Source organism: Umezawaea endophytica (assembly GCF_025061645.1).
Classification (GTDB): domain Bacteria; phylum Actinomycetota; class Actinomycetes; order Mycobacteriales; family Pseudonocardiaceae; genus Umezawaea; species Umezawaea endophytica.
Map to the genome: position 1 here is coordinate 1 of NZ_JANYMP010000033.1, position 57671 is coordinate 57671.

Below are 57671 nucleotides of genomic sequence, written 5' to 3' on the forward strand. Positions count from 1 at the left end.
CCTACCCGGTGCGGACCAGCGCGACCGCGAAGCAGACCTGACCGGGTGACGTCGGCGCGGTCCGGGTTGGAACCGTCGAGGCCGGGTATTCCGGGCTGCGGGTGCGACATCGCGGTGACGAGGTCGGGCCGCTGTCGCACGGCTTCTACACCAGCGGTCAGCTCTTCCTGGAGGAGTACTACACCCTCGGCGTGATCGGGAAGGCCGGGCTCGGCACCCCGCACATGGACGGCAACACCCGCCTGTGCACGGCGACCGCGGCCGCCGCCATGAAGGAGAGCTTCGGTTCCGACGGGCAGCCGGGCTGCTACGCCGACGTGGAGGCGTGCGACGCGCTGTTCCTGTTCGGGCACAACATGGCCGAGACCCAGACCGTGCTCTGGTCGCGGGTGCTCGACCGCGTCGAGGGACCGGACACACCGGTGCTCGTCGCGGTCGACCCCCGGCGCACGGAGGTCGCCAGGACGGCCGTGCGCACCGGCGGGGTGCACCTGGCTCCGCTGCCCGGCACCAACGTGGCTCTGGTGAACGGCCTGCTGCACGAGGTCATCGCGCGCGGCTGGGTCGACCGCGACTACGTCGACGCGCACACGACCGGGTTCGACGAGCTGGCGGCGACCGTCGAGCCGTACACGCCGGAGCACGTGGCCGAGGTGTGCGGGGTGGACGTCGCCGACGTGCGGCGGGCGGCCGAGGTCTTCGGGACGTCGGACCGGGTGCTGTCCACGGTGTTGCAGGGGTTCTACCAGTCCCACCAGGCCACCGCGGCGGCGTGCCAGGTCAACAACCTGCACCTGCTGCGCGGGATGATCGGCGGTCCGGGCGGCGGCGTGCTCCAGATGAACGGGCAGCCGACCGCGCGGAACACCCGCGAGAGCGGGGCGAACGGCGACCTGCCGGGGTTCCGCAACTGGGACAACCCCGACCACGTCGCGGAGCTGGCCGCGCTGTGGAACGTCGACCCGATGACCATCCCGCACTGGGCGCCGCCGACGCACGCCATGCAGTTGTGGCGGTACGCCGAGCAGGGTTCCGTCCGGCTGCTGTGGATCTCCGCGACCAACCCCGCGGTCTCGTTGCCGGACCTGGCCCGCGTCCGCCGGGTCCTGGGCGACGAGGACCTGTTGGTCGTGGTGCAGGACGGGTTCCTCACCGAGACCGCGCGCCTCGCCGACGTCGTGCTGCCCGCCGCGATGTGGGGCGAGAAGCAGGGGACCTTCACCAACGCGACCCGCGTCGTGCACCTGTCCGACCAGGCCGTCGACCCGCCCGGCGAGGCGCGGTCGGACCTGGACATCTTCCTGGACTACGCGCGGCGGATGGACTTCCGGGACCGCGACGGCGCGCCGCTGATCCACTGGAACGACCCGGAGTCCGCGTTCCGCGCGTGGCAGGAGTGCAGCCGCGGCCGACCGTGCGACTACACCGGTCTGTCCTATGAGGACCTGCGGGCCAGGGGCGGGATCCCTTGGCCGGTCACGGAAGACCGCCCGGACGGCACCGAGCGGCTCTACACCGACGGTGTCTTCCGCACCGATCCCGACGACTGCGAGGACTACGGGCACGACCTGCTGACCGGCGGGCAGGTCGCGCCCGAGGCCTACCGCGCGGCGAACCCCGCAGGCCGGGCGTTCCTCAAGGCTGCGGCGCACACCCCGCCACCGGAACGGCCGAGCGACGACTACCCGTTCCTCGCCACGACCGGCCGCACGGTCCACCAGTTCCACACGCGGACGAAGACCGGCCGGTCGCCGAGGCTCGACCGGGCCGCGCCCCGGCCGTGGGTGGAGGTCTCCGCGGAGGACGCCGCGCGGCTCGACGTCGCCGAGGGCGACGTGGTGCGCGTCGAGTCACCGCGGGGAGCCGTGGTCGTGCCCGTGCGCGTCGGCACCGTATGGGCGGGTGTGGTGTTCCTGCCGTTCCACTACGGGGACCTCGGCGGTGACGACCCGACCGCGGCCAACGAGCTGACCGTCACCGAGTGGGACCCGGTGTCCAAGCAGCCGATGTTCAAGCTCGCCGCCGTGCGAATCACCAAGGAGTGACCGTGCACCTCGCGACCTACGTCGGACTGCTGCACCACGCCGAGCGGACGCTGGCCGACGCGTTCCGCCAGGTCGGCGAGGGCCACGGCGACGAACCGGACGTCCGGTCGACCTGCGTGGTCCTCGCCGGGGCGTGCGACGACCACGTGGAGCGCCTGGCGCCGGTGGTGAACCGCTACGGCGAGCACGCCGAGACCGAGCCGGAACGGCTGCGCGTCACCGCGCTGGAGGGCACCCGGTCCGGGGCCGTCGGGCTGCTGCGCGACCTCCAGGACCTGTACGCGCTGGCGTCGTTCGTGGACATCACCTGGACCGTGGTCGCCCAGGCCGCGCGGGGGCTGCGCGACAGCGACCTGCTGGACGTCGTGGAGTCGTGCGAACGGGACACCGACCGGCAGTTGACGTGGCTGCGGACGCGGGTGAAGCAGAGCGCGCCGCAGGCGCTGATCGCGGCGAGGTGAGGCACTAGCACCCGCGGGTGGTGATCCGCGTGGCCAGTCGTCGCAGGGTGGCTCGGACCTCGCCGCTCATCCGGGCCTGGTCGAGGGCGTGCAGGGCGCTCGCCGTCAGGACGGCGATCTGCTCCTCCACGACGCGCACGGCGCCGAGGTCGTGCAGCAGGTCGCGGACGGTGGCGAGCGCGCTGTCGGTGTGGTGCCACCCCTCCAGGCAGGAGCGGAGTTCGTGCACCGCGTCGAGGCGGCCCGATGCGCGGGCCAGGCCGATCGCGATGGCCATCAGCGGGGTGCGCTTGCCCTCCCGCAGGTCGTCGCCGACGGGTTTGCCGGTGGCGGCGCTGTCGCCGAAGACGCCGAGCAGGTCGTCGCGGAGCTGGAACGCCACGCCGAGGTCGCGGCCGAACTCGCGCAGCGAGTTCACCAGATCGGGTGGGGCGTCGGCCAGTGCCGCGCCGAGGTGCAGGGGGCGTTCCACGGTGTACGCGGCGGTCTTGTACCGCGCCACGCGCAGCACCCGTTCCAGCGACTCCTCACGGCGGGCCCCGGCGAGCAGGTCGAGGTGCTGGCCCGCCATCATCTCGGTGCGCATGGCCTGCCAGGGCACCCAGGCCCGCGCCAGCGCGGGCCCGTCGAGCCCCGCCGTGACGAGCGCGTCGTCGGCCCAGGCCAGCGCGAGGTCGCCCACGAGCACCGCGGCGGAGTCGCCGTAGCGCCTGCTCTCCCCCGCCCAGCGCTCCCGCTGGTGGCGGGTCGCGAACACGACGTGCGCGGCGGGAGCGCCCCGCCGGGTCGTGGACCGGTCCATCACGTCGTCGTGCACCAAAGCGCAGGCCTGCAACAACTCCAGCGCGATCAGCGCCCGCACGGTCGTCGCGGCGCGCGGACCGTCGGCGGCACCGCCCGCGGACCGCCAGCCCCACCAGGCGAACGTCGGCCGGACGCGCTTGCCGCCGCGCAGCACCAGACCGCTGAGCTCCTCGACCAGTTCCGGCGCCAGGTGGGCGTGCGGCTGGGTCCGCAGGAAGCGCTCCAACTCCGACCGCAGCGAGACGAGGGCGCCGACGTCGTCCACGAGCGCGGACGGGGGGTCCGCGCGAGCGGCGGGTACCGGCGACATCAGCGCCTCCTGCGTATTCGAGGGGTGGCGTGTTCGAGCAAAGCAGTGCGGCACCGGATCCGCACGACGAACTCCGCCCGTTCTGCGGGGACACGCCGCGCGACCTAGCGTCGAACCGACACCTGCGGAAGGACTCGCCCCACCATGTCGGTAGACCGGGAACTCGACGCCGCGGGGATCACCGATCCAGGGCTGCGGCTCGCCTACGCCCGCTGCCGCGCGCTCAACGCCGAGCACGGGCGCACCTACTACCTCGCCACCCGGCTGCTCCGGCGCGAGCAGCGGCCCGCGATCCACGCGCTGTACGGGTTCGCGCGGTGGGCGGACGACATCGTGGACGAGGTCCACGACGGCCGGTCGGCCGAGCAGCGCGCGGCGGAGCTGTCCGGCGTGGAGCGGCGCCTGTTCGCCGGGCTGGAGGCGGGGAGCAGCGACGACCCGGTGATCGCCGCCGTGGTGGACACCGCGCGGCGCTACGACATCGACCACCGCCACTTCGTCGACTTCACCGCGTCCATGCGGATGGACCTCACGGTCACCGAGTACCCGACCCACGCCGACCTCGCCCGCTACGTGCGCGGTTCCGCGGCCGTCATCGGCTTGCAGGTGCTGCCGGTGCTGGGCACCAGCGTCCCGCGCGAGGAGGCCGAGCCCGCCGCGGCGGCGCTGGGCGTGGCGTTCCAGATGACGAACTTCCTGCGCGACGTCGGCGAGGACCTCGACCGCGGGCGCGTGTACCTGCCGCTGGACGAACTGGCGGCGTTCGGCGTCGACCGGCCGCTGCTGGAGCACGCCCGCAGGACGGGGCGCGCCGATCAGCGCGTCCGCCGCGCGCTGGCCCACCAGGTCGCCAGGACGAGGGCGGTGTACCGCGAGGCCGAGCCGGGCATCGCCATGCTGGCTCCCCGGTCGAGGCCGTGCGTGGACACGGCGTTCCGGCTGTACCGCCGAATCCTGGACCTGATCGAGGAAGCCGACCACGACGTGCTGTCCGGGCGGGTCGTGGTGTCCGGTGGTCGCCGGTTGGCGATAGCCCTGCCCGCGCTGGCCAAGTCCGTCCTGGTCCGGTCGGCGTGAGAATCCCGCTGCGCGTGTTCCGCAGCCCGCCGTGGCCCGAGCAGGAGCCGACGTGGCGGGCGGCGAAACCCGCCCTGATCGAGGCCGCGCTCGAACGCGCGCTGGCCCGGCCGTCGGGCAACTGGTTCGTCCTCGGCTCCAGCCGGGAGGTGACGGCGGGAAAACCGTTCGGCCGCACCGTTTCCGGGCGCGAGGTCGTCGCCTGGCGCGGTACGGGCGGTGAGCTGCTGGCCGGACCGGGGGCGTGCCCGCACCTGGGCGCCCCGCTGCGCGACGGGGCCGTGCACCGCGGCGAGGTCGTGTGCCGGTGGCACGGCCTGTCGCTCGGCGGTGGGAAGTTCGGCGGCTGGAGCCCCTACCCGGCGCACGACGACGGCGTGCTGGCGTGGGTGCGGCTGGACGAGGTCGGCGGTGAGGAACCGCTGCCGGAACCCGTGCTGCCGGCCCGCCCACCCGCGGACGCGGTCGCCGCCGTCGCGACCGTGATCGGGCGCTGTGAACCGGACGACGTGGTGGCCAACCGGCTCGACCCGTGGCACGGCGCGTGGTTCCACCCGTACTCGTTCGCGAACCTCGACGTCCTGGAAACGCCGACCGAGCGGGACGACAGGTTCCTGGTGGAGGTGACGTTCCGGCTCGCGGGCCGCGTCGGGGTGCCGGTGATGGCCGCGTTCACCTGCCCGGAACCGCGCACGATCGTGATGCACATCGTCGAGGGCGAAGGCGAGGGCAGCGTGGTGGAAACCCACGCCACCCCGCTGGGGCTCGGTCCGGACGGCGCCGCGCGCACCGCCGTGGTCGAGGCGACGATCGCCCACTCACGGCGGCGCGGCTTCGCCGTGGCCCGGTCGACCGCGCCCGCACTGCGGCCGGTGATGCGCTGGGCCGCGAAGCGGTTGTGGCGCGACGACATGGCCTACGCCGAGCGCCGTTACGCGTTGCGCTCCGCGGGCCGCCTACCCGGCTGACACCGGCACGGGGTCGCGACCCCACCGGCGGGCCGCCGCCCGCAGCAGCGGACCGCGCCCGGACGTCGGGACCGTCCACAACGGAGTGCCCGCCACGCCCCACCGCCCGAGCAGGTGGTTCGCCGCGCTGAACCCCGTCGTCGCGGCGCGTTCCATCAGCGCGACCGGCAGGTCGACGCGGACCAGGTCCCCGGCGAGCACGAGGAGGTCGTCGGGGGTGTGCACGGTCGGGCGGGTGGCGAAGCCGCCGGGCGGGAACAGCGGGCAGTCCGCCCGCAGCTCGTGGCGCTCGTCCACGACCCGCGCGCCCCTGGTCTCCGGGTAGACCACGTGGAGCTGGTCGAGCAGCCGGGCGCGGGCCGTGCCCTCGTCGAGGTCGGCGGGCAGCGCGTACCCGTGCAGTTCCACCACCGACCCACCGGTGCGCGCCGCCCAGGCGCGGGCCTCGTGCTCGTAGTGGTTCAGCACGGACACGTTGTCGAGCAGGTCGTACCCGGTGGTGCCGATGAATCCCGGCCGGTCGGCGCGCACCGGCCGGTCCAGCCAGTAGCGCGACACCAGGAACGGCGGCGTGGTCTCCAGCGCCGCGATCCCCGCCCGCCAGCCGCGCGTGCCCAGCTCCGGCGAGGCGGCGACGATCCGGCGCAGCCCCGGCACGTCCGCGGCGAGGACGACCGCGTCCACCTCGACCGACTCCCCCGGCACCCGGACGCTGAAACGCCTGCCGCGCCCCGGTTCCACGGCCTCCACGGGCGTGCCGGTGCGCACCTCGGCACCCAGCGAGCCCAGGTGGCGGCCCAGCGGGTCCCACAGCGCGTGCGGGAACGGGTCGGCGGCCACGTCGAACAGCAGGCCCTCGCGGGACCCGAGGAAGTAGATGTGGAACATCGTCGCCAGCTCGGCGGCCGACATCCGGGTCGGGTGGGCGAAGAAGCTGCGGGAGAACACCTCGAACGCCAGCGCGTGCGCCGCGCGCGGGAACCGCACGTGCCCGAGGTACGTCGCGGCGTCGATGCCGTCCAGCTCGTCGTAGGTGCGCGGCACCGACACGTCCAGCAGCCGCAGGGCCGCGCGGGTGTTCACCGACGGCAGGTCGCGCCACGCGAAAGCGGGGCTGCGCCAGAGGAACGCGGTCGCGTTCCACGGCACGGCGCGGGGGAGCCCGGCGAACCCCTCGCGCTGGCCGCTCGCGTGCCACAGCGGGTAGTCGGGCAGGCCGACCAGCGCGGTGCCGGCCGGGTCGACCCTGCTCAGCAGCGACCGCAGGTTGTAGTACTGGCGGAAGAACGCGTGGAACCCGCGGGTCATCGTGGCCCGGCTGCCGTCGGCCAGCTCCGTCGTCCACCCGCCCACGCGACCGCCGAGGTAGTGCTCGCGCTCGAACAGCACGACCTCCGCGCCGCGCTCGGCCAGGATCGTCGCGGCGGCCAGGCCCGCGATGCCGCCGCCCACCACGCCGATCACCGGCGCGTCCCGCTCGAAGGCGGATCGGCCCGTCGGGCCGGGAACGCGCACTGCCTTGCGGTCGCGGGTGGTCACGACCCCTCCCTCGACGGTCGGCGGGTCCGCTCCCAGAGCAGCAGGGTCAGGGTGACCATGGAGAACCCGAACAGGAAGTCCTCGACCGGGATGTCCCACGGCGCCCGGACACCGCTGATCGCCCAGTCGGCGTACCGCACGACCGGGGCGTGCAGCTTGGTCAGCCACCCGTCCACCGCGACCTGGAACGCGAACACGATCGCCATGGTCGTCCAGTAGGCCTTGCGGCGGAACAACCCCGTGCGCAGCACCAGCAGTTCCACGAGAACGGTCAGGACCGCGGCGACCGCGGCCGCCACCAGGTACTCCCCGTCCACACGCGCCCTCTCACCGTCGATCGGCCACACCGGACCGGGTCAGCGCCGTGACGGCCTCGTAGGTCAGCACGGCGCAGATCGGGATCACCAGGAAGAACAGCAGCTCCTCCAGCGGCAGCGCGCCGGGGAGCCGCACACCCGTGACGAACTCCGGGTTGTAGTCCCAGTGGCGCCTGGTGATCGCCGCGACGTCCCACGCCGTGAACACGGCCGCCACCGGGAGGACCGCTCGCGCCAGCCGCGCGGGACGGCGGTACACCCCGCTCCCGCGGAACTCCAGCGGCGCGGTCACCAGGAGGCAGGCGAGCAGCAGGACCAGGTACTCCCAACGACCGACCACCGCACCTCCGAGGTTGTCCTCACCGTAGGGCGGCGTGCGGTCGCCCGCACGGCGGGCGCGGTCAGGGCGGTGCGGACCGGCCTGCGGGCAGCACCGCGATGACCAGGCCCGAGAGGGCCGTGCGGGCGTAGGCCAGGCCTTCCGGTGTGGGCAGGCCGAACAGCAGCGGTGAGGTGAAGTCGAGGAGCAGCCTGCCGTAGACGAGCGCGAGTGCGACGCCGTACAGCCGGGCGAGGCCGTGCTGACGGCACAGCGCGACACCGATCACCCCGGTGCACACCTGCAACATCTGCGCCCCGACGGGCAGCGGCAGGAGGTGCGCCGTGCCCGCGACGAACTGCCACAGCCCGGCGATCAGCGTGAGCACCTGGACCCTGGTGAACCCCTGCCGCTCCGACGAGGTGCTCACGCGGGCGCTCCGCCGCCTGGTCACGCACCCCCCTGTCCCGCGGACCGTGAGAACACCCCGTGAACGTCCCACACCGACCCGAACGCCGGCAATGGACTCGACGGCCGGACGCCTGATCCCTCGACCAGGTGACGCGTCGGGTTGGGGCGCGGGTGTGGGGGTACCTGTCCCCGACGAGCACCGGAGGAGTTGACCCGAGGATGACCGACAAGCCGATCGACCACCCCGGCACGACCGACGCCATGCGCACCCGGCCCGACCACGGCGAGGCCAGTTACCAGGGGTCCGGGCGCCTGCGGGACCGCAGGGCGGTGATCACCGGTGGTGATTCCGGGATCGGTCGGGCGGTGGCCGTCGCGTTCGCCCGTGAAGGGGCCGACGTGCTGATCACCTACCTGGACGCGGAGGAGGACGACGCGCGGGAGACCGTTCGGCTGGTCGAGGAGGCGGGGCGCAAGGCCGTCGCGGTGGCCGCCGACCTCACCGACGAGTCGCGCTGCGGGGAGGTCGTCGCCCGCGCCGTGGCGGAGTTCGGCGGGATCGACCTGCTGGTGAGCAACGCCGCCTACCAGATGTCCCAGGACGGCGGGATCCTCGACGTCACCACCGAGCAGTTCGACCGCGTGCTCAAGACCAACGTCTACGCCATGTTCTGGCTGTGCAAGGCGGCCGTGCCCCACCTGGGGCCGGGATCGGCCATCATCACGACCTCGTCGATCCAGGGCTTCCAACCCTCGCCGGAACTGCTGGACTACGCCACGTCCAAGGCCGCGATCGTCAACTTCACCAAGGGCCTGGCCGCGAACCTGGTCGACCGCGGGATCAGGGTGAACTCGGTCGCGCCCGGTCCGGTGTGGACACCCCTCATCCCCGCCACCATGCCCGCGGACCAGGTCGAGTCGTTCGGCGAGCAGTCGCCCATGGGCCGGGCCGCCCAGCCCGCCGAACTGGCGCCGCTCTACGTGTTCCTGGCCTCGTCGGAGTCCAGCTACATCACCGGGGAGATCGTCGGCGTCACCGGCGGTTCCCCGATCACCTGATCACACCTGGTCGACGGGCACGCCGGGGGTCGTCCGCGAAGCACGTGGTTGACAGCGCCCGCGCGTGCCACAGGATGTGGGGTGTGCCCCCGCCTCCGCCCGCCCCGACGCAGCGCCTCGCCCGTGAGTTCGAGCGGAGCACCCGGTTGTGCGCCCAGGCCGCGGTGGTGTGGCGGCACGCGGCCGAGGCTCGCGAGCTGGCGGAGGAACTGGTGGGGCTGGCTCGGCGGCGGCGGGCTTCCTAGGTCGCGCCGAACGGGTCCGTGGTGCTCTCGACCAGCTCCTTGAACCGCTCCAGGTCGGACCTGAGCCGTTGGTCCAGCACCCCCGAGGCCGCGCAGACCTGCTCCCAGATCCCCTCCGGCTCGACCTCCGTCCGCACCCGCACCCTGGTGGTGCGGTCGTCGACGCGGTACAGCGCCACCGCGCCCGCCCGGTCGGCCCCGGACGTGGAGCGCCAGGCGATCAGCTCGTCCGGCCGCTGGTCGGTGACCTCGACGTCGAACTCGCGCCGGACGCCACCGAAGAGCGTCGTCCAGCGGACGCGGGTCCCGTCCCCCCGCCGGACGCGCACCACCCCGGACATGAACCGGGGGTAGGCCTCGAACAGCGCCCACTGGCCGTACACGACGGACACCGGGACGAACACGTCGATCGACTGCTCGCAGGTTCGCACACGCATCACCTCGACCGGCGAGTACCCGCGTCCACCGGCTTCACACGGCGAAGACCGGGACGGGTGACCGTCCACACGGGATTCACCCGATCGGGCTGTCCGACCGGCCGACGTCCCGCCGCCACGCGCTGAAGGACCGCAGCGTGAACGTTCCCGGCCGGGCCAGCCAGGGCCACGGGTGCACCTCCACCGGCCGCGCGAGGCGAGCGAGCCGGTGCCAGCCGGGGACCGGCGTCCACGTCGCCGCGAGCGGGAGGTCGGCCAGTTCCACCTCCGGACGGCCGAGGCGCACCTCCAGCGGCCGGGTCGTCGCCAGCTCGCCGAGGGTTTGCGCGAGGAACACCAGCCTGGTGCCTGCCAGGCGCAGCCGCGCCAGCAGCGGCTCGTCGAACACGAACACCGCGGGCCGGTCCGGCACGGCGGCCAGTGCCGGGTCGCGGTCGCCCAGCGACTCCGCGGTCAGCCACACCACCTCACCGCCGCCGCCCTCCACCCGCGCGGGCCCGGCCGGGATGGGCGCGCGCCCCAGGTCGGGCCCGTCCACCGGCGCGCCCGGTCTTGCGTCCGGCCACGACTCGACCGGGCAGTTCTCGGCCAACGCGCAGGACTCGCACAACGACGGCGCGCGCCTGCGGACCTGCCACCGGCTGAAGCCGTACGGCTTGTCGCTGCCCGTACCGACCGTCCACTGCCAGCCGAGCCGGTTCGCCGCACGGGAGCCGTCCACCAGGTGCGCGAACATCTCGTCCTCCCCCGCGGCCCAGTTCGCGCCCGCGCGCACGGCCCACTGCGAGGCCAGCCACATCCGCGTCTGGTTGACCAGCCACCCGTCCTCGCGCAGCTCGGCCACGACCGCGGCCAGGCACGCCATGTCCTGCCGCCACGGCTCCCCAGACCAGGCGGTCCCGGTGCTCGGCTGGCGGTGGCGCAGCGGCCGGGCCGTCTTCCCGCCGAGTCGGGAGTAGAGGTGGCGGGCGTACTCCTGCCACAGCAGCTCGTCGCGGTACTTCACCCGGTCCCGCTCGGGCGCCCCGGCCACCGCCGACCACACCTCGGGCAACGCGACCAGCCCGTGCCGGATGTACGGCGACATCCTGCTGGCGCCGCGCGCGGAACGGGGCAGCACGGCGCTGCGGGTGCTCGCGTACCCGGTCACGTCGAGTCCGGCGAGCGCGGCGTCCGCGGCCTCCTGGCCCCCGAGGAACGTCGACGCGGTGACCCGCGGTTCACGGGTCAGGCCGCCCAGGTGCCGTCGCACCCAGTCGACGGCGCCCGGCTGGTCGGCGGGGGGAACGGGCAGCAGCGGCACGTCGACCAGTCTGCGCGGACGGCACCGGTCCCGCCGGATCGGCCGCCGCGGGAACGAAGTGGTCACGACAGGTTTGAGCGGCGACCGCGGAGCCGATCACGGGGACGCACCAGTCGTTCCGACGATCGTGGAGTGGGCCAATGCTGTGGGACACGCTCTGGCAGTACATGCCGCTGGTCGTGCTCGCGCTGAGCGCGACGACCTGGATGGTCCGCGACCTCGTCCAGTCGACGAGGACCGCGCGGCGCTCGAAGACGGGCTGATCACCCGGCCGTGGGGCTGGTCCCCGGCCGTCGTGCGGGCGGGCAGGACGCGTCCTAACGTCGACCCGTGACCGCGCTGCTGCTGTTCGGCGACCAGTTGGGCCCGCACTTCAGAGCCGAGCACCCCGGCGAGGTCCTGCTCGTCGAGTCCGCCGCGGCGTTGCGGCGCAAGCCGTACCACCGGCAGAAGCTGCACCTCGTGCTGTCCGGGATCAGGCACCTCGCCGCCGAACTGGGTGACCGCGCGACCCTGGTCCGCGCCGAGACGTACGCGGACGCCGTTCGCGAGTTCGGTCGGCCCCTGGTCGCCTACCAGCCGGGTTCCCGCGCCGCGGCGGCGCTCCTGCGGCGGCTCGGTGTCGAGGTGCTGCCCACGCCCGCGTTCGCGTTGCCGCGCCAGGAGTTCACCGACTGGGCGGGGGACCGCACGACGTTCCTCATGGAGGACTTCTACCGCGAGCAGCGCCGCCGGTTCGGCGTGCTGCTCGACGGTGGCGACCCGGCGGGCGGCCGGTGGAACCACGACGCGGCCAACCGCGAGCCGCCACCGCGGACGAGCAGGCTGGACGTGCCGCGACCGTGGTGGCCGCAGGAGGACGCCATCGACGCCGCGGTGCGCGCGGACCTGGACGCGATGGACCTGCCGACCGTCGGCGTCGACGGGCCGCGCTGGTTCGCGATCACCCGCGAGGAGGCGCTGGCCGCCTTGGACGTCTTCGTGCGGGACCGCTTGCCGCACTTCGGTCCGCACGAGGACGCCGTCCTCACCCGTGATCCGACGATGGCCCACTCCCTGCTGTCCGTCCCGCTCAACCACGGCCTGCTGCACCCGCTGGAGGTCGTGCGCGCCGCCGAACGCGCCTACCGCGCGGGTGACGCGCCGCTGGCGAGCGTCGAGGGGTTCGTGCGGCAGGTGCTGGGGTGGCGCGAGTACGTCTGGCACCTCTACTGGCACCTCGGTCCGGAGTACGCGCGCCACAACGAGTTCCGCGCCACGGCCCCGCTGCCGGACTGGTGGAGGACCCTGCGGCCGGGTGGTGTGCGGGCCGCCTGCGTGCGGACGGCGCTGGAGGGCGTCCGCGACCACGGGTGGGTGCACCACATCCAGCGGCTGATGGTCCTCGGCAACCACGCCCTGCAACGCGGCTACGACCCGGCCGCGCTCAACGACTGGTTCGTCACGTCCTTCGTGGACGGCTTCCCGTGGGTCATGCCGGTGAACGTGGTGGGCATGAGCCAGCACGCCGACGGCGGTGTCATCGCGACCAAGCCGTACCTGAGCGGCGGCGCCTACCTGAACAGGATGACCGACCACTGCCGCGACTGCTGGTTCGACCCGAGGAAGCGGACCGGTGAACGGGCGTGCCCGTTCACCGCGGGCTACTGGGCGTGGCTCGACCGGCACGCCGCACGGCTGCGCGGCAACCACCGGATGGCCCGCCCCGTGCAGGGGCTCCAGCGCCTGACCGACCTCGCGGAGGTCCGCGCCCGCGAACCGCACCGCGACGTCTTCTAGCCCCCGGTCACACCTCGACCGGAACGGCGTCCGCCCGTGCCGTGCCACGCGGTACCGGCGACGGGGAGAAGCGGAGTCCGGGGAGGTTCCGGCGGCGGATCATGATCTCGGCGATGACGATGTTCGGCAGCCAGCACAGGAAGGGGACGGCGGCGTACGCGTCGGTCATGAGCTGGTCCACCTCCGCGTTCGGGCCACCGAAGCCGACCACCAACTGGAAGATGATCAGCACGCCGAGCCACAGCCGCAACGTGACAGCGGCGAACGTGAGCGCGAAGCTGCGGATCATCCACGCCTGGTGGCTGGCGACGTCGTGCTCGCGAATGGCGCGATACCCGCGCCACGTGGTCCAGCCCCAGAGCACGGACAGCGTGCCGAAGCCGAAGAAGCCGACGAACGCCGCGGAGTTGAAGGCGGCCATCACCAGGCCGGACACCGACGCGAACGCGATCGACACCACGTAGGTGCGGCCGATCCAGCGGTGCACGGCCCGGTAGCGGCGGCGGATCACCTTGGCGAACTGGAAAGGCCCGACGACGAGGGAGATACCCGCGGAGACGACGTGGACGTAGAACGCGATCTGCACGAAGAAGGGCCTGCTCGCGTAGGTGGGCGCGAGGCCGACGCCCTGCTCGCCGAGTTCCGCGAGGCTGCCGGTCGCGTACTGGCCGACGAAGTAGCCGGAGATCGCCAGGCAGAGCAGCGTGACCACGGTCCAGCTTATGGGAGAACTGCGGCGGGACCGTTTCCGGGCCGCGGTCGAGGATGAAGTCGGCGCGGTCATCTCGATGGACCTGCTTTCTGTTGTTCACCGCCGGAAAAGGGCAGCACGAATAGGCGGGAATTCCTCGGGGAACACCCGGCTCCAGTGGCAGCGCAAAGGGGTACAGCGGCGGTCGAAATCGATCTGGACAGTGTGAGTTTGGCGGCCGTCGAGCTCGGTTGTCAAGCGGCGGATCCGCGCGTGCCAGGATCTGACCATGGAACAGCGACCGAAGCGCGCCACCTACCACCACGGCGACCTGCGGGCCGCCCTCGTGGACGCGGGCGTGGAACTGGCGCGCGCGGGTGGGCCGACCGCGGTCGTCCTGCGGGAGGTCGCCAGGGTCGTCGGGGTGGCGCCGAACTCCGCGTACGGCCACTTCAAGACGTTGGGCGCGTTGAAGCGCGCCGTGGCCCAGAGGGCGCTCCGCGAGATGGCCGCGGTGATGATCGCCCAGCTCGACGCGTTCGAGGAGCCCGCGGACCCGGTCGAGGCCGCGAAGGCGCACCTGTGCGAGGTCGGCCGCGCCTACGTGCGGTTCGCGCTGGACGAACCCGGCCTGTTCGCCACGGCCATGGGTGGTGATCCCGCGGGCACGAAGACGCCCGGTTTCGTCGAGGACCCGGCTGATCCCACCTACGAGGACCGGCCGAAACCCGACTCGGTCGTCCTGGGGGCGCTGCACCGCCTGACCGAGGTGGGCTGCCTGGCGCCGGGCCGGGTCGAGGCCGCGGTGATGGCCTGCTGGGCGACCGTCCACGGCCTGGCGGGCATCCTGCTCACCCTCCAGCCGGACCTGCCGGAGGCCGCGCGGAACGCCGCCGTCGACTCGTCCCTCGAGGTGCTGGTGCTGGGGCTCACGTCACTGGACCGGCAACCGTAGGACGATCGCGCGTTACCTCCCCACGGGCGATTGCACTCGATCGTGGCGAACAACAACGCGAATGCCGAAAAAGCACACTGGTTCACGCAGTCCACGGGTTTTGGACCACTCCCGCAGCCTATGGACCACCCACGACCACCGGGGCTCTAATTCCCTACGGAACAACCGCAGGGAAAGGATCTCCCATGATTCGCAGAATTGTCGTGGCGGTCGCCGCGGCGGCCCTGGTCGTCATCACCCCGTCCACGGCCTCGGCGCGGCAGGCGCTGACCATCCCCCCGGCCGACTGCGCGGGGATCCGCGCCGCGCTGCCGATCGCGGGTGACGGCAACTACCTGCTCAACACCGGCACCCACCTCGTCCCCGTGTACTGCCACGACATGGCGGGCACACCACGCGAGTACGTCACGCTCGGCGCCGCGAACTTCTCGCAGTACACCGCGGGCGGCGCCGCGCCGGGGACGAGCGTGCGCACCACGTTCACGCGCGTGCGCCTCGACCCGGCGACCCTGGTCGTCGACATCAACGACCTCACGTTCGCCACGTCCACCGGCTCGCTCACCCAGGGCGGCACGGTCGTCGTCTCGATGCCCTACGCGGTCGCCATGTCCTGCAACTCCAGCGCCAGCGGTGTCGCCAGGGTGGACCTCACCGGCACCGCGTTCGTCCTGTCCGACACCTTCCAGGTCGGCGGGTTCAACGCGTCCGGCTCCGCGACCACCAGCCCCGACAACCGCGCCGCCGACGTGACCGGCGGTGGTTACTGCGGCTGGACGACCTCGGCCCCCTACATCTACAACCCGACCAACCCGAGCGGCCCGGACTTCCACCTCGACCTCGCGTGCGGCCCCTACAACCTGATCGACGTCGTCCTCAACCGGGCCTGCGTGACCCTGTAACCCGGTCCGACGCCCTCCCCAGGCCCTGGGGGTGCTGCCGTCACGTCCTGGCGGAGATCCTGGCCAGGCGATCGGGGTTGGTCCACCGCACGTCGGTCGCCCACCCCAGCCTCTCGAAGATCCGGATGACCCCCGCCGAGAGGTCGACCTGGCCGCGCAGCACACCGTGCCGCGCGCAGGTCGGGTCGGCGTGGTGGGAGTTGTGCCAGGACTCCCCCATCGACAGGATCGCCAGCGGCCAGAAGTTCGCCGCCCTGTCGCGCGAGGCGAACGGCCTGCTGCCGATCAGGTGGCAGATCGAGTTGATCGACCAGGTCACGTGGTGCAGCAACGACACCCGCACGAGGCTCGCCCAGAAGAACGCGGTCAGCGCGCCCCACCAGGACCACGAGATCAGGCCACCGAGCACCGGCGGCAGACCGAGGCTCAACCCGAGCCACAGCGCGGAGAGCCGGTCCACGGCGCGGATGTCCTCGTCCGCCAGCAGGTCGGGGGCGAACCGCTCGGCGTTCGTGCTGACGCGCTCGAACAACCAGCCCATGTGCGCGTGCCAGAAGCCCTTGGCCAGTCCGGCGGGTCCGGTGCCGTGGGCCCACGGCGAGTGCGGATCGCCTTCGCGGTCGGAGAACGCGTGGTGCCTGCGGTGGTCGGCGACCCACGCGATCACCGGTCCCTGCGCGGCCATGCCGCCCGCGATGGCCAACGCGACGCGCAGGCCCCGGTTCGCCTTGAACGCGCGGTGGGTGAAGTAGCGGTGGTAGCCGACCGTCACGCCGAGGCACGCGATCACGTAGAACACCAGTGCCAGCACCAGGTCGGTCCACCCCAGCCCCCACCCCCAGGCGATCGGGACCGCCGCGATCAGCGCGGCGAACGGGATGAGGACGAAGGTCTTGACCAGGACCTGCTCGCCGGTGGACCGGCCGGGCAGGACCATCGGCTGCCGGGGCGCGCCGGTTGTCGTGGGAGTGACCATCGATGACCGTCCAATCAGGACGGAGTTCGCACTGCTCCGCCTCGGTGTCGTGGGGGGAGGTGTCCGCGGCACCCGTCCCGAACGGTACCCACGGCACCGGAGCGCGGGCTGAATTCGAGGGGAACACCAAACGCCTACTCGCCGTCGACGCATTGCGTCTCGTTTGGCCCGCGCACCGTCTCGCCTGACCCACACCCTGCGGCATCGCCCAGTCCGATAACCGTCGAACTGCGGGCTGCCGTGGCGCGCCGATGTCCGATAGTGGACATTTCCGCGGCCTCGCTCACCGGATGCGGAAATCCACGAACCTCATTCACCCGTTGGACGGAGAAAGGCGTCGGATGCCCGAGCGGGCAGACCGGTGCGTCTATCCGACTTCGCGACCGACGCACGGGAAGTGGCAAAGAACGGGCATCGCGAAGAGGGGTTCTATATCGGTTCAGAAGCCGGGGCGCAACCCGGTGACCAAAAACATCAGACAGGGTTAAGGAAGTATCACTCACATAACTCGTCACGACCTCGACCAACTGAGACGACCTGCCAGGAGGCTGGGCAGCCCCTTGCTGACGCTGATCCAGTTCACCTGGGAGAACACCGACTGACGAAATGAGATGGATAAGAAACCTTCTTTTCGGTGGATTTTTCCCTACTCGAATAGACCAGTGCTCGGAACTCTGCGTCATGACGTTCCGCCGAACGGGAGTGGCGACCATTTCGCCACCGCATCGCAACCCTGTGGCAACTGTGAATTTTTCCGAGACACCCCTAGGTTCACCGGTGCCCTATTGAACTGGCCGGCACGGACACCCACGATGGTCCGTATTAGTCGCGCCGGTACTCGGCGCAACAGGGAGAGAGGCACTCTATGGCGCGTGCGCGAGATGTCAGTTCACCGGACACGCGAATCCGTTTCGGCATATTCGGCCCGACGGAAGCTTTTCTGGACGACGTGGAGATACCGGTACCTGCCGCTCAGCAACGCACGATCCTGGCCGGTCTGCTGCTCTACAACAACCGGGTGGTCTCGATCGACCGGATCGCCTGGTTCCTGTGGGGTGAGGACCTGCCACCCAGCGCCGTGCCCACGATCCGGACCTACGTCATGCGCCTGCGCCGCACGCTCGGTCCGCGGGTGGCGGAGCGGATCACCACCAGGGCGCCGGGTTACATGATGAGCGTCGGTCCCGGCGAGAGTGATCTGGCGACGTTCTTCGACCTGCACGGCCGGGCCGCGACGTTGGCGGCGGGCGGGCGGTTGGCGGACGCGTCGTCGGCGTTGTCCTCGGCGTTGGCGTTGTGGCGGGACGCGCCGTTGTTGGACGTGCCGTCGCCGACGTTGCAGGACATCGAGGTGCCGCCGCTGTTGGAGTTGCGGATGCAGACGTTGGAGTGGTGGATCGACCTGGAGTTGCGGTTGGGCAGGCACGCGCAGTTGGTGCCGGAGTTGTCGCACCTGGTGCGGGCGCATCCGTTGCGGGAGTCGTTGACCGCGCAGTTGATGTTGGCGTTGCACGGGGCGGGTCGGCAGTCCGACGCGTTGGCGGCGTTCCTGCACATCCGGAAGATGCTGATCGACCAGCTCGGCAGCGAGCCGGGTGAGGAGTTGCGCCACGCGCAACGGCACGTCCTGCGCACCACCACCGGTCCCGACCACACACGGGTGCCCGTGCAGGGGCCGCCGCCGGGCCGCACGTCCATCCTGGCCAACCACCTGGAGAACAGGTGGCGGCTGATCGGCTCGCCCAGCTTCGGCTGAGGGCGCGGACCACGACCACGAGAACGGTGAAGAGGACCTGGCATGAGCGTGACCAGCACGGCGGCCGGCGAGCACGCCGCCAAGCTGACGGACCTGGTCGGCGACCGGGCGGGCGAGTGGGACCGGACCGGCGTGCTGCCGGTGGACCTGCTGCGCGGGCTCGGGGCGGACGGGCTGCTGTGCGCGGAGGTGCCCATCGAGCACGGCGGTCTGGGCTGGAGCAGCACGGACAACGGCGAGTTCACCGCGCACACCGGCAGCCTGTGCGGTTCGCTGCGCAGCGTCCAGACCTCGCAGGGCATGGCCGCCTGGGCGGTCCAACGCCTCGGCGAGCCCGCCCAGCAAGCGGAGTACCTGCGTCGACTGACCGGCGGTGAGCTGGCCGCCGTCGCGTTCAGCGAGCCGCACGCGGGCAGCGACCTGGCCGCGATGTCCACCACGATCCGCCAGGACGGCGACTCGGTGGTGGTCGACGGCCACAAGGTGTGGATCACCGCGGCGTCCTACGCCGACCTGGTCGTGGTGTTCGGCCGGTACTCCGAGGGCGGCGGGGCGGCGGTCGTGGTGCCCGTCGACACCGCGGGGGTGCGGGTCGAGCGGGTCCCGGAACCACTGGGCTGCCGCGCGGCCGGGCACTCCTCGGTGGTGCTGGACTCGGTCCGGGTGCCGTCGTCGGCGGTGCTCGGCGCCGGTGCCGGGGTGGGTCTGCTGGTGGCGTCCGCGCTGGCCTACGGCCGCAAGTCGGTGGCCTGGGGCTGCGTCGGCATCCTGCGCGCCTGCCGGGACGCCGCCGCGCGGCACGCCGCCACCCGCGAGCAGTTCGGCAAGGCACTGGCCGAGCACCAGCTCGTGGCGCGGCACCTGGCGAACCTTGTCACCGGCGAGCACGTCGCGACCCTGTTGTGCGAGCACGCGAGCCGAGCCTGGGACAGCGGGTCCCCGGACTCGGTGATCTCCACCCTGCTGGCCAAGAACGAGTGCGCGCGGCTCGCCGCCGAGGGCTCGGCGGCGGCGGTGCAGGTGCTCGCGTCCGCGGGCGCGCGGGACGGGCACGTAGTGGCCCGCGCCTACCGGGACGCGAAGCTGATGGAGATCATCGAGGGCAGCACCGAGATGTGCCAGGTGCTGCTGGCCGAGCACGCCGTCCGAGCGCTGGGCCCGCGCTGAGCGGGTGCAGCACGGGCCCGTGCAACCTCCGATGATCTTGAGGCGTCTCCCCCGGTGTCAGCAGAACTCGACCATGGGGGATACATGCGCAAGATGATGGCGGCCGTCCTGACGGCCGCGGCGTTGGTCGGTCTCGCGGGCACGGCGTCCGCTCAGGCGGAGTACCCGTGGCCGCCCGCGGACATCACGCCGGTCCACAAGACCAAGGCGGAGTTGCAGGAGCAGGCGGACCGGTTCACCGCCCACGAACTGGAGAGCTTCCCGCGGATCTTCCCCGGCGCGCAGGACATCACGGCCTGGACGTGGGGCCACGAGGCCGCGGGCTTGTTCGACGACATGCAGTACATGAACAACGCGGTCAAGTTCACCTACCAGGGCAGGCGGGTCACCGTGTACCCGCAGATCCACGCACCGGGCCACTACCCCATCACGCCGAAGCAGCTCTGCGAGCGGGACAAGTGCACCGGTGAGCGCCGCGACCACCGGGGCGGCATCGTCGTCTTCACCGAGCTGGACGAGTTCGGCATCAGGGTGGCGACGAACTTCCGGCCGAACGGCGAGGTGGTCTGGGCCCAGGGGACGACCGCCGACGAGCCCGCCCAGTTGGCGGCGGTGGCCGTCGACCGCGCCTACACGTTCACCCGGTAGCGGGTCGGGCCGTGGAGCGGCCCCGGTGTTCGGCCGGGGCCGCTCGACCTCACGTGCGGACCTTGGTCTCCAGCACCGGCGGTCGGACGGCGGCCAGCCGGTCGCGCTTGTCCTGGTCGGACACGCCGAGACCGGCCTCGGGCGCGAGGCACAGGACGCCGATCTTGCCCACGTGGCCGTTGGTCTGCACGACCCTGGCCGCCTCGCCGACGCCGTCCAGCGAGTACACCTCCGACAGCACCGGCAGCACCTGCCCGAGGTCGAACAGCCGGTTGGACTCCCACTGCTCCTGGAGGTTCGCGCCGTGGCTGCCGATCAGCCGCTTGAGCTTCATCCACAGGTAGCGGTTGTCGTACTGGTGCTGGTAGCCGGTGCTGGACCCGCAGGTGACGACCGAGCCGCCGCGGCGGGCGACGAACATCGAGATGCCGAACGTGGCCCGGCCGACGTGGTCGAACACGATGTGCGGGTCCTCGCCGGTCTCCTTGCGGATGATGGAGCCGATCCGCTTGCCCGCCTTGAGCACCGCGCCGGGATCACCGGGGTCGCCGATGCCGATCTCCGACCGGTCGATCACCACGTCGCAGCCCAGCTTGCGGACCAGGTCCGCCTTCTCGCCGGACCCGACGACGCCGACCGCGACCCCGCCGGCCTGCTTGACGAGCTGCACGCCGAACGCGCCGAGCCCGCCCGCCGCGCCCCAGACGAGCACGACATCGCCGAGCTTCATCCGGGCGCCGCGCTCGCTGATGAGCATCCGGTAGGCGGTGGCCGCGCACACCGGGGTGCTGGCGGCCTCCTCCCACGTGAGGTGCGCGGGCTTCGGGACGAGCTGGCTGGCCCGCACGACCGCGTAGTGGGCGAGACCGCCGTAGTTCGTCTCGTACCCCCACGCCCGCTGCGACGTGCCGATCATGCCGTCGTTCTGCACGGCCGGTTCCTGGTCGTCCACGTGGACCGGGGTGACGACGACGCGGTCGCCGACCTGCCAGCGCCGCACGCCCACACCCGTGCGGACGATGACCCCGGACGCGTCCGAGCCGAGCACGTGGAACGGCTGGTCGTGCCGCGTCGCCCAGCCGCCCTCGCGGCCGAAGTGCTTGAGGAACGCGAAGGTCGGCACCGGGTCGAACGTGGACGACCAGACGGTGTTGTAGTTGATGGAACTGGCCATCAGCGCGACCAGCACCTCGTCCGGCGCCAGCTCCGGCATCGGCACGTCGCCGACCCTGATGGACTTGCGGACGTCCTTGTCCTCGACGCCCTGGAACATGTCGGTGTCCTCGACGCGGGTGTGCGCGGCCCGGTAGCGCTCGGGCACCGGGTGGCCGAGCAGTTCGTCCGCGCCTGCGCCGCGCACGGCGGCCGCTGCGAGAGCATCCATGGTCTGCCTCATCTCCTCGGTCGGGTCGGGGGCGCGACTACTCCGAGCGCCTGCGGGCCACGCTGTGGACGTAGGACTCCACCGGCAGCGTCCACGCCGACGGCACGCGGCCCAGCTTCTGCATCGCCCGCACGACCGGGCTGGTCTCCATCCCGATGAAGGGGCTGCCCATCGTGGTCGCCTGCATCTGGAACGCGACGTGCCGCCGGAGCCGGGTGTTGCCCACCTCCGCGACGCGCCGGAAGTGGCTGCCCGGAGCCATCCTCTTGCGGATGCCCGCCCGGACCTGCTCGGAGATGTCCTCCTCGGACAGCCACTCGAACCCCGGCACGTCCCGCTTGAGCAGCGTGGTCACGTCGTAGCGGTGCTCGGTGAAGCCGTCGAGGTAGGAGAAGTACCCGCCCGGCTTGAGGACCCTGGCCACCTCGGCGATGAACCGCTCCGGGTGCGGGTAGTTGTGCGAGCTCTCCACGCTGATCACGACGTCGACCTCGGCGTCACCCAGCGGCAGCGCCTCGGCGTCGCCCTGGATGTAGCGCAACTGGTCGCCGCGGGAGAGCAGGGCGTTGGACCGCCGCACGGCCATCGGCGACAGCTCGACGCCGAGGAACCGGCCACCGGGTGCCGCGCGGGACAGGAAGTTCAGCCCCTCCCCCGCGCCGCTGCCGATCTCCAGCACGGTCTTGCCCGCGTAGTCGTCGAGCGCGAGCGGCAACTCCCGCAGCGCGCGGAAGTAGAGCTGCTCGGACACGCCGTCGGTGCAGAAGCCCAGGCTGCCGGGGAGGACGTCGTCGATCTCCTTCGCGAGGATCGGGTCGTCCATCCCCCAGTTCCAGATCTCGCCGCGCGCGGCCATCATCGCGGCCACGTTGTAGAGCCAGATGGAGTGGCCCTTGAACTCGTCGCTGGCCTCGGCGTCGAGCACCGCGGACTCGCTGGGACCGTTGAAGCGGCTGACGGTGTCCATGAACGCGTTGATCGCCGCCGGACCGCCGGTGGATTCCATGTGCTTTCCCCTGTCGGTTCGCTGGTGGGCACGAGTCTCACGGGGCGGCGTAGCGCCCCGATATCTGCGCGGTGGCCCCGGTCACCAGGTGACGGGCAGCGAGTTCAGCCCGTACGCGGCGGCCTCGTCCTTGAAGGACAGCTCGTCGGCGGGCACGGCGAGGCGCAGTCCCGGCACGCGGCGGAAGAGGGTCTCCAGGACGATCCGCAGCTCGGCCCTGGCCATGTGCTGGCCGATGCACATGTGCGCGCCGAACCCGAACGCCAGGTGCTTGCCGGTGGCGCGCTCGACGTCGAGCCGGTCGGGGTCGGTGAACACCGCCGGGTCGCGGTTCACCGACGGGCCCAGCGCCACCACGCCGTCACCCCGGCCGATGGTCACGCCCGCGATGGTGACGTCGTCGGTCGCGACGCGGTAGGAGACGGGGTTGAGGATGCTGCAATAGCGCAGCAGTTCCTCCACGGCGGCGGGCCAGCGCTCCGGCTCGCGCTGGAGCAGCGCCACCTGGTCGGGGTGCTGGAGCAGCGCGGCGATGCTGAGGGAGATCTGGTTCGCGGTGCTCTCGAACCCGGCGACCAGCAGGGTGAGCGCGAGTTCCACCAGCGACTGGTGGTCGGTGCCGTCGCCGTCCTCGCGGGCCTTGCGGACGCGGCGGCCGATGAGGTCGTCGGAGGGGTCCTCCTCCTTGGCCGTGACGAGCTGGTCGATGTAGCCGAGCAGCGCGCCGATCGCGGCCATCCGCTCCTGCGGCGGGGTGAACAGGTCGATCATGGTGGACGAGCGGACGCGGAACGTGTCGCGGTCGGCGTCCGGCACGCCGAGCAGGTCGCAGATCAGCGTGGTCGGCACCGGCAGCGCCAGCGCGGGCACCAGGTCCGCGGTGCCGGGGCCGTCGAGGATGGCGTCGATCAGCTCGTCGACGACCTTCTGCATGTCGGCGAGCATGGTGTCCACGCGGCGCTGGGTGAACTCGCCGTTGATGGCGCGGCGCGCGGCCCCGTGCTCCGGCGCGTCCATCTCGCCGATCGAGGCGCGGAACCCGACGTCCACGTTGTACGGGACGAGGGACGGGTAGTTGGGCAGCTTGCGGTCCACGCTGAACGCGTCCGACAGCAGCAGTTCGCGGGCGGCGGCGTGGGTCCACACGGCCCACGCGTCCTTCCCGGAGCCGAGGCGGACGCGGGTGACCGGTCCCCCCGCGCGGAGTTCGGCGTTGCCGTCGGGTTCGCCGAACGGGCAGCCCCGCCGGACGGAGAGGTCGGGGGCGGACGGGGACTCGGTCATGCGGTGACCTCTTCTTCGGGTGTGGTGGGGGAAACGGGGTCGAGCGTGCGCAGCCACCCCTCGACGGCGGCGGTGCTGTGCTCCAGGTGCTGCTCGGCGATGCTGAAGTGGTTGCCGGGCACGTCGACGACGGTCTGCGCGCCGTCCCAGCTCGCCCGCCAGTCGTCGGACTCCGGGTCGTCGGTCATGCCGTCGAGCGGCTCGGAGGCCCGCACCAGCAGCAGCGGCGCGGCGCACGGTCCGGGCGTCCAGTCCTCGAACAGACCGCCGTACCAGGCCATCGCGGTGAGCCTGCCGCTGTCCATGCGGACGTACTGGTCCTCGCGGTCGAACATGCCGCCCATCAGGAACTCCTGGACGCGGTCCCGCATGATCGTCGGGTCGCCGATCAGGTAGGTGTCCAGCAGCGCCACGCCGGTCGGCCGCACGCCGCGGGCCTCCAGCGCGGTGGCGGTGGCGTGCGCGAGGTAGCCGCCCGACGAGCTGCCGAGCAGCACGAACGGTCCTCCGACCTGCTCGGCGATGACGTCGGCGTAGGCCCCGACGAGCGTGTCGACGTCGGCGGCCAGCAGTTCGCCGGGGCCGAAGCCGGGCACGTCGAAGGCCAGGAACGGCCGCACGCCGCGGAACCGGCCCGCGAAGCGGGCGAACTGGTGGGCGCCCGCGATGGCCACGATGGAGGAGAAGCAGACCAGCGCGGGGCGTTCCGGGCCGTCGGCGAGGTGCACCGGCTGCGGCAGGGCGGGCCACTGGTCGGGTGAGGTGGCCATCGGGCGCAGCCGGGCGGCTTCCCGGACCAGCCGCTGGCCGACCTTGCGGTGCCCCAGGCTCAAGGCGTGCCGGAACAGCCCGTCGAGCGCGTCCATCGGGTCGCCGACGGCGGGCGGGGGCGGCGGCGCGGGCTTGCTCACCCGCGTCAGCGAGCGCACCAGTTCGTCCGGGGTGCCCGCGTCGAACGCGACCGTCGCCTTCAGCCGCAGCCCGGTGACCTTGCTCAGGCCGTTGCGGAGTTCGACCGCCGTCAGGGAGTCGAGGCCCAGTTCCAGGAAACCGCGGTCGCCGACGACGGCCTCCGGGCCCGGATACCCGAGTACCGCGGCGATCTGGCCGAACACCGCGTCCCGCAGGGCAGGGCCGTCCAGGTCGGTGACGCGGCGGCGCGGGGCCGTGGTGGAACCGCCGCGCACGAGGGCGCGCAGCAGTGGCGGCACGTCGTCGGCGCGGGTCCGGGGCAGGTCCAGCCGGGTGGGGACGAGCAGGGGCGCGCCGTCGGCGAGGGCCGCGTCGAACAGGGCCAGCGCCTCGGGCGGGCCGAGCGGCCTGCCGAAGCGGCGCAGCCGTTCCCGCTGGGCCGCGTCGAGGTCGCCGACCACGCCGTCCTCGACGTCCCAGGTGCCCCAGGCGAGGGACTGGGCGGGCAGTCCGACGGCACGGCGGTGGTGGGCCAGCGCGTCCAGGAAGGTGTTGGCGGCGGCGTAGTCGCCCTGGCCGGGGCTGCCGAACACCCCCGCGGCCGACGAGAACAGCACGAACGCCGCCAGATCAGTGCCACGGGTCAGCTCGTGCAGGTGGAGCGCGGCATCGACCTTGGGCCGCAGCACGAGGTCCGTGCGGGCGTCGTCGACGTCCTCGACGAGGCCGTCGGCCAGGACACCGGCGGCGTGCACGACGGCGGTCAGCGGGTGCTCGGCCGGGATCGCGACCAGCAGCGCGGCCACGGCGTCGCGGTCGGCCACGTCGCAGGCGACGACGTCGACGTGCGCGCCCAGCCCGGCCAACTCGGCCGGCACCGCGCCTCGACGGCTCGCCAGCAGCAGCCGGGTGACGCCGTGGGCCGCGACCAGGTGCCGGGCCAGGTGGACGCCGAGCGCTCCAGTGCCGCCGGTGATGAGCACGGTGCCGTTCGGGTCGAAGCCGCCGTGCTCGCCACCCGCCACGGCCCTGGTCAGCCTGGGTGCGCGCAGTTCGCCCGCGCGGACCGCGATCTGGGGTTCGCCCGTGGCCAGCGCGGCGGCGAGCGGGGCGTCGGCGGCCGTATCCACGTCGACCAGGACGAACCGGTCCGGGTGTTCGGACTGGGCGGCGCGGAGCAGGCCGCGGACCGCCGCGCCGGGCAGGTCGAGGACGTCCTCGGCCGGGTCGGCGGCGACGGCACGGCTGGTGAGGACGACGAGGGTGGCCTGCTCCAGCCGGTCGTCGGCCAGCCAGGCGCGCAGCGCGTCCCGCACGAAGCGCACGGCGTGGTGGGTGTCGGCCGCGATGTCACCCGCGGGGCGGTCGACCAGGGAGAGCACCACGACGTCGGGGGCCTGGTCGGGGATCTCGCCGTGGGTCGCCCACGTCAACGCCGGGTCGGGCGCGGGCAGCGGGACCGGCCGCCACTCCAGCCGGAACAGGGAGTCCGTCGCGGTTGGCGCGCTCGCCTCGCGGACGACGAGGGAGTCGACGGTGAGGACCGGGTCGCCGTCGACGTCGAACGCCTCGACGGCCACCTCGCCCCTGGCACCGGTGGGCCGGGTGCGCACCCGCAGCCTCGTCGCGCCCGGCGCGTGCACGGTGACACCGCCGAAGGCGAACGGGAGCGCGCCTTCCGGGACGGTGCCGGGCGGCAGGAGGCCGACGGTCTGGAGGGCGGCGTCCAGCAGGGCCGGGTGCACGGTGAACCCGGTGGCGCGCAGGCCTTCGGGGAGTTCGACCTCGGCGAGCACGTCGTCGCCGTGCCGCCACGCGGACCGCAGGCCGCGGAACGCGGGTCCGTAGTGGACACCGGCAGCGGCGAAGTCCTCGTAGCGCCCGGCCAGGTCGATCGGCTCGGCCCCCGCGGGCGGCCACTCGCCGAGCCCGTCCGGGAGGTCGCGGGTGGCGGACAGCGTGCCCGTCGCGTGCGAGGTCCACTCGGCCGTCTCCCGGCGGGAGTGGACGCCGACCTCGCGGACGCCGTCCTCGCCGGGCGGCCCGATCCGGACCTGGACGGTCACCTCACCGGTCGTGGGGAGCACCAGCGGGGCCTGCACGGTGAGGTCGTCGACGGTGGCGCCGCCCGCGTGGACGACCAGGTCCACGAAAGCCGCGCCGGGCAGGACCGCGACGGAGCCGAGGGCGTGGTCGGCCAGCCACGGGCTGGTGGCCGGGGAGAGGACGCCGGTGAGCACCGTGCCACCGCCCGCCAGCTCGACCAGCGTGCCGAGCAGCGGGTGGGAGGACGGACCGGTGGGAACGGCCGGGCCGAGCCAGTACCGCTCGCGCTGGAAGGCGTAGGTGGGCAGCGGGATCCGGCGGGAGGTGGTGCCCGCGAACAGCGGCGCCCAGTCCACCGGCGCGCCCTGCACGTGGGCTTCGGCGAGGGACCGGGTCATCCGGTCCGCTCCGCCGTCGTCGCGGCGCAGTGAGCCGACGACGATGACGTCCTCACCCGCGTCCTCGGCGGTGTCGAGCACGGCGGGCACCAGCACCGGGTGCGGGGCGCACTCGACGAACGTGCGGTGGCCGGAGTCGAGCAGGTCGCGGACCGCGCCCAGGAAGTCGACCGGCTGACGGGCGTTGGCGAACCAGTAGTCCGGGGTCAGACCGGCGTCGCGCACCCACCGGCCGGTCGCGGTGGAGCGCAACGGGACGCGCGGGACCTGCGGGCGGATGTCGGCGAGCACGGCGAGCAGCCGGTCGTGGATCCGGTCCACCTGCGGGGAGTGCGAGGCGTAGCCGATGGGGATGCGGCGGGTGCGGACGCCTTCGGCCGCCAGCGCGGCGGCGAGGTCCTCCAGGTCGCCGATCGGTCCGGAGACCGCGACGGACTCGGGGCCGTTGCGCGCGGCCACGGACAGCGCGGGCCTGCCCGCCAGGCGGCGGCCCACCTCGTCCGGCGACGCGGACACCGAGAGCATGCCCTCCAGACCGGCCAGCGCGGCCAGTTCACGGCCGCGGCGGGCCACGACGAGCGCGGCGTCCTCCAACGTCAGCGCGCCCGCGAAGCAGGCCGCGGCGATCTCGCCCTGCGAGTGCCCGACCACCGCGGCGGGCCGCAGCCCGTGGGAGAGCCACACCTCGGCCAGGGACACCATGACGGCGAACAGCAGGGGCTGCACCACGTCGTCGGTGTCGAGCGGGCGACCGTCGCGCAGGGCGTCGGTCAGCGACCAGTCCAGGTGCGGCGCGAACGCCTTCTCGCACTCGGCCAGGCGGGTGGCGAAGACCGGGGACGTGCCGAGCAGGTCCGCGCCCATCCCGGCCCACTGCGAACCCTGGCCGGGGAACACGAACACGACCCGCCCGCCGCGGCGGACGCGGCCGGTGACCAGGCCGGTGGTCCGGCCGGCCGCCAAGGCCGCCAGCGCGCCGGCGTGGTCCGGACCGAGCACGGCGGCGCGGTGCTCGAAGTGGGTCCTGGTGAGGGCGAGCGCGCACCCGATGTCGGCGGGGTCCGAGTTGACGTGCGGGACGAGCCGGGCGGCCTGGTCGGCCAGGCCGCGTTCGGTGCGGGAGGAGAGCAGCCACGGCACGGCGACCGGCGGCGCGGCGGGTGAGGTGGGCCCTTCCCGCGGTGCGGGGGGCTCCTCCAGGACCACGTGGGCGTTGGTGCCGCTCGCGCCGAACGACGACACCCCGCCACGACGGGGTCGGTCACCTCGGGGCCACGGGCGGTTGCCGGTGAGCAGCGAGACCTTGCCGCCGCCCCAGTCGACCTGGCGGGTGGGCGCGTCGACGTGCAGCGTGGACGGCATGGTCCCGTGCCGCAGGGCCAGCAGGACCTTCAGCACGCCCGCCGCGCCCGCGGCCGCCTGGGTGTGGCCGATGTTCGACTTGAGCGAGCCGAACCACACCGGGTCGGCGCGGTCCTGGCCGTACGCGGCGAGCACGGCCTGAGCCTCGATCGGGTCGCCCAGCGTGGTGCCGGTGCCGTGGCCCTCCACCAGGTCCACGTCGGACGGTCGGAGTCGGGCGTCGGCCAGCGCGCTCGCGATGACGCGCTGCTGCGACGGGCCGTTGGGGGCGCTGAGGCCGTTGCTGGCGCCGTCGGAGTTGACCGCCGAGCCGCGCACGACGGCCAGCACCGGGTGCCCGTGGCGCAGCGCGTCGGCCAGTCGCTCGACCAGCAGCACCACCACGCCCTCGCTGAAACCGGTGCCGTCGGCGGCGTCGGCGTACGACTTGCAGCGACCGTCCGGGGCGAGCGCGCCCGCGGCGGACGCGGCGTTCAGGTACTCCGACGGATCGGGCAGCACGGTCGCGCCCGCGGCGAGCGCGAGGTCGCACTCCCCCGCGCGCAGGGCACTCGTGGCCAGGTGCAGCGCGACCAGCGACGACGAGCACGCGGTGTCGACCGTGACCGTCGGGCCCTCCAGGCCGAACGCGTAGGCGAGCCTGCCGGAGGCCACGTTCACCTGCGTGCCCATGGTGACGAAGTTCGCCACGCCCTCGGGCAGGTCGTAGGCCGACACGTGGGCGTAGTGGGTGCCCATGACACCCGCGTAGACGCCGGTCCGGCTGCCCTTGAGCGCGGGCAGCGTGAACCCGCCCCGCTCGAACGCCTCCCACGACGTCTCCAGCAGCAGCCGCTGCTGCGGGTCCATCGCCAGCGCTTCGCGCGGGGAGATGCCGAAGAAGCCCGCGTCGAAGTGCCCGGCGTCGCGCAGGAACCCGCCGCGCAGGTCGTCGCGCACCGGTCGTTCGCGGTCGGTCGGCAGCGGTCCGACGGCGTCACCGCCCTCGGCCAGCAGCCGCCACAGCGCCTCGGGGGTGTCGATGCCGCCCGGCAGCCTGCACGCCGCGGCGACGATCGCCACCGGGGCGTGCGCGGCGTCCGCCAGCGCCTTGTTCTCGGCCCGCAGGTGTTCGTTGTCCTGCAACGACTTCCGCAGGGCTTCGACGATCTTGTCAGGCACAGCCATCGGTCGCTCCGTCATTCGTCGTCGGGGAGACCGGAGCCGCCCATGGCCATCCGGACCAGTTCGTCGGCGTCCATCTCGCTGAGGTCCCTCGGGGCGGTGTCCGACACCGGCTCCGCGAGCCGCAGGAGGCCGTCCAGCAGACCGGCGGCACGCAGGCGCTCCACCGGGATCGTGCGGAGCAGGTCCCGGACCTCGCCGTCGCCGACGGTGACCACCGGTTCCGCCACCGCGACCGGCGCGGCGGGCGCGAGTCGGACGGCGAGGTGGGCCGCCACCGCGGCGGGCGTCGGGTGGTCGAACACCAGCGTCGGCGGGAGCCGCAGCCCGGTCACCGCGCCGAGCCGGTTGCGCAGCTCCACCGCGGTGATCGAGTCGAACCCGGTCTCGCCGAACGCCCGGTCGGGGTCGACCGCGGACGGTCCGGTGTGGCCGAGCACGGCCGCCACCTGGGTCCGCACCAGCTCGTCCAGCAGCAGCTCGCGGCCCTCGGCGTCGAGCGCCGCCAACCGTCGCCGCAGATCGGCTCCCCCGTCGGTCGGGGTCGCGGCCGACGCGGTCCTGCGGGTGCGGCGTCCGGTCACGAGTCCGCGCAGCAGCGGCGGCTCGTCACCGGGCCGGACACCGCGCAGGTCGATCCGCAGCGGCAGCAGCAGAGCCCGCTCGGGTCGGGCGAGCGCCGCGTCGAACAGGGCGAGCCCTTCGGCGTCGGACAGCTCACCGACGCCGTCGCGGTGCCCACGGGCGACCTGGGCCTCACCGAGGCCACCGGTCATCGCGCCCCGGCGGGTCCACAGGCCCCACCCGAGCGACTGCGCGGGTTGGCCTCCGGCACGGCGGCGCCTGGCCAGCGCGTCGAGGAACGCGTTGGCCGCGGTGTAGCCCGCCTGACCGAGCGAACCGGTGGTGCCCGACGCCGAGGAGAACAGCGCGAACACCGGCAGCGGGAGGTGCGCGGTCAGCTCGTGCAGGTTCAGCGCGCCGTCGACCTTGGGGCGCAGCACGGCGTCGAGCTGGTCGGCGGTGAGGTCGGTGACCGGGGCGTCGTCGGTAACGCCGGCGCAGTGCACCACCCCGGCCAGCGGGCGGTCGTCGGGAACGGCCGCGAGGACGTCGGCCAGCGCCTGCCGGTCGGCGACGTCGCACGCGGCGAACGTGACCTCGGCGCCGAGCGCGACCAGGTCGTCGACCAGGCCGTCCGGTGCGCCCCGGCGACCGACCAGCAGCAGGGAGCGGACCCCGCACGCCGTGACCAGGTGCCTGCTGACCGCGCCGCCGAGCACGCCGGCCGCGCCGGTGACCAGCACCGTGCCGTCGGGGAGCCACGGCGGCTCGGTGTCGACCGCTCCTCCGGCCCTGGCCAGCCGCGGCACGCGGACCTTGCCGTCGCGCAGGGCGAATTGGGGTTCCCCGGTGGCCACGGCGGCGGCGAGAGCGGCTTTGGACGCGGGCAGCCCGTCGGTGTCGGCGAGCACGAACCGGCCGGGGTGCTCGGCCTGCGCGGTGCGGACCAGACCCCAGACGGCGGCGCCCGCCAGGTCGAGCACGTCCTCGTCGTCGAGGCCGACGGCCCGCCGGGTCACGACCACGAGGGGCCGCTCCTCGGTCTCGTCCCGCTCCAACCGGGCCCGGACCACGTCCAGCGCGCGGAGGACGGCCGCGCGCACGTCGGTGTCGGCGGGGTCGAAGCGGGCCACGACGGGTTCGGGGGACGCCTGCGCGGGCGCCACCTCGGGCCAGTCGAGGACGAACAGGGCGTCCTGGACGGACGTGGACCGCGAGTCGGGCAGGGGCCGGGCGACCAGCGAGTCCACCGAGGCCACCGGAGCGCCCGTCGGGTCGGCCAGGAGGACCTGCGTGCCGCCACCGTCCGACGGCGTGAGCCGGACCCGCACGGTGGTCGCGGCGGCCGAGTGCAGCCGCAGGCCGGTCCAAGAGAACGGCATCGACACCGCGGTGCCGCCGGACCCGGCCGCGTCCAGCCAGGACGCGTGCAGGGCGGCGTCGAGCAGCGCGGGGTGGATGCCGAACGTGCCGTGCTCACCGGGCAGGGTCACCTCGGCGAACACCTCGTCGCCCCGGCGCCACGCCGCGGTCAGCCCGCGGAACAGGGGCCCGTAGTCGTACCCGGCGGCGGCGAAGTCGTCGTACAGCCGACCGGTGTCCACGGTGGACGCACCGGCCGGTGGCCACTGCCCCTCCAGCGCGCGGAACCCGTCGGGCAGCGGGGGTTCCGCCGCCGACAGCACGCACGTGGCGTGCGGCTGCCACGGGCCGTCGTGGCCGGTCCGGGAGTAGATCCGCGCCTGCCGGGTGCCGTCGAGGGCGGGTTCGTCCACCTGCACCTGGAGGGTGAGCCCACCGGATTCCGGCACCACCACGGGCGCCTGCAAGGTCAGCTCCTCGACGTGCGGGCACCCGACCTGGTCGCCGACCCGGATCGCGATCTCCGCCAGCGCCGCGCCGGGCACGACGGCCGCGCCCAGCAGGACGTGGTCGGCGAGCCACGGCTGCGCGGCCAGCGACAGCCGCGCGGTGACCAGGTGGGAGTCACCGCCCGCCAGGGACACGCCCGCGCCGAGCAGCGGGTGGGCCAGGTCGACCAGTCCGGCCCCGGACACGTCACCGGTGGTCGTGGTGGGTCCGTCGGGCCAGTACCGCTCGTGCTGGAACGGGTAGGTGGGCAGGTCGATCCGGGTGCCGCCGGACAGGCGCGTCCACGCCACGGCGACACCGCCGACCCACGCGCGGGCGAAGGATTCGAGCACGCGCGCCAGTCCGCCTTCGTCACGCCGGAGGGTGCCGGTCACCGCGACCTCGCGGCCCAGCCCGAACGCGGTCTCCTCGATGCCGGGCACCAGGACCGGGTGCGGGCTCGGTTCGACGAACACGCCGTACCCGTCACCGATCAGCGCGTCCACGGCGTCGGCCAGCCGAACCCGTTCCCGCAGGTTCCGGAACCAGTAGTCGCCGTCGGCGACGGCATCGCGCACCCAGTCGCCGGACACCGTCGAGCGCCAGGGGACGCCGGGCACGAGCGGCTCCACGTCCCGCAGCAGGTCCGCCAGCTCGTCGCGGATCTCCTCCACCACGGCGGAGTGCGAGGCGTAGTCCACCGCGATCCGCCGGACCCTCGTCGAGCCGCACCGGGCGACGAACTCCTCCAGCGCGGCCGTCTCGCCGGACACCACGACGGAGGTCGGCCCGTTGACCGCCGCGATCGACACCCCGTCACCCAGGAGCGCCTCGACCTCGGCCAGCGGGGCGGCCACCGACACCATGCCGCCACGACCGGCCAACTTGCCGATCGCCTTGCTCCGCAACGCGACGACCCGAGCACCGTCCTCAAGGGACAACGCACCCGCCACCACGGCCGCCGCGATCTCACCCTGCGAATGACCCACCACGGCCGACGGCTCGACACCCGCCGAACGCCAGACCGCGGCCAGCGACACCATCACCGCCCACAGCACCGGCTGCACGACATCCACCCTCAACAACAGGGCTTCATCCGCCAACGCCTCACGCAAAGACCAGTCCACGAACGGCCGCAAAGCCTCCTCGCACTCGCCCATCCGCTCCGCGAACACCGGCGAGGACGCCAGCAGTTCAACCCCCATGCCGACCCATTGCGAACCCTGACCGGGGAACACGAACACCACCCGGCCGTCGGACTTCACCGAACCGCTCACCACGCCCGCCCCGAGACCACCCGCGGCGATCGACTCGATCCCGGCAGGCAGGTCACCCCCGACCACCACGGCCCGGTGGGCGAACGCCGTCCGTCCGGCGAGGGCCAGGCCGACACCGGCGGGGTCCGCGTCGTCGAGCGCGGCGAGCCGGGCCGCCTGCGCGCGCAGGGCGGGAGCGGTCTTGGCGGACAGCACCCACGGCACCACGGCGGGCACCGGAGCGGCGGGCTCCTCCTCGACGGCAGGAGCCTCCTCGATGATGAGGTGCGCGTTCGTCCCGCTGATGCCGAACGCCGACACGCCCGCCCGGCGCGGACGCCCCGACCGCGGCCAGGCCACCGGCTCGGTCAGCAGCGACACCGCGCCCGCCGACCAGTCCACCTCGGACGTCGGCTCGTCCACGTGCAGCGTGCGCGGCAGGACGCCGTGCTTCAGGGACAGCACCACCTTCAGCACGCCCGCCACACCGGCCGCGAGCTGCGCGTGGCCGATGTTCGACTTCACCGACCCCAGCCACAGCGGGTCGCCGGCGCGGTCCCGGCCGTAGGCGGCGAGGAGCGCGTCCGCCTCGATCGGGTCGCCCAGTGTCGTGCCGGTGCCGTGCGCCTCGACCGCGTCCACGTCGTCCGCGCTCAGCCCGGCCGCGGCCAGCGCCTGGCCGATGACCCGGCGCTGCGCGAGCCCGCTGGGCGCGGTCAGGCCGTTGGACGCACCGTCGGAGTTCACCGCGGACCCCCGCACCACGGCCAGGACCCGGTGCCCGAGCCGCTGGGCGTCGGAGAGGCGTTCGAGCAGCACCATCCCGACGCCCTCGGACATGCTCATGCCGTCGGCGGCACTGGCGAACGGCTTGCACACGCCGTCCGGCGCGAGCCCGCGCGTCTGGCTGAAGCCGACGAACCCGGCCGGGTTCGCCATGATCGTGACGCCGCCCGCGAGCGCGAGGGTGCACTCGCCGCCTCGCAGCGACTGGGCGGCCAGGTGGATGGCGACCAGCGACGACGAGCACGCGGTGTCGATCGTCATGGCCGGACCTTCGAGCCCGAGCGCGTAGGAGACGCGGCCGGACGCGACGCTGCCGGAGCCGCCGGTCACGGAGTGGCTGTCCACCTCGTCGGAGCCGGGGCGCGGGGTGTAGCCGTTGACCGCGCAGCCGACGAACACGCCGGTCCGCGTGCCCCGGCAGGACGCCGGGTCGATGCCCGCGCTCTCGATGACCTCCCACGACGTTTCCAGCAGCAGCCGCTGCTGCGGGTCCATGGCCAGGGCCTCGCGCGGCGAGATGCCGAAGAAGTCCGCGTCGAAGTCGCCCGCGTCGCGCAGGAACCCACCGCGGTTGGTGGACGACTTGCCCGGCACCGCGGGTTCCGGGTCGTGCAGGCCGTCGAGCGCCCAGCCGCGGTCCGTCGGCCAGTCGGTGATCACGTCGCGGCCCTCGGCCAGCACGGCCCACAGGTCGTCGGGCGTGCGGACACCGCCGGGGAACCGGCCGCTGATCCCGACGATCGCGATCGGCTCGTCCACGGCGATCGGGGCGGCCTGCTCCTCGGTCGCCCCCTGCTCGCCGAGCAGCAGTTCACGCAGGTGGCGGGCCAGTTCGTGGACCGTGGGGTAGTCGAACACCACGGCGGCGGGCAGCCGGAGCCCGGTGAGCGCGGCGAGCCGGTTGCGCAGGTCAACGGCGGTGAGCGACTCGAACCCGAGGTCGCGGAACGCGCGGGACGGGTCGAGGTCGCCGTCGACGTGGCCGAGCACCTCGGCGGCCTGGGCTCGGACGAGGTCGTGCAGCACGCGGTCGGCCTCGGCGGTGCTCACCCCGGCGAGGCGGCGGACCAGGTCGGACTCGCCGACCGGCGGCGCGGGGTCCTCCGCCGAGACCTCCGGGATCTCGGCGAACAGCGGGGCCGGGCGGGCGGAGGTGAACACGTCGGCGAACCGCGACCAGTCCACGTCCGCGACCGCAAGCACGGTCTCGTCGTCGTCCAGGCACCGCCGCAGCGCGCTCACGGCGACCTCGGGGTCGAGGAACGGCAGGCCACGTCCGCGCAGGCGGGCCAGGTCCAGGCCGCCCGGCAGGACGAGGTCGTCGGTGAAGCCCGGCGAGTCCCACACGCCCCAGGCGATGGACGTGGCCGCCAGGCCTCGGGCCCGGCGGTGTTGGGCGAACGCGTCCAGGTAGGCGTTGGCGGCGGCGTACGCGCCGTGGTCGCCGCTGCCCCACACGCCCGCGATGGACGAGAACAGCACGAACGCGTCGAGGTCGGTGTCCGCGAGCGCGGCGGCGAGGTGCTCGGCGCCCCTGGCCTTGGCGTCGAAGACGCGGGCGAGGTCGCCGAGCGGTGTGGTGGCCAGCGACCCCAGTTCCATCGCGGCGGCGGCGTGCACGACCGCGCGGACCGGCGTGCCCTCGTCCGCCAGGCGGCGCACCAGCGCGGCCACGGCGACCGGGTCGGCGACGTCGCAGACGGCGGCGGTGAGCCGCACGCCGGGCAGGTCGAGGTCGAGTTCCGTCCCGCGACGGCTGGGCAGCACGACGTGGACCGCGCCCACGGCCGCCAGCCAGCGCACGACGTGCGGGCCGACCGCGCCGGTGCCGCCGGTGACCAGCACCGTGCCGGTCGGGCGCCACGTCCGCCGCTTCGTGGAGGTGGCCGACGCCCGCACCAGCCGGCGGACCAGGACACCCCGCTCACGCACGGCCACCTGGTCTTCGTCGCCCGCGGTGAGGGCTTGGGCGAGGAGCGCGGGAGCGCAGTCGGCGGGCACGTCGACCAGTCCGCCCCACGACCGCGGGTGCTCCAGCGCGGCGACGCGACCGATGCCCCACACGGCGGCAGCGGCCGGGTCGACGTCCTCCGAACCCTGCGCCACGGCGTTCCGGGTGACCGTCCACAGCGGGCCTTCGACGCCGGCGTCCAGGAGTGCTTGCAGCAGGAGGGTGGTCAGCGCGAGCCCGGACGGCAGCGCCGGGTGCTCGGGGTGGTGGCCGTCGGTGAACGCGAGCAGCGAGAGCACGCCCGCCACCGGCTCGTCCGCCGCGATCGTCAGCAGGCCTGCCAGCGCGGCCCGGTCCGGGAAGCCGTCGACCTCGACGACCACGGGGGTGTCGAAGGCGTCGAGCGTCCAGGAGGCGTCCACCCCGGCGGGCACGACGACCAGCCACGTGCCGGTGACGGGGGCGGTCGGCCGCGCGGGCAGCGGGCGCCACGCCTCGCGGTAGCGCCAGCCGTCGACGATCGACGACTGCCTGGTCCGCCTGCGCCACGTCGACAGCGCCTTCAGCGCTGGGGCGAACGTGTCGGCGGAGGTGTCGAGGGTGTCGGTCAGCGCGTCGAGGTCCTCGCGGTCGACGGCGTGCCAGAACGCGTCGTCGACCGGGTCGGCCACGGGGGTGGTGCGCAGCCAGAAGTGCTTGTGCTCGAACGGGTAGGTGGGCAGCTCGACGCGCCTGCCGAGGCCGCCGAACACGCTCGTCCAGTCCACGGCGACGCCGTGCGCCCAGGCCCGCGCGGCGGCTTCCAGCAGCCGGTCCCGGCCGCCCTCGTCACGGCGGAGCGTGCCGGTCACCGCGACCTCGCGGCCCAGCCCGAACGCGGTCTCCTCGATGCCGGACACCAGCACCGGGTGCGGGCTCGGCTCGACGAACACGCCGAACCCGTCACCGACCAGGCTCTGCACGACGTGGTCGAGCCGCACCTGTTCCCGCAGGTTGCGGTACCAGTAGTCGCCGTCGGCGGTCGCGTCCCGCACCCAGTCGCCGGTCACCGTCGAGCGCCACGCGACCGTCGGCACCCGTGGCGCCACGTCCCGCAGCAGGTCGGCCAGCTCGTCGCGGATCTCCTCCACCATGACCGAGTGGGAGGCGTAGTCCACCGCGATCCGCCGCACCCTCGCCGAGCCGCAGCGGGCGACGAACTCGTCCAACGCGGCCGTCTCGCCGGACACCACGACGGACGTCGGCCCGTTGACCGCCGCGATCGACACGCCTTCGGCGAGCAGCGCCTCGACCTCGGCGACCGACGCCGAGACCGACACCATCCCGCCTCGCCCGGCCAGCCGACCGATCGCCTTGCTGCGCAACGCGACGACCCGAGCACCGTCCTCCAGCGACAACGCACCCGCCACCACGGCCGCCGCGATCTCGCCCTGCGAATGCCCCACGACAACGGACGGTTCGACCCCGACCGAACGCCAGACCCCGGCCAGCGACACCATCACCGCCCACAACACCGGCTGCACGACGTCCACCCGCAGCAACAGGGCTTCATCCGCCAACGCCTCGCGCAGCGACCAGTCCACGAACGGCGACAGCGCCTGTTCGCACTCGGCCATCCGCTCCGCGAACACGGCCGAGGTCTCCAGCAGCTCGACACCCATGCCGACCCACTGCGACCCCTGACCGGGGAACACGAACACCACCCGGCCGTCGGTCCTGGCCGTGCCGCTCACCACGCCCGTCCCGAGGCCACCCGCGGCGATCGACTCGATCCCGGCCAGCAGCTCGTCCCGGTCGCGGCCGACCACGACCGCGCGGTGCGCGAACGCCGTCCGCCCGGCCGCCAGCGAGAGGCCGATGTCGGCGGTGCTCGCGTCGCCGGACCAGTCGGCCAGGTTCCGCGCCTGCGCCCGCAGACCGTAGGCGCTGCGGGCGGACAGCACCCACGGCAGCACGCCGGTCACGGCGGCGGGTTCGTCGGCGGCCGGTGGTTCCTCGATGATCACGTGCGCGTTGGTGCCGCTGATCCCGAACGACGACACGCCCGCCCGTCGCGGCCGGTCCGTGCGCGGCCACGCCACCGGCTCGGCCAGCAGCGACACCGCGCCCGCCGACCAGTCCACCTCGGAGGACGGCTCGTCCACGTGCAGCGTGCGCGGCAGTTCCCCGTGCCGCAGGGCGAGCACCACCTTGAGCACGCCCGCGACCCCCGCGGCGGCCTGGGTGTGGCCGATGTTCGACTTGACCGACCCCAGCCACAGCGGGTCGCCCACGCGGTCCTGGCCATAGGTGGCCAGCAGCGCGCCCGCCTCGATCGGGTCGCCGAGCCGGGTGCCGGTGCCGTGCGCCTCCACGGCGTCCACATCGCTCGCCGACAGCCCGGAGGCGGCCAGCGCCTGCCGGATCACGCGTTCCTGCGACGGCCCGTTCGGCGCGGTCAGCCCATTGGACGCGCCGTCCTGGTTGACCGCGCTGCCGCGCACGACCGCCAGCACCTGGTGGCCCAGGCGGCGGGCGTCGGAGAGGCGTTGCAGCAGGACCACGCCGACGCCCTCGGCGACGCCGAAGCCGTCCGCCCGGTCGCTGAACGCCTTGCTCCGGCCGTCGGCGGCGAGACCGCCCTTCTGGCCGAACTCCAGCAGCCCGTCGGGGGCGGCCAGGACCGTCGAGCCACCGGCGACGGCGAGCGTGCACTCACCGTTGCGCAGCGCTTGGGCGGCGAGGTGGATCGCCACTAGAGACGACGAGCACGCCGTGTCCACGGTGACCGCCGGGCCCTCGAACCCGAGCGCGTAGGAGATGCGGCCGGACGCGACGCTGCCGGAGTTGCCGGTGGCGACGAACCCGGCGGCGGCCTCGTCCGAGCGGGCCACCAGCATCAGGTAGTCGTGGCTGCTCAGACCGATGAACACGCCGGTCGACGAGCCGCGCAGGCCAGCCGGGTCGATGCCCGCGCGCTCCAGCGCCTCCCACGACGTCTCCAGCAGCAGCCGCTGCTGCGGGTCCATCGCCAGCGCCTCGCGCGGCGAGATGCCGAAGAAGTCCGCGTCGAAGCCCGCCGCGTCCGCCAGGAAGGCGCCTTCGGCGACCTGGTGGTCGGCCACCAGGTCGGAGCCCGCGTAGAGCGCGGCGAGGTCCCAGCCGCGGTCGGCGGGCGGCGGGCCGACCGCGTCGGCCCCGGCGCGCAGGAGGTCCCACAGCTCGGCGGGGGTGCTGACACCGCCGGGGAACCGGCAGCCCATGCCGACGATGACGACCGGGTCGTCGCCGGTCACGACGGGGGCCACCGGAGTCGTCACGCGCTCGGCCGCGCCCAGCGCGGTGGTGCGCAGGTGGGTGGCCAGCCGGATCGCCGAAGGGTGGTCGAACACCAGCGTGGCGGGCAGCCGCAGACCGGTGGCGGTGGCCAGGCGGTTGCGCAGCTCCACGGCGGTCAGCGAGTCGACGCCGAGGTCCCGGAATGCCGTGTCGGCGGGCACGGTGTCGGCCGAGGGGTGGCCCAGCACGACGGCCACGGTCGTCCGGACCAGGTCGGTCAGCAGCCGGTCGGCCTCCGGCGTGGTCAGTGCGGCGAGCTTCCGCGCGAACGCGGGCAGGTCGGACGCGGCGGCCCCGGTGCTGCGGCGGCGCTTCGCGGTGACCAGGCCGCGCAGCAGCGGCGGCACGTCGGCTTCGGCGCGGCCGGAGGTGTCCAGCGCGACGGCGACGACCAGCGCCTCGTCGAGTTCGGCGTCGAACAGGGCGAGCGCGTCGGCCGTGGACAGGGCTCCGACGCCGGAGCGGTGCATCCGGTCGAGGCCGGACGCACCGCCGCTGTCGCGCCACAGCCCCCAGGCGATCGAGCGCGCGGGCAGGCCGCGGGCCCGGCGGTGCTGGGCGAGGCCGTCGAGGAACGCGTTGGCCGCCGCGTAGTTGGCCTGGCCGGGGCTGCCGAACACCGACGCCCCGGAGGAGAACAGCACGAACGCGGCCAGGTCCAGGTGCGCGGTGAGGTCGTGCAGGTGCCGGGCGCCGTCGGCCTTCGCCCGCAGGGCGACGTCCAGCCGCTCCGGGGTGAGGTCATCGATGAGCCCGTCGTCGAGGACGGCGGCGGTGTGCACCACGGCGGTCAGCGGGCGTTCGACGGCGGCCAGCACGCGGGCGAGCGCGTCGCGGTCGGCCACGTCGCAGTCCGCGAGCACGACGTCCGCGCCCAGCGCGACCAGGTCGTCCCGCAGCTCGGTCGCGGCGGTCGCGGTGCGCGAGAGCAGCACGAGGTGCCGCACGCCGCGCTCGGCGACCAGGTGCCGGGCGACCAGCCCGGCGAGCGCTCCGGTGGCGCCGGTGACGAGCACCGAGCCCTCGGGGTCCCACGGTCGCGGCAGCCGCACGGCCACCTTGCCGACGTGCTTGGCCTGCCCGATGTGCCGCAGCGCCTCGAGCAGCCGGGTGATGTCCCAGGTCCGCAGCGGCAACGGCCGGAGCGCGCCCGACTCGAACAGCGCGAGCAGGTCCCGCAGCATCTCCTGGGTCCGTTCGGGCCCGGCCTCGCTGAGCCCGAACCCGCGGTACCGGACGCCGGGGTGGGTCTGGGCGACCTCGGCGGCGTCGCGGACGTCGGTCATGCCCAGCTCGACGAACCGGCCGCCGCGCGGCAGCAGCCGCAGCGACGCGTCCACGAAGTCACCGGCCAGCGCGTTGAGCACGACGTCCACTCCGCGACCGGCGGTGGCGTCCAGGAACCGCGGCTCGAACTCCAGGGTCCGCGAGGACGCCAGGCGCGTCTCGTCCAGGCCGGTCGCGGTCCACTTGGCGGGGCTCGCCGTGCCGTAGACCTCGGCACCGAGGTGCCGGGCGAGCTGGACGGCGGCCATGCCGACCCCACCCGCGGCGGCGTGCACCAGCACCGACTCGCCCGCCCGCAGACCGGCGACGTCGACGAGGCCGTAGTAGGCGGTGAGGAACACGGCGGGCACCGTCGCGGCTTGCTCGAACGACCAGTGCTCCGGCATCGGCGCGACCAGCCGCCGATCCACCACACCTGTGGTGCCGTAGGCGTGGAAAATGCCGAAAACCCGGTCTCCGGGAGCCAGGTCCGTGACGCCAGGACCGGTCTCGACGACCACGCCCGAGCCCTCCACGCCGAGCGGTCCCGCGGCCTCGGCGGGCATCATGCCCAGCGCGTTGAGGGCGTCGCGGAAGTTCACGCCCGCCGCGCGCACCGAGATCCGCACCTCGCCCTCGCCGGGCGGGACCTCCGGCTGCGCGGTGACGGCCAGGCTCTCCAGGGTGCCGCGGCCCGTGTGCTCGACCCGCCAGCTCCGCCGCTGTCCCGGTGGCACGAGCCGACCGCCCGCCGTCGCGCGGACCAGCCGCGGCACGAGCGCCGTGCCACCGCGGAGCGCGACCTGGGGTTCCGCCGAGCCCGCCACCGCGGCGGGCACCTCCGCGGAGTCGACGTCGAGCAGCCCGAACCGGCCGGGGTGCTCCGACTGCGCCGACCGCACCAGCCCCCACAGCGGGGCCTGGTCCACGTCGACGTCGGCGCCCTCGGCGGTGGCCACGGCCCGGCGGGTCACCACGACCAGCCGGGACGCGGCGAACCGGTCGTCGGCCAGCCACGCCCGCACCGCGCCGAGCACCCGACCGAGCTGGTCGCGCAGGTCGCCGGTGGTCGGGGCCAGCAGGACGACCTCGGGCACCTCCACGACCTCGTCCAGGTCGGCGCACCGCCGCACTCCGGGCACGACGAGTCCGGCACCCACGACCACGACCGACCGGGTGTCCTCGACGGCGACCGGCGACCACTCGACGCGGAACAGCGAGTCCCGCACCACCGACCCGCCCACCGCGAGCTGATCGGCCGAGAACGGCCGGGCCACCAGCGAGTCGACCGACACGACGGGCGCGCCGGACTCGTCCACGGCCTCGATGGACACGGCCTCGGAGCCCGCGGCGCGGACGCGCACCCGCAGCACCGTCGCACCAGCGGCGTGCAGGGACACCCCGGACCAGGAGAACGGCAGCCGGAACCGGTCGTCGCCGTCGAAGAAGTCACCGAACGCGGTCGCCTGCACGGCGGCGTCCAGCAGCGCCGGGTGCAGGCCGAACTCACCGGCCTCGCCGACCAGGCCGTCGGGCAGCGCGACCTCGGCGAACACCTCGCCACCGGACCGCCACGCCGCCCGCAGCCCGCGGAAGGCGGGCCCGTAGGCGTGGTCGGTGCCCTCGGCGCGGGCGTAGTGCGCGGCCACGTCCACCGGCTCGGCGCCCGGTGGCGGCCACGCGCCGAACGGGACCGCCGGGGTGGGCTCGTCGGGGACCAGGACGCCGGACGCGTACCGGGTCCACGGCAGGTCGTCGGACGCGTCGTCGGGGCGGGCGTGGACGTGGACCGTGCGCGCGCCCGTGTCGTCCGGGGCCCCGGCCACGACCTGCACGGCCATGCCGCCGCGCTCGGGCAGCAGCAGCGGCGCCTCCAGCACGAGCTCGTCGATCCGGCCGCAGCCGACCTGGTCACCGGCGCGGACGGCCAGTTCCAGGAACGCGGTGCCGGGCAGCAGCACCGTGCCGCCGAGCGCGTGGTCGGCCAGCCACCCGTGGGTGCCGGTGGACAGCCGTCCGGTGAGCAGGAGGCCGTCCTGCTCGGCCAGCGCGAGGACCGCGCCGAGCAGCGGGTGGTCGGCGGTGGCCTGCCCCACCGAGCGGACGTCGCCCGAGGTGCGGGCGGACTCCAGCCAGTAGCGCCTCCGCTGGAACGGGTAGGTCGGCAGCTCGACGTGACGGCCACCGGTGAGGAGCCGCGTCCAGTCCACCGGGCCGCGCCGCACGTGCAGCTCAGCCAGCGACTTGAGGATCCGGTCCGCGCCGCCGTCGTCGCGGCGCAGCGAGCCGACGGCGACCGCGTCGCCTCCCGCGTCCTCGGCGATCTCGACGAGCGCCGAGACCAGCGCGGGGTGCGGGCTGCACTCGATGAACAGGTCGTGCCCGTCGGCCAGCACCCGTCGGACGGTGCCGACGAAGTCGACCGGGCGGCGGGCGTTCTCGAACCAGTAGTCGGCGTCCAGCGCGGTGCCGGGCGTCGGCTCGGTGGTCACCGTGGAGTAGAACCGCACGTCACCGTCGGCCGGGCGCAGTGCCGACAGGGCGTTCAGCAGCGGTCCGCGCACCGGTTCGACCTGCGGGCTGTGGGTGGCGCCGCTGGCCGGGACGACCCTGGCCCGCTCCCCCGCGGCCTTCCAGCCCGCGACCAGCGCGGTGACCGCCTCGGTCTCGCCGGAGACGGACGTGGCGGTCGGGCCGTTGACGCCGGACACCACGACCCGGTCGCCCCAGGGCGCCAGGTCGGCGCGCACCCGCTCGGCGGGCAGCGCGACGACGGCGATGACGCCCTTGCCGACCAGTTCCGCCGCGAGCAGCGTGCTGCGGAGCACGAGCATCCGGGCGGCGTCGGCCAGCGGCAGCGCGCCCGCGACCACGGCCGCGGCGACCTCACCCTGTGAGTGGCCGACCACGGCCGCCGGTTCGACACCGCAGGAGCGCCACAGCGCGGCCAGCGACACCATCACCGAGAACAGCACCGGCTGCACGACCGTGGTGTGGTCGAGCTTCGGGGCGCCCTCGACCTCGTCGAGCACGTCGAGCACCGACCAGCCGGTGTGCGGGCGGAACGCCGCGTCGCACTCGCGCAGCCTGGCCGCGAACACCGGGTGCGCCGCGGCCAGGTCACGGCCCATGCCGACCCACTCGGAGCCCTGGCCGGGGAACACGAACACCGGCTTGCCCGCCGCGGCGGCGGGGCCGTGGTCGGTGACCTCGGCGAGTCCGCGCAGCAGGTCGTCCCGGTCCGCGCCGACGACCACGGCGCGGTGGGCGAACAGCGCCCGGCCGGTCGTGAGGGTGAACGCGACGTCCGCCGGAACCAGGTCAGGGTGCTGCTCGACGTGCTGGCGCAGGGCGTCGGCCTGCGCCAGCAGTGCGTCGGGGGTGCGGGCGGACAGGGGGAACGCGAGCAGGTCCGGAGCCGCGGACGGGACTCGGGCGGGCTCGGGGAACTCCTCGATGATCACGTGCGCGTTGGTGCCGCTCACGCCGAACGACGACACGCCCGCCCGGCGGGGCCGCCCGTTCGGCGACCAGTCGCGGGCCTCGGTCAGCAGCTCCACCGACCCGGACGCCCAGTCCACCTCAGGCGTCGGGGCGTCGACGTGCAGGGTCCGCGGCAGCGTCGCGTGCTGGAGGGCGAGCACCATCTTGATCACGCCCGCCACGCCCGCCGCGGCCTGGGCGTGGCCGATGTTCGACTTGACCGACCCCAGCCACAGCGGGTCACCCGTGCGACCGCGACCGTAGGTCGCCAGCAGCGCGCTCGCCTCGATCGGGTCACCGAGCCGGGTGCCGGTGCCGTGCGCCTCGACCGCGTCCACATCGCCCGCCGACAGTCCGGACGCGGCCAGCGCCTGCTGGATGACCCGGCGCTGCGCGGCGCCGTTGGGGGCGGCGAGCCCGTTGGACGCGCCGTCCTGGTTCACCGCGCTGCCGCGCAGCACCGCCAGCACCGGGTGGCCGCGGCGGACCGCGTCGGACAGGCGTTCCAGCAGCACGACGCCCGCGCCCTCGGCCATGCCGACGCCGTCGGCCGCCGCCGCGAACGACTTGCTCCGACCGTTGGGCGCCAGGCCCCGCGTGCGGCTGGAGTCCACGAACAGCAGCGGCGTCGACATGACGGTGACGCCGCCCGCGACGGCCAGCGAGCACTCGCCGTTGCGCAGCGACTGGGCGGCGAGGTGGATCGCCACCAGCGACGACGAGCACGCCGTGTCCACGGTGATGGCGGGGCCCTGGAACCCGAACGTGTAGGAGACGCGCCCGGACAGCACGCTGGGCGAGTTGCCGAGGCCAACGAAGTCCACGGCCTCCTCGGGGATCGTGTCCAGGCGGAGGGTGTAGTCGTTGGACATGACCCCGGCGAACACGCCGGTGTCGGTGCCGCGCAGCGAGTCCGGGTCGATGCCGCCGCGTTCGAACGCCTCCCACGCGACCTCCAGCAGCAGCCGGTGTTGCGGGTCGGTGGCCATGGCCTCGCGCGGGGAGATGCCGAAGAACGCGGGGTCGAAGTCGGCCGGGTCGACCAGGAACCCGCCCTCACGGGTGTAGGTCGTGCCGGGGTGGTCGGGGTCGGGGTGGTAGAGGCCGTCGACGTCCCAGCCGCGGTCGCGCGGGAACTCCGTGACGGCGTCGGTCTCGCCGGACAGCAGGCCCCACAGGCGTTCGGGTGTGTCGGCGCCGCCGGGCAGGCGGCAGCTCATCGCGACCACGACGATCGGGTCGCCGTCGACGGCCGCCACGGGGGAGATCGGGACGACCGTGGTCGGACCAGCGGGGAAGTCCGCCGAGTCCTCGAACAGCCGCTCCAGCAGGTGGACGGCGAGTTCGGCCGGGGACGGGTGGTCGAACACGAGCGTCGCGGGCAGCCGCAGGCCGGTGGCGGCCACCAGCCGGTTGCGCAGCGCCACGGCGGCCAGCGAGTCGAAGCCCAGGTCGCGGAACGCTCGGCGGGCGTCGACGTCGTCCGCCGAACCGTGGCCGAGCACGGCGGCGACGTGCCCGCGGAGGGTCTCGGTGAGCCGCCGGACCCGGCCGTCGACGGGCAGCGCGGACAGCTCGCGCACCAGACCGGACGCGCTGTCGCCCGCCAGCGCGGCGAGTGGACGGCGGACCGGCGTGCGGACCAGGGCCCGCAGGACCGGCGCGACGGGCTGGTCGCGCAGCGCGGCCACGTCCACCGGCATCGCGGCCACGAACGCCGGTCCGTCCAGGACGGCGTCGAACAGCGCGAGGCCGAGGTCGGTGGGCAGCGCGGGCAGGCCGGACGCGGCGATCCGGCGCAGGTCGGCGTCGTCGAGGTGGCCGGTGAGGCCGGTGCGGGTCGCCCACAGCCCCCACGCCACCGATACCGCCGGCAGACCGCGGGCGCGGCGGTGCTGGGCGAACGCGTCGACGAAGGCGTTGGCGGCGGCGTAGGCGCCTTGGCCCGCGCCGCCGAGCACGCCCGCGCCGGAGGAGAACAGCACGAACGCCGACAGGTCCAGGTCGCGGGTCAGCTCGTGCAGGTGGGCCAGGGCGTCGACCTTCGGCCGCAGCACGGGCCCGAGCCGGTCGGCGGTGAGCGAGGTGACCACGCCGTCGTCCAGCACGCCCGCCGCGTGCACGACGGCGGTCGGCGGGTGTTCGGCGATCAGGACGGCGAGGGCGTCCCGGTCGGTGACGTCGCAGGCCACGGCGGTCGCGGTGGCGCCGTGCTCGGCCAGTTCGGCGACCAGATCGGCCGCGCCGCCGCCGCGTCCGACCAGGACGAGGTGGCGGACGCCGTGCTCGACCACCAGGTGGCGGGCCACGAGACCGCCGAGGACACCCGTGCCGCCGGTGATCAGGACCGTGCCCTCCGGGTCCCACGCGGCACGCGTGCCCGCCGGGGTCCTGGTCAGGCGCGGTACGAGGACTTCTCCCCCGCGCACGGCAACTTGGTCCTCGTCGGGGCCGAGCGCGCCGAGTCCGAGTGCCAGAGCGGTGTCGTCGTCGAGGTCGAGCAGGCCGAACCGGTCCGGGTGCTCGGACTGGGCGGAGCGGACGAGACCGCGCGCCGCCGCGGCGGGCAGGTCGAGCACGTCCTCGTCGTCGTGCGCGGCGACGGCCCGGTGGGTGACGACCACGAGTCGGGAGTCGCGGAACCGCTGGTCGGCCAGCCATGCCTGAACGAGTTCTAGAACGGACTCGACGGCCTCGTGAGTGGCGGCGGCGATGTCGGTCGAGTCCGGCCGGCCGATTCGGGCGACCACGACCGGTGCCACGTCCGGGAACTCGGCCCAGTCGGCCGCCGGGGCGGTGCCCGGCTGCCGCACCCAGTCGAGTCGGAACAGGGCGTCGCGCACCGGGTCGCGGCCGGTCTTCAGACCGCCCGCCGGGGTCGGTCGGAGCAGCAGCGAGTCGACGGTCAGCACCGGCGCGCCCGCCGCGTCGCGGGCTTCCAGGGCGAAGCCGTACGGCCCGGCCGGGGTGAGCCGCATCCGCAGGGCGGCGGCGCCCGAGGCGTGCAGCGTGACACCGGACCAGGAGAACGGCAGCCAGCCCGCGGGGGTCGTCCCGGCGCCGGAGGCGTGCAGCGAGGCGTCGAGCAGCAGCGGGTGCAGGCCGTAGGCGGTGGCCGTGCCGCGGTGGTCCTCGGGCAGCTCGACCTCGGCGAACACCTCCGCGCCCAGCCGCCACGCGGCCCGCAGGCCCTGGAACGCGGGCCCGTAGTGGAAGCCCACGCCCGCGAAGTCGTCGTAGAGGGTGGACACGTCGATCGGCTCGGCCCCGGCGGGCGGCCAGGCCGTCGCGGTGGCGGGCGCGGGTGCCGGGGTCGGCGCGAGGACACCGCCCGCGTGCCGGGTCCAGTCGTCGTCCCCGGTGCGGCCGAACACGGTCAGCGGACGGCGGCCCTGCTCGTCGGGCGTGCCGACGGCGACCTGGATCGTCACCGGCCCGTCGTCCGGCAGCAGCAGCGGCGCTTCCAGGGTCAGTTCCTCGACCCGGCCGCAGCCGACCTGGTCACCCGCGCGGATGGCGAGTTCCAGCAGCGCGGCCCCCGGCAGGAGGACCGCGTCGCCGACGGCGTGGTCGGCCAGCCACGGGTGCGTGCGGCGGGACAGCCGCCCGGTGAACAGCACGCCGTCGCCGTCGGCCACGGACACGACGGCGCCGAGCAGCGGGTGGTCCGGGGTGCCCAGTCCGGCGGCGCGCAGGTCACCGGTCGTGGTCGCGGTCTCCAGCCAGTAGTGCTTGCGCTGGAAGGCGTAGGTCGGCAGCGGGACCACGCGGGGCGTGTTCGGGGCGTTCACCGCGGTCCAGTCCACGACCACGCCCGCCGCGTGCAGCTCGCCCAGCGTGGTGAGCACGCGGGTGGGGCCGCCGTCGTCGCGGCGCAGCGACCCGAGGGCCACCACGGTCGACCCGGCCGTGTAGGCGGTCTCCTGCACCGCGTTGGTGAGCACCGGGTGCGGCCCGACCTCCAGCACGACGCCGTGGCCGTCGGCCAGCGCGGCACGGGTGGCCTGCTCGAACTCCACGGTCCGGCGCAGGTTGCGGTACCAGTAGGCGGCGTCGAGCCCGGCGGTGTCGAGCAGGCCGCCGGTCACCGACGAGTAGAACGCGATGTCCGAGGACACCGGCGAGACGCCGTCCAGCGCGGAGAGCAGGTCCTGCTCGATCCGCTCGACGTGCGCGGAGTGCGACGCGTAGTCGACCGGCAGGATGGTCGCCCGGACGTCCCTGCCGTGCAGGTCGTCGCGCAGCGCCACGAGCGCGGCCGGGTCTCCGGACACGACCACCGACGACGGCCCGTTCACCGCCGCGAGGGAGAGGTCGCCGGTCAGCCGGAGTTCGGCGGCGGGCAGGGCGACGGACATCATGCCGCCCGCGCCGCTCAACGCCCGCAGCGCCTGGCTGCGCAGGGCGACCACGCGCGCACCGTCTTCGAGCGACAGCGCTCCCGCCACCACGGCGGCGGCGATCTCGCCCTGCGAGTGGCCGATCACGGCCGCCGGGGTGATCCCGGCGGACTCCCACAGCGCGGCCAGCGACACCATGACGGCGAACAGCACCGGCTGCACGACGTCCACCCGCTCCAGGCCGGGACCTTCGCCGCGCAGCACGTCGACCGGCGACCAGTCCACGTGCGGGGCGAGCGCGTCGGCGCACTCCAGCAGGCGGTCGCGGAACACCGGGGTCGTGTCGAGCAGTTCGACCGCCATGCCCGCCCACTGCGTCCCCTGGCCGGGGAAGGCGAACAGGACGTCCGGGGCGTCGCCCGCGGTCACCCCGCGCACGGCGTCGGCGGACGGCGAGTCGGCGGCCAGGTCGGTCAGCTTGGCCAGCAGCTCGGCCCGGTCGGAGCCGACCACGACGGCGCGGTGCTCCAACGCGGCACGGGTGGTAGCCAGCGAGTGGGCGACGTCCACGGGCCGCACGTCGGCCTGGTCGGCGAGGAACTCCGCCAGCCGTCCGGCCTGGCCGCGCAGGGCGGCTTCGGTGCGACCGGACAGCACCCACGCGACCGGCGAACCGGACACACCGTCGACGGGCGCGACCTCGTCGTCCGGCGCCTGTTCCAGGATGACGTGGCTGTTCGTGCCGCTCACGCCGAACGACGACACGGCGGACCGGCGCGGCCGACCGGTGTCCGGCCACTCCTCGGCCGACGTCACCAGCCGCACGGTGCCGTCCGACCAGTCCACCGCGGGCGTCGGCTCGTCGACGTGCAGGGTCGCGGGCACGATCCCGGCCCGCATGGCGAGCACCATCTTGATCACCCCGCCGACCCCGGCCGCGGCCTGGGTGTGCGCGATGTTCGACTTCAGCGAGCCCAGCAGCAGCGGCCGGTCCCGCTCCTGGCCGTAGGTCGCGATCAGCGCCTGCGCCTCGATCGGGTCGCCGAGCGGGGTGCCGGTGCCGTGGGCCTCCACGACGTCCACCTCGGACGGCGCGAGCCCGGCTCCGGCCAGCGCGGTGCGGATGAGCCGCTGCTGCGCGGGGCCGTTCGGCGCGGTGAGCCTGCTGCTGGCGCCGTCCTGGTTGACCGCGGACCCGCGGATCACCGCGAGCACCGGGTGCCCGTGGCGGCGCGCGTCGGACAGCCGTTCCAGCAGGAGCAGGCCGACGCCCTCGCCCCAGCCGGTGCCGTCCGCGCCGGAGGAGAACGACTTGCAGCGGCCGTCGGCGGCCAACCCGCCCTGCACGGCCATCTCGGCGAACGCGGCGTCGGTGGACATCACCATGACTCCGCCCGCCAGCGCGAGGTCGCACTCCCCCGACCGCAGCGACTGCCCGGCCAGGTGGATGCCGACCAGCGACGACGAGCACGCGGTGTCGATCGAGACGGCCGGGCCCTCCAGCCCGAACGCGTAGGCCACGCGGCCGGACACGATGTTGTCCGAACTGCCCTGCCCCAGGTAGGGCCGGACCTCGTCGGACACGGCCAGCGGCCGGGACGCGTAGTCCTGGTACTGCACGCCCGCGAACACGCCGGTCTTGCTGGTCTTGAGCGAGGTCGGGTCGATCCCGGCCCGCTCGAACACCTCCCACGCGGTCTCCAGGAGCAGCCGCTGCTGCGGGTCCATCGCGAGCGCCTCGTGCGGGGAGATGCCGAACAGGTCCGCGTCGAACCCGGCGACGTCGTCGACGAAGGCGCCGGTGCCCTGGATGTCCCAGCCGCGTTCGGCCGGGAACGGGGTGATGGCGTCGACCTCGCCCGCGACCAGGTCCCACAGCTCCTCGGGGCTGGTCACCCCGCCGGGGTAGCGGCAGCCCATCGCCACGATCGCGATCGGCTCGCCGCCGCCCTCCTCGACCTCCTTCAGGCGGGCCTTCGTGCGTTGGAGGTCCGCCGTCACGCGCTTGAGGTAGTCGCGGAGCTTGGTCTCGTTCACGGGAGTCCTCACGGTCGGCACTTCGTGGGCACCCGTCACGAGGTGCCGAGTTCGTTGTCGATCAGCGCGAACAGCTCGTCGTCGCTGGTCACGTCCAGGGCGCTGACCAGCTCTTCCACCGCTTCCACCGGCACCAGCCCGGCCACAAGGTGATCGGCGATGGCGCCTGCCGTGGGGTGGTCGAACAGCAGCGTCGCGGGCAGCCGCAGGCCGGTCGCGGAGGCGAGCCGGTTGCGCAGCTCGACGGCGGTCAGCGAGTCGAACCCGAGGTCCAGCAGGCCCTTGCCCGCCGGGACCGCCGTGCCCGGCGCGCCCAGCACCGTGCCGACCTGGACGCGCACCAGGTCCAGCACCGCGCGACGACGCCGTTCGGGCGTCAGCGGCCGCAACCGGTCGGCCAGACCGGCGCTGTCCTGCCCCGCCGCGGTGGCCGTCCGGCGCGTGGCCGGGACGATCCCGCGCAGGAACGCGGGCACGTCCTGGCCCGCCAGCGCCGCGGTGTCCAGCCGCAGCGGCGCCACGACCGGCAGGTCGGCCGCGACGGCCCGGTCGAACAGCGCCAGCCCCTCGGCGACGGTGAACGGGACGATGCCGCCGCGCGCGATGCGGCGCAGGTCACCCGCGGTGAGCTGCCCGCTCATGCCGCGCTCGGTGGCCCACAGGCCCCACTCGATCGACAGCGCGGGCAGTCCGCTGGCCCGCCGCCGGTGGGCCAGCGCGTCCAGGAACGCGTTGCCCGCCGCGTAGTTGCCCTGCGCCGCCCCGCCGAAGGCCGCGGCGATCGACGAGAACAGGACGAACCGGGCGGGGTGGCGGGACGCGGTCAGCTCGTGCAGGTGCACGGCGGCGTCGACCTTCGGTCGCAGCGCGGTCGCCACCTGCTCGTCGGTGAGGGTTTCCAGCAGGCCGTCCGCGACCACGCCCGCGCAGTGCACGACCCCGGCCAGCGGCCGGTCGTCCGGCAGGCCGTCCACGAGCGCGGCCAGCGCCGTCCGGTCGGTGATGTCGCAGGCGACGATCCGGACGTCCGCGTCGAGCACGGCCAGGTCGGCCGCGCAGTCGGCGGCGGGACCGCTGCGGCTCGCCAGCACCAGGTGCCGAACGCCGTGGACGGTCACCAGGTGGCGGGCCACCTCGGCGCCGATCCCGCCCGTGCCGCCGGTGATGAGCACGGTGCCGGTGGTGTCCCAGTCCGCGTCGGCGGTGGTGTCCTCGGAGCGGGTCCACCGGCCGGCGCGCACGACACCGCCGCGCAGCACCAGTTGCGGTTCGCCACTGGCCACGGCGCCTGCCAGCGCCCCGGCCGAGTCGGGGTGGTCGTCGGTGTCGACGAGCACGAAACGGCCGGGGTGTTCGGTCTGCGCGGTGCGCACCAGGCCCCACACCGCCGCGTGCACGAGGTCCGGCACGTCGTCGTCCGGCTCGGCCGCGATCGCGCCGTGGGTGACGAGCACCAGCCGGGTGTCGGGCCGGTCGGCCAGCCGGTTCCGCAGCAGCGCCAACGTCCTGGTGGTCGCGGCGTGCACGGCGGCGGGGAGGTCGGCGGGGTCGGCGATCCGGGGCAGGTCCACCACGTCCGCGTCGACCTGGTCGGGGGCGCCGCCCTGGACCTCCTGCCACACCATCCGGTACAGCGGGTCGAGCACGACGGCGGGGCGCACCCGGTCGGCCGACACGGGCCGCAGCACGAGCGAGTCGACGGTGGCGACCGGCAGGCCTGCGGCGTCGGCCACGTGCACCGCCACCGAGTCCCGGCCGTTGGGCACGAGCCGCAGCCGCACCGACCCCGCGCCGGAAGCGTGCACCTGGACGCCGCTGAGCGCGAACGGCAGCCACCCGCCGTCCCGGCCCGCGAGGACGCTGAAGGCGAGCGAGTGCAGCGCGCTGTCCAGCAGCGCCGGGTGCAGCGCGAACGCCGCCGCCTCCGGTAGGCGCTCCTCCGGCAGCCGGGCTTCGGCGAACACCTCGTCCCCGCGCCGCCAGACCGCGCTCAGCCCGCGGAAGGCGGGCCCGTAGGCGAACCCGCCCGCGTCGAGCCGGTCGTACAGGTCGGCGACGTCCACCGGCTCGGCGCCGGGCGGCGGCCACTCGGTGAGGTCGACGGCCTCGACGGGCACCTCGGCGGTGAGCACCGCGCTGGCGTGCCGCGTCCACGGCCCACCGGGTGTGGCGCGGGCGTGCACGGTGAGCGTGCGCTGACCTGCGGCGTCGGGCGCGGCCACGGTCAGGCGCAGGTCGGCCCCGCCGGACGCGGGCAGGGTCAGCGGCGCTTCCAGGGTCAGTTCCGCCACGCGGGGGCAGCCGGTCTCGTCGCCCGCACGGACGGCCAGTTCCAGGAACGCCGTCGCCGGGAACACGGCGGTGCCGAACACCCCGTGGTCGGCCAGCCACGGCTGCGCGGCCGTGCCGACACGGGCGGAGAACAGGTGACCGCCGGTCTCGGGCAGTTCCGTTCCCGCGCCCAGCAGCGGGTGGTCGACCGCGTCGAGCCCGACCGCGACCGCGCCACCCGCTCCGGGCGGCGCGTCCAGCCAGTAGCGGCGGCGCTGGAACGCGTAGGTGGGCAGGTCGACGCGGCGGCCGGGCAGCGCGGCCCAGTCGACCGGGACCCCCCTGGCGTGGACGCGGGCCAGCGCGGTCACGGCGGACCGCTCCTCCGGCACCCGCCGGTCCAGCACGGTGATGGCGGCCCGGTCGGTGTCGTCGACGGGCAGGGACTCCGGGACCAGCGCGGTGAGCTGGGCGTCCGGCCCGAGTTCGAGGAACGTCGTGACGCCCTCGCGGACCAGCGCGGCGACGCCGTCGGCGAACCGGACGGCCCGCCGGGCGTGCTCCACCCAGTAGCCGGGGGTCGCGATGTCCTCGGTCGTGGTGCCGGTGACGTTGGAGACGATCGGCAGCACGGGCGCGTGCAGGGTCAGGCCCTCCGCGACCTCGCGGAACGCGGCGAGCACCGGGTCCAGGTGCGCCGAGTGGAAGGCGTGGCTGGTGCGCAGCCGCTTGACGCGGCGGCCGAGTCCGCTGAAGTGCGCGGCGACGGCCAGCACCTCGGTCTCGTCACCGGACACGACCACGGAGGTGGGGCCGTTCACCGCGGCGATGTCCACGGCGGCCCCGTGCGCGACCACCTCGTCCTCGGTCGCCCGCAGCGACACCATGAGCCCGTCGGCACGGGCGGACTGCATCAACCGCCCCCGTGCCGCGACCAGCACCGCCGCGTCGGGGAGCGAGAACACGCCCGCCACGTGCGCGGCGGCGAGTTCGCCGATGGAGTGGCCCATCAGGAAGTCCGGTCGGACGCCCCAGTGCTCCAGCAGCCGGAAGAGTGCGGTCTCGACGGCGAACAGCGCGGGCTGGGTGTACTCCGTGCGGTCCAGCAGCGTCGGGTCCTGGTCGAACACGACGTCCCGCAACGGCCGGTCCAGCAGCGGTTCGAACGCCGCGCACACGGCGTCGAACGCGTCGGCGTAGGCGGGGAACGCGGCGTACAGCCCGACGCCCATGCCCGGCCGCTGGCTGCCCTGGCCGGGGAACAGGAACGCGGTGCGGCCCGTGCGGGCCGCCACGGCCCGCACGCCGTCCCAGTCGTCGCCCTGCTCGGCGAGCGCGGCCAACCGGTCGAGCAGTTCGGTGCCGTCGTCGCCGACGACGACCGCGCGGTGTTCCAGCGCGGCACGGGTGGTGGCCAGCGAGAACCCGATGTCGGCCGGGACGGCGTCCCGCTCGGCCAGCGCGTCCCGCAGCCGGGCGGCCTGGGCCCGCAGCGCTTCCGGGCTGTGCGCGGACAGCGGCCACGGGACCGTCCTGGGCTCGGCGAGCCGCTCCGGCTCCTCGGCCGGCGCGGGAGCCTGCTCGATGATGGTGTGCGCGTTGGTGCCGCTCACGCCGAAGCCGGACACGCCTGCCCGACGCGGTCGGTCCATGGCGGGCCACGGGGTCCGCTCGGACACCACCCGCACGGACCCGGCGGTCCAGTCCACGTGCGGGCTGGGCGCGTCGAAGTGCAGCGTCGCGGGCACCACGCCGTGGCGCAGCGCGAGCACGACCTTGAAGATGCCCGCCATGCCCGCGGCGGCCTGGGTGTGGCCGATGTTGGACTTCACCGAGCCCAGCAGCACGGGGGTTTCGCGGTCCCGGCCGTAGGTGGACAGCAGCGCCTGCGCCTCGATGGGGTCGCCCAGCTTCGTGCCGGTGCCGTGCGCCTCGACGACGTCCACGCCGTCCGCGGTGATGCCGGCGTCCGCGAGCGCGGCCCGGATGACCCGCTGCTGCGACGGCCCGTTCGGCGCGGTCAAGCCGTTGGACGCGCCGTCCTGGTTGACCGCCGTCCCGCGCACGACCGCGAGGACGGGGTGGCCGTTGCGGCGGGCGTCGGACAGGCGTTCCACCAGGACCAGGCCGATGCCCTCGCCCCACGCGGTGCCGTCGGCGCTCGCGGAGAACGGCTTGCACCGGCTGTCGGTGGCGAGCCCGGCCTGCCTGCTGAACTCGACGAACGTGGTGGGCGTCGCCATGATCGTCGCCCCGCCGACCAGTGCGAGCGACGACTCGCCGGACCTCAGGGAGCGCACGGCCATGTGCAGCGCGACCAGCGACGACGAGCACGCGGTGTCCACCGTGACGGCCGGTCCTTCGAGGCCGAGCACGTAGGAGACGCGGCCGGAGGCGACGCTGCCCGCGCTGCCGATCCCGAGGTAGCCCTCGTACTCCTCGGCGGGTTCGGTCAGGCGTGACCCGTACTCGTGGTGGCTGGAGCCGATGTAGACGCCCGTGTCGCTGCCGCGAAGCGAGGTCGGGTCGATGCCCGCGCGTTCCAACGCCTCCCACGCGGTCTCCAGCAGGAGCCGCTGCTGCGGGTCGATGGTCAGCGCCTCGCGGGGCGAGATGCCGAAGAACGCCGGGTCGAAGTCGGCGGCGTCGTGCAGGAACCCGCCCTGCCGCGCGGACGTCTGGCCCGCGCGGTCGCCGAACAGGCCGCCCAGGTCCCAGCCGCGGTTGGTCGGGAAGTCGGAGATGGCGTCGGTGCCGCTGTCGAGCAGGTCCCAGAACTCCTCCGGGGTGCTGACGCCGCCGGGGAAGCGGCAGCTCATCGCCACGATCGCGATCGGGTCGTCGGCCGGTGCCTCGCGCGCCACCGGCGCGGCGGCGGGTTCGTCGTCCCCGACCAGCCCGGCCCGCAGGTGGGCGACGAGCGCCTCCACCGACGGGTGGTCGAACACCAGCGTCACCGACAGCGGCACGCCGGTCCGTTCGGCCAGCCGGTTGCGCAGCTCCACGGCGGTCACGGAGTCGAAGCCGAGGTCCTGGAAGGCGCGGTGCACGTCGATTGCCTTGGGGTCGGCGTGACCGAGTACGTCGGCGACGGTGTCGCGCACCAGGTCCAGCAGCAGCCGGTCCCGTTCGGCGGCGGCCACGGCGGTCAGCGCGGGTCGCACGGCGTCCGGCACGACCGCCTCGGGCAGGTCGGCGAACATCCGGGTCGGGCGGGCCGTGGTGTACACGTGGGCGTAGCGCTGCCAGTCGAAGTCGCCGATCACCACGCGGGTGTCGCCCAGCGTGAGGGACCGCCGCAGCGCGGCCAGCGCGCGGTCCGGCGGCATGGCGGGCAGGCCGTCGCGGGCGATCCGCTCACCGACCGCGCCACCGGCCAGTCCGTCCGCCGCCCACAGCCCCCACGCCGCGGAGGTGGCCGGGAGACCGGCCGCCCGCCGCTGCTCGGCGAGACCGTCGAGGTAGGCGTTGGCCGCCGCGTAGACGGCTTGGCCCGCGCCGCCGAGGGTGGCGGCGAGCGAGGAGAACAGCACGAACGCGGACAGGTCGAGGTGCAGGGTCAGCTCGTGCAGGTTCCGGGCTCCCGCGACCTTGGGCCGCAGCACGCCGCGGGCCCGGTCGGGGGTGATCGCGCCGACGACCGAGTCGTCCAGGACACCGGCCAGGTGGAACACGGCGGTCAGCGGGGCGTCGGCCGGGACGGCGGCGAGCACCTCGGCCAGCCGGTCGCGGTCGGCGGCGTCGCAGGCCACGACCGTGACTCGCGCACCGCGGTCTTCCAGGTCCCGCACCAGGTCTTCGGGCGCGTGCCCGCCGCGGCTCGTGAGCAGCAGGTGCCGGGCGCCCAGGTCGGCCAGCCAGCGGGCGACGTGGCCGCCGAGCGCTCCCGTGCCGCCGGTGACGAGCACCGTGCCGTCGGACCGCCACGCCGTGCCGCCCGAGCCCGAGGCCGCGCGGTGCAGCCGTCGACCGAACGCGCCGGACGCGCGCACGGCGACCTGGTCCTCGCCGTCCGCGTCCGCGAGCACCGCCGCGACCCGTCCGGCGGCCCTGGCGTCCACGTCGGCCGGGAGGTCGACCAGTCCCGCCCACCGGCTCGGGTTCTCCACGCCCGCCACGACGCCGAGACCCCAGAGCATCGCCTGGGCCGGATCGGTGGCCGCACCCTGCGTGGCCCACCACAGTGGCGCGGCGATCCCCGCGTCGGCGACGGCCTGGATCACCGCGACGGCGCGCAGCAGGCCGGTCTCGGCCTCGGGGTGGTCGAGCGAGCACAGCGAGAGCACGCCGACGGGCGCGCTCTCGGCGGTGGCCAGCCGGATGCGGTCGGCCGCGGTGGTCCGGTCGTCGCCGACCTCCACGGTCACCACGGACGCGCCCCGGTCGCGCAGGGCGTCGAGCAGCACGGTCGGCGGGTCGCACTCGGGGAGCAGCACGAGCCAGGTCCCCGACAGGCGCCGGGATCCGAGGGTCAGCGGCTGCCAGCCGGTGCGGTAGCGCCAGGCGTCCACGGCGGTCTGCTCGCGGCCCGCCCGGTACCACTCGGACAGCGCGGGCAGGGCGGGACGCAGCGGGTCCAGTTCCGCGGGCAGGCCCTCGCCGCTGGTGACGGCGTCCCAGAAGTGGCGCTCCACTTCGGACTGACCGGACGCCTTGGCCACGGCGGGCGGCAGCCAGTACCGCTCGCGCTGGAAGGCGTAGGTGGGCAGCGGCACCACGCGGCCGTTCGGCAGGGCGGACGGCCAGTCCACCCGGCCGCCGCGGACGTGCAGGGCGGTCAGGGACGTGAGCAGCCGGACCGCTCCCCCGTCGTCCCGGCGCAGGGA

General features: G+C 74.3%; 26 protein-coding genes and 2 pseudogenes (1 of these 28 running past the window's edge). 13 read left to right on the forward strand and 15 right to left on the reverse strand.

Annotation, left to right across the window (positions count from 1 at the left end):
• Positions 1–98: 98 nt before the first annotated feature.
• Together NZH93_RS42145 and NZH93_RS42150 are read left to right on the forward strand one after the other, a co-directional pair.
• Positions 99–2045: pseudogene (locus NZH93_RS42145) on the forward strand (molybdopterin oxidoreductase family protein); the annotation flags it as partial.
• A gap of 2 nt (positions 2046–2047) precedes the next feature.
• On the forward strand, positions 2048–2506 hold the full coding sequence (locus NZH93_RS42150) for a hypothetical protein (RefSeq protein ID WP_259628942.1): 459 nt from the start codon (positions 2048–2050) through the stop codon (positions 2504–2506).
• 4 nt (positions 2507–2510) lie between these two features.
• On the opposite strand, the gene NZH93_RS42155 is transcribed toward NZH93_RS42150, so the two are convergent.
• A complete protein-coding gene (locus tag NZH93_RS42155) occupies positions 2511–3620 on the reverse strand; it encodes a polyprenyl synthetase family protein (protein WP_259628943.1) in 1110 nt (369 codons plus the stop codon).
• A 144-nt stretch (positions 3621–3764) separates the two neighbouring features.
• Here NZH93_RS42155 and NZH93_RS42160 point away from each other — a divergent pair, with 144 nt between their 5' ends.
• Together NZH93_RS42160 and NZH93_RS42165 are read left to right on the forward strand one after the other, a co-directional pair.
• Positions 3765–4697 carry a phytoene/squalene synthase family protein gene (locus NZH93_RS42160; protein WP_259628944.1) on the forward strand — a complete coding sequence of 311 codons (933 nt, stop codon included), beginning with the start codon at positions 3765–3767 and terminating at the stop codon, positions 4695–4697.
• The gene (locus NZH93_RS42165) at positions 4694–5665 is read left to right on the forward strand and encodes a Rieske (2Fe-2S) protein (RefSeq protein WP_259628945.1); all 972 of its coding nucleotides are present in this window, start codon (positions 4694–4696) and stop codon (positions 5663–5665) included. Before NZH93_RS42160 ends, NZH93_RS42165 begins: the two co-directional genes overlap by 4 nt.
• Here the strand turns inward: NZH93_RS42165 and NZH93_RS42170 are convergent.
• The 4 genes from NZH93_RS42170 to NZH93_RS42185 form a co-directional block, all read right to left on the reverse strand.
• Entirely contained in the window at positions 5654–7204 is a 1551-nt protein-coding gene (locus NZH93_RS42170) for an FAD-dependent oxidoreductase (protein WP_372506989.1), read from the reverse strand. The genes NZH93_RS42165 and NZH93_RS42170 overlap by 12 nt on opposite strands.
• Positions 7201–7521: a lycopene cyclase domain-containing protein gene (locus NZH93_RS42175; protein WP_259628946.1), complete on the reverse strand. Its 321-nt coding sequence runs from the start codon at positions 7519–7521 to the stop codon at positions 7201–7203. Before NZH93_RS42175 ends, NZH93_RS42170 begins: the two co-directional genes overlap by 4 nt.
• A 10-nt stretch (positions 7522–7531) precedes the next feature.
• The gene (locus NZH93_RS42180) at positions 7532–7861 is read right to left on the reverse strand and encodes a lycopene cyclase domain-containing protein (RefSeq protein WP_259628947.1); all 330 of its coding nucleotides are present in this window, start codon (positions 7859–7861) and stop codon (positions 7532–7534) included.
• A 61-nt stretch (positions 7862–7922) separates the two neighbouring features.
• The gene (locus NZH93_RS42185; protein ID WP_259628948.1) at positions 7923–8270 is read right to left on the reverse strand and encodes a hypothetical protein; all 348 of its coding nucleotides are present in this window, start codon (positions 8268–8270) and stop codon (positions 7923–7925) included.
• Positions 8271–8470: 200 nt separating this feature from the next.
• Here NZH93_RS42185 and NZH93_RS42190 point away from each other — a divergent pair, with 200 nt between their 5' ends.
• Together NZH93_RS42190 and NZH93_RS42195 are read left to right on the forward strand one after the other, a co-directional pair.
• Entirely contained in the window at positions 8471–9310 is an 840-nt protein-coding gene (locus NZH93_RS42190; protein WP_259628949.1) for an SDR family oxidoreductase, read from the forward strand.
• A gap of 83 nt (positions 9311–9393) precedes the next feature.
• Complete coding sequence (locus tag NZH93_RS42195) at positions 9394–9555, forward strand: hypothetical protein (protein ID WP_259628950.1); 162 nt, start codon at positions 9394–9396, stop codon at positions 9553–9555.
• Here NZH93_RS42195 and NZH93_RS42200 read toward each other — a convergent pair.
• Both NZH93_RS42200 and NZH93_RS42205 read right to left on the reverse strand, forming a co-directional pair.
• Positions 9552–9992: an SRPBCC family protein gene (locus NZH93_RS42200; protein WP_259628951.1), complete on the reverse strand. Its 441-nt coding sequence runs from the start codon at positions 9990–9992 to the stop codon at positions 9552–9554. The two genes, NZH93_RS42195 and NZH93_RS42200, sit on opposite strands and share 4 nt — an antisense overlap.
• 76 nt (positions 9993–10068) lie before the next feature.
• Positions 10069–11361, reverse strand: a complete 1293-nt coding sequence (locus NZH93_RS42205; protein ID WP_259628952.1) for an FAD-binding domain-containing protein — start codon at positions 11359–11361, stop codon at positions 10069–10071.
• 74 nt (positions 11362–11435) lie between these two features.
• On the opposite strand from NZH93_RS42205, the gene NZH93_RS42210 reads away from it, so the two are divergent.
• Positions 11436–11558, forward strand: a complete 123-nt coding sequence (locus NZH93_RS42210) for a hypothetical protein (protein ID WP_259628953.1) — start codon at positions 11436–11438, stop codon at positions 11556–11558.
• 67 nt (positions 11559–11625) lie between these two features.
• On the forward strand, positions 11626–13074 hold the full coding sequence (locus tag NZH93_RS42215) for a cryptochrome/photolyase family protein (RefSeq protein WP_259628954.1): 1449 nt from the start codon (positions 11626–11628) through the stop codon (positions 13072–13074).
• Between the two features lie 7 nt (positions 13075–13081).
• Here NZH93_RS42215 and NZH93_RS42220 read toward each other — a convergent pair whose 3' ends face one another.
• Positions 13082–13786, reverse strand: a complete 705-nt coding sequence (locus NZH93_RS42220; RefSeq protein WP_259628955.1) for a DUF2306 domain-containing protein — start codon at positions 13784–13786, stop codon at positions 13082–13084.
• A gap of 268 nt (positions 13787–14054) precedes the next feature.
• Here NZH93_RS42220 and NZH93_RS42225 point away from each other — a divergent pair, with 268 nt between their 5' ends.
• Together NZH93_RS42225 and NZH93_RS42230 are read left to right on the forward strand one after the other, a co-directional pair.
• Entirely contained in the window at positions 14055–14720 is a 666-nt protein-coding gene (locus NZH93_RS42225) for a TetR/AcrR family transcriptional regulator (RefSeq protein ID WP_259628956.1), read from the forward strand.
• Between the two features lie 185 nt (positions 14721–14905).
• Positions 14906–15619 (forward strand): GON domain-containing protein, encoded by a 714-nt coding sequence (locus tag NZH93_RS42230; RefSeq protein WP_259628957.1) that lies wholly within the window; start codon positions 14906–14908, stop codon positions 15617–15619.
• Positions 15620–15659: 40 nt separating this feature from the next.
• On the opposite strand, the gene NZH93_RS42235 is transcribed toward NZH93_RS42230, so the two are convergent.
• Positions 15660–16595 carry an acyl-CoA desaturase gene (locus NZH93_RS42235; RefSeq protein WP_259628958.1) on the reverse strand — a complete coding sequence of 312 codons (936 nt, stop codon included), beginning with the start codon at positions 16593–16595 and terminating at the stop codon, positions 15660–15662.
• 949 nt (positions 16596–17544) lie between these two features.
• On the opposite strand from NZH93_RS42235, the gene NZH93_RS42240 reads away from it, so the two are divergent.
• The 3 genes from NZH93_RS42240 to NZH93_RS42250 all read left to right on the forward strand — a co-directional run bounded on the left by NZH93_RS42240 (position 17545) and on the right by NZH93_RS42250 (position 20166).
• The gene (locus tag NZH93_RS42240; protein ID WP_259628959.1) at positions 17545–18351 is read left to right on the forward strand and encodes an AfsR/SARP family transcriptional regulator; all 807 of its coding nucleotides are present in this window, start codon (positions 17545–17547) and stop codon (positions 18349–18351) included.
• Between the two features lie 42 nt (positions 18352–18393).
• Positions 18394–19518: an acyl-CoA dehydrogenase family protein gene (locus NZH93_RS42245; RefSeq protein WP_259628960.1), complete on the forward strand. Its 1125-nt coding sequence runs from the start codon at positions 18394–18396 to the stop codon at positions 19516–19518.
• Between the two features lie 84 nt (positions 19519–19602).
• Positions 19603–20166 carry a hypothetical protein gene (locus tag NZH93_RS42250; RefSeq protein WP_259628961.1) on the forward strand — a complete coding sequence of 188 codons (564 nt, stop codon included), beginning with the start codon at positions 19603–19605 and terminating at the stop codon, positions 20164–20166.
• A 49-nt stretch (positions 20167–20215) separates the two neighbouring features.
• Here the strand turns inward: NZH93_RS42250 and ccrA are convergent, their stop codons facing one another.
• The 6 genes and pseudogenes from ccrA to NZH93_RS42280 all read right to left on the reverse strand — a co-directional run.
• On the reverse strand, positions 20216–21550 hold the full coding sequence (ccrA, locus tag NZH93_RS42255) for a crotonyl-CoA carboxylase/reductase (protein WP_259628962.1): 1335 nt from the start codon (positions 21548–21550) through the stop codon (positions 20216–20218).
• Positions 21551–21587: 37 nt separating this feature from the next.
• On the reverse strand, positions 21588–22556 hold the full coding sequence (locus tag NZH93_RS42260; protein WP_259628963.1) for a class I SAM-dependent methyltransferase: 969 nt from the start codon (positions 22554–22556) through the stop codon (positions 21588–21590).
• A gap of 81 nt (positions 22557–22637) precedes the next feature.
• Positions 22638–23840, reverse strand: a complete 1203-nt coding sequence (locus NZH93_RS42265; RefSeq protein ID WP_259628964.1) for a cytochrome P450 — start codon at positions 23838–23840, stop codon at positions 22638–22640.
• Positions 23837–29719: a type I polyketide synthase gene (locus tag NZH93_RS42270; RefSeq protein ID WP_372506990.1), complete on the reverse strand. Its 5883-nt coding sequence runs from the start codon at positions 29717–29719 to the stop codon at positions 23837–23839. The genes NZH93_RS42265 and NZH93_RS42270 overlap by 4 nt, the downstream gene beginning before the upstream one ends.
• A 17-nt stretch (positions 29720–29736) precedes the next feature.
• Positions 29737–50574, reverse strand: a complete 20838-nt coding sequence (locus NZH93_RS42275) for a type I polyketide synthase (RefSeq protein WP_259628966.1) — start codon at positions 50572–50574, stop codon at positions 29737–29739.
• Positions 50575–50609: 35 nt separating this feature from the next.
• Positions 50610–57671, reverse strand: a pseudogene (locus NZH93_RS42280) (type I polyketide synthase); its annotated part runs 6894 nt beyond the window's last position; the annotation flags it as partial.

Coding starts and splice junctions, on each gene's coding strand:
- NZH93_RS42155 (WP_259628943.1), bottom strand. CDS start 3,620: ATGTCGCCGGTACCCGCCGCTCGCGCGGACCCCCCGTCCGCGCTCGTG.
- NZH93_RS42160 (WP_259628944.1), top strand. CDS start 3,765: ATGTCGGTAGACCGGGAACTCGACGCCGCGGGGATCACCGATCCAGGG.
- NZH93_RS42190 (WP_259628949.1), top strand. CDS start 8,471: ATGACCGACAAGCCGATCGACCACCCCGGCACGACCGACGCCATGCGC.
- NZH93_RS42200 (WP_259628951.1), bottom strand. CDS start 9,992: ATGCGTGTGCGAACCTGCGAGCAGTCGATCGACGTGTTCGTCCCGGTG.
- NZH93_RS42210 (WP_259628953.1), top strand. CDS start 11,436: ATGCTGTGGGACACGCTCTGGCAGTACATGCCGCTGGTCGTGCTCGCG.
- NZH93_RS42225 (WP_259628956.1), top strand. CDS start 14,055: ATGGAACAGCGACCGAAGCGCGCCACCTACCACCACGGCGACCTGCGG.
- NZH93_RS42230 (WP_259628957.1), top strand. CDS start 14,906: ATGATTCGCAGAATTGTCGTGGCGGTCGCCGCGGCGGCCCTGGTCGTC.
- NZH93_RS42235 (WP_259628958.1), bottom strand. CDS start 16,595: ATGGTCACTCCCACGACAACCGGCGCGCCCCGGCAGCCGATGGTCCTG.
- NZH93_RS42245 (WP_259628960.1), top strand. CDS start 18,394: ATGAGCGTGACCAGCACGGCGGCCGGCGAGCACGCCGCCAAGCTGACG.
- NZH93_RS42250 (WP_259628961.1), top strand. CDS start 19,603: ATGCGCAAGATGATGGCGGCCGTCCTGACGGCCGCGGCGTTGGTCGGT.
- ccrA (WP_259628962.1), bottom strand. CDS start 21,550: ATGGATGCTCTCGCAGCGGCCGCCGTGCGCGGCGCAGGCGCGGACGAA.
- NZH93_RS42260 (WP_259628963.1), bottom strand. CDS start 22,556: ATGGAATCCACCGGCGGTCCGGCGGCGATCAACGCGTTCATGGACACC.
- NZH93_RS42265 (WP_259628964.1), bottom strand. CDS start 23,840: ATGACCGAGTCCCCGTCCGCCCCCGACCTCTCCGTCCGGCGGGGCTGC.